The sequence below is a fragment of the Vibrio sp. A37 genome (assembly GCF_059777565.1).
Window position 1 is genome coordinate 403,701 of record NZ_JBLNLI010000001.1, and the last position, 57,671, is coordinate 461,371.

The 57,671-nt window shown below is 40.1% G+C and carries 48 protein-coding genes and 2 pseudogenes (1 of these 50 only partly in view); 31 read left to right on the forward strand and 19 right to left on the reverse strand.

What is annotated here, in order from left to right:
- The 3 genes from ACM2FC_RS01705 to ACM2FC_RS01715 form a co-directional block, all read left to right on the forward strand.
- Window positions 1–200: the 3' portion of a DUF294 nucleotidyltransferase-like domain-containing protein gene (locus tag ACM2FC_RS01705; protein WP_498479095.1), read on the forward strand. It extends 1,654 nt beyond the left edge of the window; 200 of the gene's 1,854 nt are visible here — the last part of the coding sequence; the start codon falls outside the window, past its left edge; it ends in the stop codon at window positions 198–200.
- Between the two features lie 3 nt (window positions 201–203).
- Window positions 204–923 (forward strand): exonuclease domain-containing protein, encoded by a 720-nt coding sequence (locus tag ACM2FC_RS01710; protein ID WP_498479096.1) that lies wholly within the window; start codon window positions 204–206, stop codon window positions 921–923.
- A gap of 205 nt (window positions 924–1,128) precedes the next feature.
- The gene (locus ACM2FC_RS01715) at window positions 1,129–1,671 is read left to right on the forward strand and encodes a dihydrofolate reductase family protein (RefSeq protein WP_498479097.1); all 543 of its coding nucleotides are present in this window, start codon (window positions 1,129–1,131) and stop codon (window positions 1,669–1,671) included.
- A 161-nt stretch (window positions 1,672–1,832) separates the two neighbouring features.
- Here ACM2FC_RS01715 and ACM2FC_RS01720 read toward each other — a convergent pair whose 3' ends face one another.
- The 9 genes and pseudogenes from ACM2FC_RS01720 to ACM2FC_RS01760 form a co-directional block, all read right to left on the reverse strand.
- Window positions 1,833–3,167 carry a Na+/H+ antiporter NhaC family protein gene (locus tag ACM2FC_RS01720; protein WP_498479098.1) on the reverse strand — a complete coding sequence of 445 codons (1,335 nt, stop codon included), beginning with the start codon at window positions 3,165–3,167 and terminating at the stop codon, window positions 1,833–1,835.
- Window positions 3,168–3,400: 233 nt separating this feature from the next.
- Window positions 3,401–4,082, reverse strand: a pseudogene (locus ACM2FC_RS01725) (IS1 family transposase).
- Between the two features lie 173 nt (window positions 4,083–4,255).
- Window positions 4,256–5,134, reverse strand: coding sequence for a [formate-C-acetyltransferase]-activating enzyme (locus ACM2FC_RS01730; protein ID WP_498479099.1), 879 nt, complete (start codon window positions 5,132–5,134; stop codon window positions 4,256–4,258).
- On the reverse strand, window positions 5,100–7,400 hold the full coding sequence (locus ACM2FC_RS01735; RefSeq protein WP_498479100.1) for a formate C-acetyltransferase: 2,301 nt from the start codon (window positions 7,398–7,400) through the stop codon (window positions 5,100–5,102). The genes ACM2FC_RS01730 and ACM2FC_RS01735 overlap by 35 nt, the downstream gene beginning before the upstream one ends.
- 279 nt (window positions 7,401–7,679) lie before the next feature.
- Window positions 7,680–8,597, reverse strand: a complete 918-nt coding sequence (locus ACM2FC_RS01740) for a pseudouridine-5'-phosphate glycosidase (RefSeq protein WP_498479101.1) — start codon at window positions 8,595–8,597, stop codon at window positions 7,680–7,682.
- Window positions 8,591–9,592 carry a PfkB family carbohydrate kinase gene (locus ACM2FC_RS01745; protein ID WP_498479502.1) on the reverse strand — a complete coding sequence of 334 codons (1,002 nt, stop codon included), beginning with the start codon at window positions 9,590–9,592 and terminating at the stop codon, window positions 8,591–8,593. Before ACM2FC_RS01745 ends, ACM2FC_RS01740 begins: the two co-directional genes overlap by 7 nt.
- Window positions 9,593–10,659: 1,067 nt before the next feature.
- A complete protein-coding gene (locus ACM2FC_RS01750) occupies window positions 10,660–10,872 on the reverse strand; it encodes a hypothetical protein (RefSeq protein ID WP_498479102.1) in 213 nt (70 codons plus the stop codon).
- 668 nt (window positions 10,873–11,540) lie between these two features.
- Complete coding sequence (locus ACM2FC_RS01755; protein WP_498479103.1) at window positions 11,541–12,359, reverse strand: type 2 periplasmic-binding domain-containing protein; 819 nt, start codon at window positions 12,357–12,359, stop codon at window positions 11,541–11,543.
- Between the two features lie 650 nt (window positions 12,360–13,009).
- Window positions 13,010–13,576, reverse strand: a complete 567-nt coding sequence (locus ACM2FC_RS01760) for a prepilin-type N-terminal cleavage/methylation domain-containing protein (protein WP_498479104.1) — start codon at window positions 13,574–13,576, stop codon at window positions 13,010–13,012.
- 917 nt (window positions 13,577–14,493) lie between these two features.
- On the opposite strand from ACM2FC_RS01760, the gene ACM2FC_RS01765 reads away from it, so the two are divergent.
- The 6 genes and pseudogenes from ACM2FC_RS01765 (at window position 14,494) to ACM2FC_RS01790 (ending at window position 18,168) form a co-directional block, all read left to right on the forward strand.
- Window positions 14,494–15,114 (forward strand): outer membrane protein, encoded by a 621-nt coding sequence (locus tag ACM2FC_RS01765; protein WP_498479105.1) that lies wholly within the window; start codon window positions 14,494–14,496, stop codon window positions 15,112–15,114.
- A gap of 38 nt (window positions 15,115–15,152) precedes the next feature.
- Complete coding sequence (locus tag ACM2FC_RS01770; protein ID WP_498479106.1) at window positions 15,153–15,479, forward strand: hypothetical protein; 327 nt, start codon at window positions 15,153–15,155, stop codon at window positions 15,477–15,479.
- Between the two features lie 763 nt (window positions 15,480–16,242).
- A pseudogene (locus ACM2FC_RS01775) lies at window positions 16,243–16,466 on the forward strand (IS1-like element transposase); the annotation flags it as partial.
- A gap of 277 nt (window positions 16,467–16,743) precedes the next feature.
- Window positions 16,744–17,538, forward strand: coding sequence for an endonuclease (locus ACM2FC_RS01780; RefSeq protein ID WP_498479107.1), 795 nt, complete (start codon window positions 16,744–16,746; stop codon window positions 17,536–17,538).
- A 76-nt stretch (window positions 17,539–17,614) separates the two neighbouring features.
- Window positions 17,615–17,842 (forward strand): DUF294 nucleotidyltransferase-like domain-containing protein, encoded by a 228-nt coding sequence (locus ACM2FC_RS01785; protein WP_498479108.1) that lies wholly within the window; start codon window positions 17,615–17,617, stop codon window positions 17,840–17,842.
- Between the two features lie 137 nt (window positions 17,843–17,979).
- Window positions 17,980–18,168, forward strand: coding sequence for a hypothetical protein (locus ACM2FC_RS01790; RefSeq protein WP_498479109.1), 189 nt, complete (start codon window positions 17,980–17,982; stop codon window positions 18,166–18,168).
- Window positions 18,169–18,766: 598 nt separating this feature from the next.
- Here ACM2FC_RS01790 and ACM2FC_RS01795 read toward each other — a convergent pair.
- Both ACM2FC_RS01795 and ACM2FC_RS01800 read right to left on the reverse strand, forming a co-directional pair.
- Entirely contained in the window at window positions 18,767–19,735 is a 969-nt protein-coding gene (locus tag ACM2FC_RS01795) for an SDR family NAD(P)-dependent oxidoreductase (protein WP_498479110.1), read from the reverse strand.
- 91 nt (window positions 19,736–19,826) lie between these two features.
- A complete protein-coding gene (locus tag ACM2FC_RS01800; RefSeq protein ID WP_498479111.1) occupies window positions 19,827–20,675 on the reverse strand; it encodes a helix-turn-helix domain-containing protein in 849 nt (282 codons plus the stop codon).
- A 54-nt stretch (window positions 20,676–20,729) separates the two neighbouring features.
- Between ACM2FC_RS01800 and ACM2FC_RS01805 the strand changes: the two genes are divergently transcribed.
- The 3 genes from ACM2FC_RS01805 (at window position 20,730) to ACM2FC_RS01815 (ending at window position 23,558) form a co-directional block, all read left to right on the forward strand.
- Entirely contained in the window at window positions 20,730–20,873 is a 144-nt protein-coding gene (locus ACM2FC_RS01805) for a hypothetical protein (protein ID WP_498479112.1), read from the forward strand.
- Window positions 20,874–21,343: 470 nt separating this feature from the next.
- A complete protein-coding gene (locus ACM2FC_RS01810) occupies window positions 21,344–21,736 on the forward strand; it encodes a hypothetical protein (protein ID WP_498479113.1) in 393 nt (130 codons plus the stop codon).
- A 202-nt stretch (window positions 21,737–21,938) separates the two neighbouring features.
- Window positions 21,939–23,558, forward strand: coding sequence for a phosphoethanolamine transferase (locus ACM2FC_RS01815; RefSeq protein WP_498479114.1), 1,620 nt, complete (start codon window positions 21,939–21,941; stop codon window positions 23,556–23,558).
- A 66-nt stretch (window positions 23,559–23,624) separates the two neighbouring features.
- On the opposite strand, the gene ACM2FC_RS01820 is transcribed toward ACM2FC_RS01815, so the two are convergent.
- Window positions 23,625–24,632: a bile acid:sodium symporter family protein gene (locus ACM2FC_RS01820; RefSeq protein ID WP_498479503.1), complete on the reverse strand. Its 1,008-nt coding sequence runs from the start codon at window positions 24,630–24,632 to the stop codon at window positions 23,625–23,627.
- An 84-nt stretch (window positions 24,633–24,716) separates the two neighbouring features.
- Here ACM2FC_RS01820 and ACM2FC_RS01825 point away from each other — a divergent pair, with 84 nt between their 5' ends.
- From ACM2FC_RS01825 to ACM2FC_RS01870, 10 genes are all read left to right on the forward strand, one after another.
- Window positions 24,717–25,496 carry an AraC family transcriptional regulator gene (locus ACM2FC_RS01825; protein ID WP_498479115.1) on the forward strand — a complete coding sequence of 260 codons (780 nt, stop codon included), beginning with the start codon at window positions 24,717–24,719 and terminating at the stop codon, window positions 25,494–25,496.
- Between the two features lie 429 nt (window positions 25,497–25,925).
- On the forward strand, window positions 25,926–27,071 hold the full coding sequence (locus ACM2FC_RS01830; protein ID WP_498479116.1) for a hypothetical protein: 1,146 nt from the start codon (window positions 25,926–25,928) through the stop codon (window positions 27,069–27,071).
- The gene (locus tag ACM2FC_RS01835) at window positions 27,068–27,835 is read left to right on the forward strand and encodes a YciK family oxidoreductase (protein WP_498479117.1); all 768 of its coding nucleotides are present in this window, start codon (window positions 27,068–27,070) and stop codon (window positions 27,833–27,835) included. The genes ACM2FC_RS01830 and ACM2FC_RS01835 overlap by 4 nt, the downstream gene beginning before the upstream one ends.
- Before the next feature lie 1,325 nt (window positions 27,836–29,160).
- A complete protein-coding gene (locus ACM2FC_RS01840; RefSeq protein ID WP_498479118.1) occupies window positions 29,161–30,060 on the forward strand; it encodes a LysR family transcriptional regulator in 900 nt (299 codons plus the stop codon).
- A 47-nt stretch (window positions 30,061–30,107) separates the two neighbouring features.
- Window positions 30,108–31,001 (forward strand): LysR family transcriptional regulator, encoded by an 894-nt coding sequence (locus tag ACM2FC_RS01845; RefSeq protein ID WP_498479504.1) that lies wholly within the window; start codon window positions 30,108–30,110, stop codon window positions 30,999–31,001.
- Window positions 31,002–31,365: 364 nt separating this feature from the next.
- On the forward strand, window positions 31,366–32,232 hold the full coding sequence (locus ACM2FC_RS01850; RefSeq protein ID WP_498479119.1) for an HpcH/HpaI aldolase/citrate lyase family protein: 867 nt from the start codon (window positions 31,366–31,368) through the stop codon (window positions 32,230–32,232).
- 9 nt (window positions 32,233–32,241) lie between these two features.
- Window positions 32,242–33,603, forward strand: a complete 1,362-nt coding sequence (locus ACM2FC_RS01855; RefSeq protein WP_498479120.1) for an acetyl-CoA hydrolase/transferase family protein — start codon at window positions 32,242–32,244, stop codon at window positions 33,601–33,603.
- Window positions 33,604–33,614: 11 nt separating this feature from the next.
- Window positions 33,615–34,679 carry a hypothetical protein gene (locus ACM2FC_RS01860; RefSeq protein WP_498479121.1) on the forward strand — a complete coding sequence of 355 codons (1,065 nt, stop codon included), beginning with the start codon at window positions 33,615–33,617 and terminating at the stop codon, window positions 34,677–34,679.
- A 68-nt stretch (window positions 34,680–34,747) separates the two neighbouring features.
- Entirely contained in the window at window positions 34,748–36,496 is a 1,749-nt protein-coding gene (locus ACM2FC_RS01865) for an alpha-keto acid decarboxylase family protein (RefSeq protein ID WP_498479122.1), read from the forward strand.
- A 583-nt stretch (window positions 36,497–37,079) separates the two neighbouring features.
- Window positions 37,080–37,931 (forward strand): hypothetical protein, encoded by an 852-nt coding sequence (locus tag ACM2FC_RS01870; RefSeq protein ID WP_498479123.1) that lies wholly within the window; start codon window positions 37,080–37,082, stop codon window positions 37,929–37,931.
- 94 nt (window positions 37,932–38,025) lie between these two features.
- Here ACM2FC_RS01870 and ACM2FC_RS01875 read toward each other — a convergent pair whose 3' ends face one another.
- The gene (locus ACM2FC_RS01875; protein ID WP_498479124.1) at window positions 38,026–38,940 is read right to left on the reverse strand and encodes a LysR family transcriptional regulator; all 915 of its coding nucleotides are present in this window, start codon (window positions 38,938–38,940) and stop codon (window positions 38,026–38,028) included.
- Window positions 38,941–39,416: 476 nt separating this feature from the next.
- Between ACM2FC_RS01875 and ACM2FC_RS01880 the strand changes: the two genes are divergently transcribed.
- The 6 genes from ACM2FC_RS01880 (at window position 39,417) to ACM2FC_RS01905 (ending at window position 45,854) form a co-directional block, all read left to right on the forward strand.
- Window positions 39,417–40,295 (forward strand): HpcH/HpaI aldolase/citrate lyase family protein, encoded by an 879-nt coding sequence (locus ACM2FC_RS01880; RefSeq protein ID WP_498479125.1) that lies wholly within the window; start codon window positions 39,417–39,419, stop codon window positions 40,293–40,295.
- Window positions 40,295–41,656 carry an acetyl-CoA hydrolase/transferase family protein gene (locus ACM2FC_RS01885; protein WP_498479126.1) on the forward strand — a complete coding sequence of 454 codons (1,362 nt, stop codon included), beginning with the start codon at window positions 40,295–40,297 and terminating at the stop codon, window positions 41,654–41,656. The genes ACM2FC_RS01880 and ACM2FC_RS01885 overlap by 1 nt, the downstream gene beginning before the upstream one ends.
- A gap of 9 nt (window positions 41,657–41,665) precedes the next feature.
- Window positions 41,666–42,727, forward strand: coding sequence for a hypothetical protein (locus ACM2FC_RS01890; RefSeq protein ID WP_498479127.1), 1,062 nt, complete (start codon window positions 41,666–41,668; stop codon window positions 42,725–42,727).
- A 115-nt stretch (window positions 42,728–42,842) separates the two neighbouring features.
- Window positions 42,843–44,495 (forward strand): acetolactate synthase AlsS, encoded by a 1,653-nt coding sequence (gene alsS / locus ACM2FC_RS01895; RefSeq protein WP_498479128.1) that lies wholly within the window; start codon window positions 42,843–42,845, stop codon window positions 44,493–44,495.
- Window positions 44,496–44,582: 87 nt separating this feature from the next.
- Complete coding sequence (locus tag ACM2FC_RS01900) at window positions 44,583–45,347, forward strand: hypothetical protein (RefSeq protein ID WP_498479129.1); 765 nt, start codon at window positions 44,583–44,585, stop codon at window positions 45,345–45,347.
- A 57-nt stretch (window positions 45,348–45,404) separates the two neighbouring features.
- Window positions 45,405–45,854: a hypothetical protein gene (locus tag ACM2FC_RS01905; protein ID WP_498479130.1), complete on the forward strand. Its 450-nt coding sequence runs from the start codon at window positions 45,405–45,407 to the stop codon at window positions 45,852–45,854.
- A 34-nt stretch (window positions 45,855–45,888) separates the two neighbouring features.
- Here ACM2FC_RS01905 and ACM2FC_RS01910 read toward each other — a convergent pair whose 3' ends face one another.
- Window positions 45,889–47,304 carry a DASS family sodium-coupled anion symporter gene (locus ACM2FC_RS01910; RefSeq protein ID WP_498479131.1) on the reverse strand — a complete coding sequence of 472 codons (1,416 nt, stop codon included), beginning with the start codon at window positions 47,302–47,304 and terminating at the stop codon, window positions 45,889–45,891.
- Window positions 47,305–47,667: 363 nt separating this feature from the next.
- Here ACM2FC_RS01910 and ACM2FC_RS01915 point away from each other — a divergent pair, with 363 nt between their 5' ends.
- On the forward strand, window positions 47,668–49,068 hold the full coding sequence (locus ACM2FC_RS01915; RefSeq protein WP_498479132.1) for an alpha-amylase family protein: 1,401 nt from the start codon (window positions 47,668–47,670) through the stop codon (window positions 49,066–49,068).
- A 44-nt stretch (window positions 49,069–49,112) separates the two neighbouring features.
- Here ACM2FC_RS01915 and ACM2FC_RS01920 read toward each other — a convergent pair whose 3' ends face one another.
- Together ACM2FC_RS01920 and ACM2FC_RS01925 are read right to left on the reverse strand one after the other, a co-directional pair.
- Window positions 49,113–49,748: a tetratricopeptide repeat protein gene (locus ACM2FC_RS01920; protein WP_498479505.1), complete on the reverse strand. Its 636-nt coding sequence runs from the start codon at window positions 49,746–49,748 to the stop codon at window positions 49,113–49,115.
- A gap of 188 nt (window positions 49,749–49,936) precedes the next feature.
- Complete coding sequence (locus ACM2FC_RS01925) at window positions 49,937–51,154, reverse strand: hypothetical protein (protein ID WP_498479133.1); 1,218 nt, start codon at window positions 51,152–51,154, stop codon at window positions 49,937–49,939.
- An 850-nt stretch (window positions 51,155–52,004) separates the two neighbouring features.
- On the opposite strand from ACM2FC_RS01925, the gene ACM2FC_RS01930 reads away from it, so the two are divergent.
- On the forward strand, window positions 52,005–53,153 hold the full coding sequence (locus ACM2FC_RS01930) for a hypothetical protein (protein WP_498479134.1): 1,149 nt from the start codon (window positions 52,005–52,007) through the stop codon (window positions 53,151–53,153).
- 202 nt (window positions 53,154–53,355) lie between these two features.
- Here the strand turns inward: ACM2FC_RS01930 and ACM2FC_RS01935 are convergent, their stop codons facing one another.
- Together ACM2FC_RS01935 and ACM2FC_RS01940 are read right to left on the reverse strand one after the other, a co-directional pair.
- Window positions 53,356–54,177 (reverse strand): transporter substrate-binding domain-containing protein, encoded by an 822-nt coding sequence (locus ACM2FC_RS01935; protein ID WP_498479135.1) that lies wholly within the window; start codon window positions 54,175–54,177, stop codon window positions 53,356–53,358.
- A 121-nt stretch (window positions 54,178–54,298) separates the two neighbouring features.
- Window positions 54,299–55,504: an MFS transporter gene (locus tag ACM2FC_RS01940; protein WP_498479136.1), complete on the reverse strand. Its 1,206-nt coding sequence runs from the start codon at window positions 55,502–55,504 to the stop codon at window positions 54,299–54,301.
- A 115-nt stretch (window positions 55,505–55,619) separates the two neighbouring features.
- On the opposite strand from ACM2FC_RS01940, the gene soxR reads away from it, so the two are divergent.
- Window positions 55,620–56,054, forward strand: a complete 435-nt coding sequence (soxR, locus tag ACM2FC_RS01945; RefSeq protein WP_498479137.1) for a redox-sensitive transcriptional activator SoxR — start codon at window positions 55,620–55,622, stop codon at window positions 56,052–56,054.
- Window positions 56,055–56,128: 74 nt separating this feature from the next.
- Here soxR and ACM2FC_RS01950 read toward each other — a convergent pair whose 3' ends face one another.
- A complete protein-coding gene (locus ACM2FC_RS01950) occupies window positions 56,129–57,418 on the reverse strand; it encodes a hypothetical protein (protein WP_498479138.1) in 1,290 nt (429 codons plus the stop codon).
- Between the last annotated feature and the right edge of the window lie 253 nt (window positions 57,419–57,671).

Genomic DNA, 57,671 nt, shown 5'->3' on the forward strand with positions numbered 1-57,671 from the left:
ATAAAGATCTGATTGGTACGTACCAATTTGCGAATCAGCTTAGATATGATAGCCAGCTTGAAGAGCTGCGCAAAGGGTTGCCCGTATCAAACTACATATCGCCAAGCCAATTTGGCAGTTTTGGCCGACAACATATAAAAGATGCATTTCGGATTATTTCAACTATCCAAGATGCGTTGAAGCTCAGGTTCGGGTTATAGCTTGTGTTCAAATTACCCTTTAACCCAACAATCACAAAACTCGAAAAAGAGAGAGCCAAATTAGCCAATAAGATGGCCATCTCTGATTTGGCTCCGGTATTGGTAAAGTCTTTTCCTGATAAAAAAAGTGACAGTAAGCAGTTGGATTATTTGGTTCTGGACTTTGAAACTACAGGGGTTGATGCTGAGACAGATCGCGTTCTTAGTATGGGGTGGGTGCATATTGAGAAAGGAGTCATCAAAGCAAACACCGCTAGGCACCTTCTGATTAATCCTCACAGTGAAGTAAACGCTGAATCAGTGAAGATACATCAGTTGATGCCCCAAGATTTAATCGATGAAGGTATCAATGAAGAGGCCGCATTTCGTCAGCTATTTGAGGAGCTAGCGGGCAAGATAATGGTGGTGCATGGTGCAGTCATAGAGCGTGAGTTTATTAATCGATATATTGAACAAAAATATGGCCTAAAAGCGATACCTTTTATCATCCTTGATACACTAAAAATTGAAAAATTTCGCCAGTCACTGGCATATTGCCCTTGCGATTACTGCTTAGCTGAAGTCAGGAAACGCTATAATCTGCCGCCATACCCTGGCCATCATGCTTTGATGGATGCACTTGCCACAGCAGAGCTATTTATTGCCCAGATGTTCAAACTGTTTGGGCAAAAAACAGCTCCTCTCGAACTGCTATATCGTTATTCTCACAAAGTTCATCGTTGATAGGTGGCAAACTCAAATCATATGTTAGCCAACGAACGAATGGGAGAAGCTCTTTGCTTTCGGAAGTTCAATCCCTTGTTCTTTATTTCAAATATCAAAGAAAATGTTGATTTCACGTAAATATAACCTTGTTTGAATCTCTTCTGTACTTTCAGCGCAACTTTATGGTTTAAGGTTCCATCTCAAAATATTTCAGGAGAGTGTAATGCCAAATATCGTTTATATCGCAACCAGTCTTGACGGATATATTGCAGATAGAAATAACCAGATTGACTGGTTACATGATATTCCCAACTCTGAAGGTTCTGACTTTGGATTTAGCGATTTTATGAGTCAAATTGACGCGCTGATAATGGGGAGAAATACGTTAGAGATGGTACTCAGTTTTGATTGTGATTGGCCCTACACTAAACCTGTTTATGTACTGAGTAATACATTAAAAACTATCCCTTCAGGGTATAAAGATAAGATCTTTTTAATAAAGGGAGAGCTGGAAGAGATCATAGCCCAACTACACCGCAAAGGCTTATCTAGGCTTTATATCGATGGGGGCAAGACAGTACAAGGCTTTTTAAGAGAAGACATGATTGATGAGCTCATTATTACAACGATACCCATCGTGTTAGGTGGTGGTATTCCACTGTTTGGAGAATTGTCCGAACCACTAAAGTTTAAGTATGTCAAATCAGAGAGATATTTGGGGTGTTTGGTTAAAAACTACTTTATAAGGCAGCGCATATCTTCATAGCACTGCCTGAAGGCGCCGACTTACCTTGCTCCCGACGCTGAATACTTACTGGAGGTAGGTTTAGGTATCGAGCTCAGTCACTCGAGTCGGAGAATAGAACTAAATAACTGTAAATAAAGAGAAAATTAAAGCTCTAGTTCGAGAGGTCCTCAAGTCGTGTACTAGCATACAGCTCTTGACGATGCGGGCTTCTGCTTACCAAGCATAAATAAAACAGTAACTGCTCCTAACAACCAAGGATATATAGCCATTTCTGAAACCGAAAACGGAGACAGTTTAAACAGAATGCCAATGAGTAGTATCTGACCACCGTAAGGAATGACTCCTTGAACTACACTTGCGAAAATATCTAGAATACTGGCACTGCGTTTTGCACTGATACTGTTGTTTTTAGATATGTTTTTTGCAATCTCTCCAGAGACCAAAATCGCTATTGTATTACTTGCTACACAGATATTGATTAATGAGACCAATAGACCAATACCAATTTGAGCGATGCTACTATTGCTGCCAAATTTTGTAATTACACCACTCACTTTAGTATTCAGGTAAGCAATGCCACCTTGAGCTTTCATCAATTCTGTTAACCCTCCGATCAGCATCGTGAGGATGAAAACATGCTGCATACTCGCAAAACCTTTATCTATATCTTGAGCGAAGCTAAGCCAATGATAACCTGTGAAGAAAACACCATTTAGCCCGGCGAGAAAAATACCAAACGTCAAGACGACAAATACGTTCAACCCGCTTAGTGCCAAAATCAATATAGCTAAATAAGGGATGGCTGATAGATAGTTTATATGTTGAGGGTGTGGTATATGAACGTTATGGCCTGCGAAACAAAATATAACTAAGCTTAAAACAGCTGCAGGCAGTGCGATTTTTAGGTTCTCATAAAACTTGTCTTTCATTGCACAACCCTGAGTCTTAGTCGCTGCGATAGTTGTATCAGAAATTATCGATAAGTTGTCACCAAACATTGCACCACTCAGTACCGCAGCGGCAACCCATAAAGGGGCAAGTCCGCTATGCTCAGCAATCCCCAAGGCGATGGGACCAACAGCAGCGATGGTTCCCATTGATGTTCCCATTGCAGTTGAAATAACGGAAGTGACAAAAAATAAACCCGGCAAAAGAAACCAGCTTGGTAAAAAGCTGATGCCTAGGCTGACCACTGCGTCTACTCCCCCAGTAGAACGAGCAACAGCGGTAAAAGCGCCAGATAATAAATAAATGACACACATCATTACGATGTTGTTATCACCCAAGCCAGTAATTAACTGTGTTATAGAGTTATTCAACTTATCTCGACTAATCAACAAGGCTAAAATAATTGCGATAGTTACTGAGACCACTGGCGGAAGTTGATAAAATGCTCGATGAACGCCGATTGCTTGAAAATAAAGGCCTGAGCCTAGAAAAAGTAATAAGAAAACAGTTTTGGGTAAAAGAGATACTACCCCTAAATCTTTAGAACTAGATGGTTGTCGATCCATAAAAATGAGATTCTATAACAGATGATATCCTTATAAGATATTTAATTTTTTGGAGTCTATCTATATAAAATATTATTTCAATAATCATAACAAACTGATTATACCTAAACAGAAAGGTGTTTATTTCATTTGTTCAATCTAAATTTACCATTATATATGGAAGATGATACCTGTTGCGAGCATAGCAGAGAAGCTGGTCTTGACGTCAACTTGTTGATCCACATATAAAACTCTCATTCAATGAATGTTTCGACTACTTTATCATCCATCGACTCTGATTTTGAAAAGCCTATTATTTTTCGAACCAATTGTTTCAACGAGTCCTTAGCGTTTGGTTTATACGCTCAATTCTTTGAGTGTACCTTTTACCAACGATATACTTTTACGATGGCAAATGGGATGAGTACACCTGAAAGTTATCTGTACAGACAAAATTGATGGGAAAAGGAGAGAGCAAACAGAGCAGACTTTTGAGCGTTTCTGTATTCCGTCTACCAAAAGCATGAGCGACAAGGCGTTTAAACCTTGACTCCCAAGCGTACCAAAGCCAACGTTGATTCTTCTTGTTTCCCATGAATGACCATTGTTCATCGATTTCGCAAATCAGTTCAATATTGGCAGTATCAAACGGGATCGTAGTTACTTGTCTGGGTTGGAGTTTTTTAGAGTGCGCAAAACGGTGTTGTACCCCACTTTCAGTACGAGACCGGTATCACGTAGCCCAGCACTATTCATCGCTATATCAACGATTTTTTCTTTTACTCCAGGTTTCCAAGCTTCATAGGCATAATCGAGTTGAAACGTGCGTTTGCAGTCTAGGCAACGGAAACGTTGGTATCCGGTAGGACCTGTTCCATATTTTCTTACAGGTTTAGTTTGTTCACAAAAACGTCAGGGTACTTCGATGGTGGCCATGGCTACTTCTTACATATTGGGTTGTACCACATATCAACGAGTTGGAGTCATCATCAAGCAGAGGAATAGCACTTACTTTAGGGGAAAGTTTCTATACACCTAGCTATCTATATGTTTTTATGAAGTATTCTTCAGGTTCTCTGCACCAGTAATGAGTATTTTCTTAGTCATGATTATCCTCCAATGATGACGTGGTAGCCTTGTGCCGCAACGTGTTGGCGTATGCTTTCCACCTCTGATTTACTCGGAACCGGAACGTCTTTGAGTAGATATTCCATCCCCAAGGTTTGGTATTTACTTGCGCCATATTGATGAAATGGCAGTAAATGAATCTCGCTGAGATTAAACGGACGCAAGAAGTTGAGCGCCCGATCTGTGTTAATAATATCTAGGGTGTAGCCTGGAATAAGAGGTAGGCGAGGGATGACGGTCACCTCTTGTTCGACCAATTGACGGAAGTTGTCTAAAACTAACCCTAGGTTAATTCCAATAACTGCTTTGGCGCGTCGTGGGTCCATTATTTTAAAGTCAAACAGTACTTCATCGCACAAGTGGCCAATTTTTAGTAGTTGCTGAGTATTACCGTGCCCTGACGTTTCAATCGCTGTTCTGTATCCCATTGCTTTCAATTTGCTGAGTAACGCAATAGCAAACTTAGGCTGAGTTAACACCTCGCCACCCGATAAAGTAATACCACCATTTGAGGTGTTGAAGAAGACATCATCTTTGGTCACTTCCACCAGAACTTCATCCAAGGTCATGTCTGTTCCTACTTGCTCCCATGCGCCGCTTGGACACTCGTCTACGTCCATGGTGCACGTGTCACAGTCAATGCACTTGGATTCTCGCCGCAAGAAAGTCAGGCGATGAGATCGCGATTCAGGGTTAGCACACCAAGGGCAGCTGAGCGGGCAGCCTTTAAAGAACACTACGGTGCGTATCCCAGTGCCATCATGCAGTGAGTAGCGTTGGATATTGAATATCCGGCCGTTGTTCGCTTGGCCTTTTGGCACTGAGTTACAACTCATGTGCTGTTCGGAAAATGATGTCATCTTGAATCTCTTTCGATAATTCAACAAAGAATGCACTGTAGCCTGCAACGCGGACGACCAGTCCTGCGTAGTCTTCAGGTTTTTGCTGCGCTTTCTTCAGCGTTTCCGCATTCAGTACGTTGAACTGAATATGTTGGAGTTTTAGCTTCATAAACGCGCGTAAGAAGTCAGACAGTTTATTGAGCCCTGATTGACCTTCTAGGGTTGCAGGAGTGAACTTAACGTTGAGCAGACTACCGTTCGAGAGTAGATAGTTGTCCAACTTACTCACTGATTTCAGTACTGCAGTAGGCCCAAGTTGATCTTTACCCAGCATTGGTGACAGGCCTCCATCGGCAAGCTGCTCACCTGCCAAACGACCATCCGCAGTAGCACCAACAACAGCACCTAACGGTACGTGTGCTGAAACAGTGTAAGAGCCCGGAGTAAACTGACCACCGCGAGGGTTGTCGTATTTCTCTACTTCTTTACAGAACAAGCGCAGTAGCTCAGAACCTAGGTTGTCGACCTCATCAATGTCGTTGCCGTACTTCTCGTATTTGTTCATTAGGCGAGTACGAATTTTGTCGCCTTCTGGCACGTCGAAGTTGGCATTTAGCACGTCGATAAACTCAGCAAAGCTTAGACGTTTTTCCTCAAAGACAAAGCGTTTTAGTGCTTGTAGCGAGTCAGATAGGTTGGCAATACCAATACCCTGTACGCCGGAGAAGTTATAGCGAGCGCCGCCGTATGTGATGTCTTTGCCGTTCTTGATACAGTCACCGATAAACGATGACAATAGTGGTACTGGAGCCCAGTCACGGTGGCCAACATCACAGATGTTTGAGCCTTCTACCATCAGCTTTACGTAGTGTTTGATATCAGCACGAATTTGCCTAACCAAGTTATCAAAGCTGATACCAGGCGTGTCTTGATTGCGTTGCATGGTCTGCTCCATCACCTTAAGCAGGTTTAACATTGCAATGTCGTGCAGACCGTATGTCTTACCTGGAATAGATAGCTCTACGCAGCCAACTACCGAGTAATCACGCGAATCTTCCAGTGAAACTCCACGGTTTAGGAAGGCAGGAACGACCACCTCATCGTTAAAGATCTGCGGGATACCCGTACCCAAACGAATGGTCTCAGCGGTTTTCATTAGGAAGTCGCGATCAATGAACTCGTTGATGCGTACACCAAGGTTTGGCTGTGGAAGTTGCACGCTCTGATACGCGTCTAAACATAGGCTAGATAGAGTGTTAACGGCGCTTTTACCCATGTCAGTTAATCCGCCAAGTAAGATGGTATAACCGGTAGGAAAACCTGCGAAGAACTTAGCACTGCCAGAGGAGCGCAACAGCACGATATCATTGGTCTTGATCCATAAGCTTTCTAAAAGCTCTTTGAGGAATGCAGGAGATTCACCTGCTTCAATCGATGCTTGATAGAAAGGCATCATGTATTGATCAAAGCGACCCAGAGATAGAGAGCTAGCATTGGATTCATACTGTAGAACAATGTTCATGTACCAAAATAGCTGACACGCGTCGTAGAAACCTTGTGGCTTACTTTTCGCGATTTTTTGCGAAATGTTGGCGATTTTGAGCAGCTCTGCCTTGCGCTCCGCATCAACACATTCTTCTGCCATTTTCTGTGCGAGAGCGGCGTAACGATAGATATGGCGGATTGAGCCTTCTAGCAATAACACGACTGATTGATAGAACTCATTGTTTGGGTTACTTAATGCAAGGCCCTGCATCTCATCCAGTAGCGAACCTAAACCGTGCTCTAGCAAGCGATCAAAGTCGATGATGATATGACCTTGACCTTTATCTGTCTGGTTGACACTAAAGATCTTCTGCGCCACAGCATCTTTTACTTCGGAAGGGATCTGCGCGTTGATAAAGTCCTTCATCGAGCGTTTTGACCAGTAAGTCAGTAACTCATCACGGTAAATAGCTTTGTCTTGTTCTGAAATAAAAAACTTATCCTGAGGACGATTGGCGAAGATATCGAGCTCTTTCTCAATCCAGTATGGGTCCATCTCAGGAGAGGCAATACCCGCACGCGCTTTGACAGTGCGGTTACCTGCGATCAATTCATCTTCTCGAATAGAAATTTCGACATTGTCGAGAACGTGAACGGTGGCTTTTGCACGACGAATAAGCGTGTGTTGACCGTCTGTCGTTTTATGGCTTTCTGTGTAAAGTAATGCGCGTTCAAGTGAAATTTCACGTTGCGATTCAAACAGTGCTGACTTGAGGCGTTCAATTCTTGCGGTGCTCATTTGCTTGGCTCCTTATACGGGGTTGAAGCACAACGAACAGGAAACGTTAAGATGGTTAACTTTCTGTTTTTAAGAAGATAAAAATTTAAGTATAATTGCATGGTGACAGTAGGGTAGACGCATAGCTCGATCCAGTTTAAGTGAAAACGGACTCACTTTAAGTGAAAACGGACTCACTTTAGTCAAGAGGAACATAGCAGCGTAGCTACTATGTTCAAAGAATATCCTGTAAGGGGAAGTCGCTTTATGGCTTTTGCAAGCTAGTAAACCTCAATTTAGTTATAATTTGCAGTATTCTTTAGCAATCTCTGCGCCTAAGCGGGCATTATTGATAACCAGTTGAATATTCGAATCTAAGCTATTGCCACCCGTCAATTCGCATACGCGGGCTAGTAGAAATGGGGTCGACTCTTTACCTTCTATCTCTTTTTCTTTCGCTTCCAATAAAGATTGGTTGATGGCGCTTGCAATGGTTTCAACTGGCATAGCATGCTCGTGAGGGATTGGGTTTGCGACGACGACGCCACCTTTTATTCCCATCTCCCATTTAGCTTTTAGAGCCGTTGCAACTTCGTTGGCAGTATTAAGCTGATAATCAACTTTTTGCTCGCTTTCGCGAGTGTAGAAAGCAGGCAGCGAGTCCGTTTGGAAGCCAACAATGGGTACACCATGAGTCTCGAGATATTCACAAGTTAAACCAAGGTCTAGGATTGATTTAGCTCCAGCGCACACGACTGCCACGTTGGTATTGGCTAATTCTTGAAGATCTGCGGAAATATCAAAGGTTTGTTGAGCTTCACGGTGCACACCTCCAATACCTCCGGTTGCAAACACTTTAATGCCTGCCATAGCCGCTATGATCATGGTTGCGGCTACCGTTGTTGCGCCATTTTGGCGACCTGTAACCATAAAAGGAATATCTCGTCGGCTTACTTTAGTTACATCTGTACCTGTTTTGGCTAGATACTGTATTTCCTCAATAGACAGTCCGACCTTCAAGCGACCTTTGATAATCGCTATGGTGGCAGGAATTGCCCCTTTATCTCGAATCGCTTTTTCTACGAGCAGGGCCGTTTCTGCATTGCGAGGGTATGGCATACCATGTGAGATGATGGTGGATTCCAATGCGACGACCGCTTGATTATTGGCAAGTGCGTTTACTACTTCTGGTTGGATATCGAGATAATTTTTTAACATGATGGGGTTTCCTCTAGCAGAGTAAGAACGGCTTGCTCGGTGATAGCAGTATTAATGGTTTGCGAAACGGTGAGGGCTAGAGATGAAGCACCAACGCCAAAACGTACCGTTTTCTCCCAGCTCCAGCTATTTAAGTAAGAGTGAACCAAACCAGCTATCATCGCATCTCCAGAGCCAGTGACGTTCGTGGTTTCAGTTGTAATAGCTGGAATGGTGAATGGTTGATTATTTCTGCTCGCCAAAACACCTTCGTTTCCCAAGCTAATGACTAGGTGTTCAATCCCTTTTTGATGCAGTTTGTAAGCCAAATGTATGGGGTCAAGCTTTGTGTCGACCGGCATGCCAATAAGTACTTTTGCTTCTTTTTGGTTGGGTTTCAAATAGTTGATTTTGTCGAGGTAAGGAATCAATTTGACTGCTTTTATAGAGGAAACAGGATCGACGAAAATGGTTTTTTCCCCATAATGGCTGAAAAGATACTCAAGCGCCTGTTCACTTAGATTGGAATCAATAACTAATGCTTTGGCGTTTGCGATGACTTTTGCCTGTTTAGCCAAGTGAGCGGAATCGAGTTGTTCTATCAAGGCCATATCATTGAGTGCAACTAACAATTCCCCTTGGCTGTCGAGGATTGACAGATAAGTACTGGAAGTCGAGTTCGGTTGAAATAGCGTATGGTTTGTGCCGACTTTGGCTTTAAGGCAAGAAGCTTTTAGCTCTTGCCCCCAAGAGTCGTCACCGAAGACACCGATGAATTCTACTTGAGACCCCATCCTAGATAGGTTTTCGGCAATATTACGCCCAACACCACCAGGGCTCGAAGTCAATTCTCCGGGGTTTGAATCTTGAAGGAGTACAGCATTATTGGAGCGGCCACACAAATCCATATTAGCGCCACCAATAACGACGGCGTAGTGCTCAGAGTTTATGATGTCTTCTTTGTTCCGGGTCGCACGACTTTTTTTCGCTGTTAGCTGAAAAATATGCTTTGCAATGTCTTCGGGGCGAAGCTCTAGAAGACTTGCGATGTCTCGCAGCTGAGTATCAGGATTATCAAGCAATATTTTTAGAATTTCTTGCTCTCGTCTTAAAGTGTGCTTGCCTCCTGAGTGATAGGTAAATGTTCCTTTCTGATAATTTATTGGCTCAATTTTACTATCGGTAAAGCTTCGCCTAGATAGTGATGTATTCATGACGTTTTTATATTTATCCATTATTCTTTTTTTCTTAGATGTAAAGTATTACCTAGCCAATCGATTGGATAGGATTTATGCCATATGTGTCATATAAATTTATCGCGAATACCCACATTAGAAAAGGGCTCTCAGTCAAGCGTAATTGCTTTATTCTGTGGATACAGAAAAACACGGGATTATCCCGTGGATGAGTGTGTTCGGAGGCGTTACGATGGCTAGATGGAATTATGCGCATCAGCGCATATTGTCTATTACCCCAAATATCTTGTCGTTCACATCTGAATGTGAGCGATGATTGACTCCACTCTAAAGGTGGAGTGCTCAAATGATAGTCATTTTTTCCTTGAGGATGACTACGTACTAGACTCACCTCCTATCAACAACACCAAAACCTCCAACCCATCCAATTCATCACTTTTCTGCCGTCAAAATGATAAGGTGAAGGATGTAATTTTTAATGCAAAATTGCCTCTAAAGAGGTCTGATCTGATTTCATCAAAAAATTTGAGTTAAACGTGGAAAAAGTGTAACTTTTCGATTGTTTCTGATGTATCGGAATAACCCAAATTAATAGCACAATATTTAGCCTTAGCTGTATTTAAGAACCGTGAAAGTTGATAAAGATTTTGAGTATTACTTCTGTTTACGTGACCTAGTCACCTAGTCCTTACGGCATGTCTTAATGGAAGCCTCGATGCTCGCTAATGTGACACATTAACTGCAAATGGACTCACTTTAAGTTTAAGCATAATCGAAGGACTCATTTTATATGATAACGGAATCGCTCTGTCTTGGTTCTTTTAGAGTAATACCTGGAGCCCTCCAACAAAGCATTATCCAGATTGACGATTATGTAGATGAGTCTTTTAGTGTTCACGCTGGAGATAACATATACTTTGATACTCAGACAAGTAGGTCACATTAGACTGACAGTCTGCGTTATTCGACTTTTCCATACTGAGAGTTTCGGCTGTCGAATACATAGACGATGGATGGTCGAGTGTATATAGGTATCCTTCAAATACAATAAACACGAAAAAAACAGCGATGAGCCCGAGTATTATGGTGTCTTTTCTCATGTAGGTTATCCTCATGGTGAAGCCTAAATAGAGTTCACAGTACAGAAAAAAACACTTATTACATTAAGTAATGACTACCTGAAAACTTAAATATTGGCGTAGATAGACATATCAATCGATGATGATTGATTATTGTATCAATATCCCCTGTAGAGAGTTTGTTGGTGGAAACCGTCACAGCTCTTATCAGTCCATGGTTGGAGAAGAAAAATCGATTTCAGAATATTAAAATAAACTTTTTTATAATTGATTAAATATCAATAATTTTGGCTCTAACAACAAACCTAAAGTCAAGAATGTAGTTCGACCATATTTTGATATGGTATACGTTGTTGGAATAAAAAAAGCTTCACCACAGGTTGTGATGAAGCGCTATAGATATACTATAAATCAACGTCAGTTGGCTAGGTGATCCTCGGCTTAATAAGGATCACCTGAATAAAAGCAATCGGTGTGCCAATACAAAAAAATAAAAAAACCTTAGAATACAGAATATTATTTTGACAAAAAAGGCATTATGTCTCTACTTTATATGCAAAATGCAAACATTTGCATTTTAGGAATATCCTCTATGTAGGCTGACTCGCAAGTATCACTCTATTGATGTTATTACCTATTACTGGATTTTCGGTTGAGGTAACTTGACTGTTCTACTCGCACACACCTAATTAGTTATTTAAATTTAACTCTTTTATCATGTAATCTAAATAAAACTCATGCATAGGCTGTCCACCAAAATCTTGGGATATCATTTGTTTTGTAGTTAGATTGTATCGCTCTAAATAGTCATCCGTACATTTACTAAAAGTTTGATAAAGCTTTCTTGGATTTTGAGGAAGATTGATGACTTTAATATTTTCAGTTATTCCCATCTTATGAGCCATAAAAAGAAGAGATTCCCTATTGCTACTTGCGACTGCAGTGAGTCTGTTATGCATAAACATTTTTATATTGGCGGTATAAAAATCAGGTTGAGCTGTAAGAATAAATTTGATTCTTGGATGCTCAGAATATGGCTTTAATACCGACTTTGGAAGCCCATTAGTCCATCCAATTACTTGATCATATAAATCTTCCGGGGCGCTAATTTTATCAATCGGAAATGCTTTGGGTACGAGGAGAGAAGGGACAGCATAATGAAAGGAATGCTCAGGATAATTCATACGCTGTTCACGTTCTTTCGAGTGGCCTTTTAAAATGAACATGTCGATATTGCAATCTTTGAGCTCTAGTTCTGCTCTTTGGTTTGTCATTTTAATCCAAGCGATATTGGCATCCATATTTTTAGCATAAAATTCATTAAAAAAACTAATCAAAGGGCCATGTGGTTTTTTTTCTTCCTCAGAATAAAATATATGCGGAGGATACACAAAGTAACCAATACGCATTTCAACAGATGCATGTGCCGATACACTAGTAAAAAAACATAATAATGCTGCTTTATATTTTAATATTCTTATAGCTTTAAATATTGAATTCTCGAACATACCGGTAGTTTCATATCATTTATCTCTCTTTTATATATAAACTATAGCGGTAAAAATTTTTTATAGTACTTTTGTAAACTGCATTTCTTTCTTGACTTCTAACGACCCTAATTGGACAAGGGTTTACAGCAAAATCGCTAAGTAACTGTTGTGAAAGGCAAACACTAACAAAACTAACAGGGTCGCATTAAGTGGTGCAAGTAACAGGTGTAGTATTATGTCACTTAAGAACTTGAGACAAAAACAGACCGCTTTCGGGGCCTCATTTGAGTGTATGTTGAAAAATATGGGTTAAGCGAAAAACTTACCTAAGTCGCTAATACTTAAGTAACTTGCATTTAGAGTGGTTTGATTTTTGAACAAATCGCTTGTTTTGGGTTGGTTGAGTTTTAACCAGATCTCAAAACAGACCGCTTTGCAGTTTATTCTGGGGTGGTGTTTGGTAATGTGTTGCTGAAGGTATTGGTATCCTTATTAACATTGATTTACTGACAATCGATCACTCCATAGTGTGGAACTGTTTAGGTAGAAATCTTTCTCTTCAAGGGTTTCTACTTTTTTTTATATTGTTGTTCGTGGCCTAGTCTATCTTTTTAAGTTGCCGCCCAAAGACTATCGCAGGTAGGTTACCACATTTGTTGATTTCATAATCAACACCCTGATGTAACGGTCTTTATTACTGGCCTTAAAGATACTTCTAAATAACTGTCATAAGATAAGTAGCATCCAGACGCAATGATTTGTGCGCTTGTAGATCCTTGATCAATCACTTGACGCAGCGTGATGTACAACTCCCTTGTTAGTTCTCCGTCCTCTTCACCCGATATGGTTTCAGAAAAAGACCAATCGTCTATATCGATGTTCATCGCCTCCAGGATTTCTGGGGTACCATCGCCAGAATTAAAACTGCCGAAAGGAACATCAAAATCTAAAGCCACAGGGTAGCCTTGATCAAACAAGATACCATCGTGGATGTAGCCATTAACCAAACCACCCTCGTCTTCATTAATGACTGCAATGGCGTGTTGCAGATCTATGGTACTATTCATCGAGTCAGCCAAGCCTGTGATGACGGTTGCCCGGGTGTCAGATCCCAACGATAAAAACCTAGGCAACGCAACCACTGAAAGCACACCAAGGATCACGATTACGACCACTAACTCAATGAGCGTAAACCCTGTATTAGAGGAATGAGATTTAGAGTTTGATTGGAGCAATACTATCTATCTCCTTTTCATTAAGGCTAATTTCAAAGTTTATATGCAACCTGTTGATAATAATTTAGTTGATAGTTCGCAACTTGCAAGCATGGGTGGATATTAGATGTTTAGCGGTTTCAAAATTTTTCTGACATCATTGTTTTCCTTTTAAATTCAACTTAAGAAGTTTATCAAGTGTGAATATGTTTATCAGGCCCGCGAACTTACCAATCGGGATACGCCTTTCATCAAACTGTATGTATCCGATACTTTGGAAACGCTTGCTTATATGCTTTTTAAAGTTCTCATCTTTCACAACAAAAATTAGTAGCTGGGGAATAGCGCCCATTTAAGGAAAAAGTTGCATAGATTTCGGTATTTATATTTTCTTATGAAGTACTTACCAACGTTTTACGCTTTGATTATGTAAACCATGACATTAGGATAGACCCATAGATCACTAGCAAAACATCCCTAAAAACGTCTAGTGTCATAACTTATATGGCACATATATTTATGTCATAACTTAAATGGCGCCCAAAGTCAGTGCTAGTATATTCTCTATGGAACATTTTGGGTAAATGGGCGCAAAACCCCATATAATTATAACTAACAAAATAACACACACCTGATAATAATAATTATCAGAATTGGTGGTTATTATTTGTGCAAACATACTTTCCAAATAAACCAAACACTCTAAACAAAAAACGTCGTCAACTCCTTTTTTGATAAAAATCAAAAAAATAATCAATCAATTACACAATAATGATTAATTTAAATGTTCATTAATTAAACGCATAAATTCCAAGGTTATGATTTTCAGAGGTAAAGATCGGGTTGTAATTAAAATCACAAAACCGTAAATTCACCGTACCAATAAGGAGGTGGTTATTTCATCAGGAAGGTTAATAAAATATATGCGTGGTTAAAATATGAAAAAGCTAAATTCAGCGAAATTTATCGCTCTCGTTGCAGCACTATCTGTTGCTGGTACTGCAAGTGCATTTGCGGACAACTTTTATGTTTCTGGAGGCGTGGGTGTTGCAGCCCAGACTCTTCCATCTGATGTGGCTGCCGATAATACTGCATCTGAGTTTGCAGGAAGAATTGCCGCTGGCTATACCCATACTTTAAATGACAAGTGGGATTTAGGGACAGAGTTAGGTTACACTGACTTTGGAACAGCAGAATGGGATACGACTGCTCTTGGTGTCACTCAAAGTGAAAAAGTCAGTTCATCTGCCTTCGACTTAGCAGGAGTGGGAACCTATCATATTTCTAATAATTGGTCTGTATTCGGCAAAGCTGGTCTCGCTTATATTTCTAGCAAATTAACTTACTCCAATACAGCTTCCCCGAGCTTAAACGGGTCACAAACCGATCATGCTGTAAAACCATTGGTAGGTTTTGGAGTAGGCTATGCCGTCACTGACGCATTAAGTCTCCAAGCTTCATTTACCCACTACTTTGGCGACACTAGCGCGACTGCGGATAGCTCAAGCTTTGTTCCAGTTATCAACGACTTCCTGGTTGGCGCAAGCTATTCATTTTAATAATTTATGTGTTAATTTTACTAATAGGACGGTCAACTGTGAAATATTTATTCTTAGCCATATTGGCACCTTTAGCTCTTGGAGGTTGCTCGAGTAACACTCAACAAGATAACTATCAAGAGGCTTCATTTGAACTGTGTAACACTAAGGTAGATGTTTATTCAGTGAGCGATGATGGAAGCACAAGAATTATTTGCTCTGATGGTTCAAAGTTTGCACTTAGAAACCAAGATACGTTAGAAGTAATGAAAAACATTAACTCTGAGTATTGTAATGGTGGCGGGTTAGGTCAATTTAATGAAAGTAGCAAGTACTATACTTTTAAATGCAAATCTGGCCAAACACTTAGCTTACCTAAATCTTAAACTTTGACATCAAACTGTAAGTTCGTCACAGAGTTTACCACTATAACAAAGCACTTAAAGAGCCGCCGAGAGCGGCTTCATTTGAGTGTATGTTGAAAATACGGGGTAAACGAAAAACCTACCCAAGTCGCTAATACTTAAGTAACTTGCATTTGGAGTGGTTTGATTTTTATACAGTGCGCTTGTTTTTGTTCGGTTGAGTTTTAACCAGATCTCAAAACAAAACGCTGCGGGGTTTATTATAGGGTGGTATTTGGTAATGTGATCTTGAAGGTTGTCTTAGTATCTTCATTGATTTATTGACAAACGATCACTCCATAGTATCGGAATATTTAAGTAGAAATCTTTCTATTCGGGTTTCTACTTTTTTTTATTTCGATTTTAGGCTCATGAGCTCATCAAGCGTGAATGTGTTTGTCAGGCCCGCGAACTTACCAATCGGAATGCGTCTTTCATCAAACTGTATGTATCCGATACTTTAGAAATGCTTGTTTAATTGCTTTTTAAAGTTCTCATCTTTCACAACAAAAAATACATAGCTCCAGAACCCCTTTTGTTGAGCAATGATATGACTCTTTAAAATGATTCGATTTTAATGTCAGTTCGGTTTCGATAACGCTAATGTCTCCTTTTGGTGAAGTCACAATCGCGTCGGGACGATGGTCAACTGGGTATTTATCTTTAAACACTTGCCTGTCTGTCGTTTGCCGGTCGTGACTCCAACTCGTTGATATATGCACAATCCAATATTTAAGAAATAGTCATGGCTACCATCGAACTACCCTGGCGATTTTGTGAACAAACTAAACCTGTAAGAAAACATGGAACAGATTATACCGGATACCAACGCTTCCGTTGTCTAGATTGAAAACGCACGTTTCAGCTGGATTATGCGTATGAACCATGGAAACCTGGAGTAAAAGAAAAATCGTTGATATGGCGGTGAATAGCGCGGGGTTACGCGATACTGGTTGTGTTCTGAAAGTGGAGTAGATGCTATTGCCTTTTACATGTAAAGTTTTGGGTTGAGGTTAAGAGGTTGTGAAATTTAAGTGACAAAATGACCATATCTTTACTTAAATATGATAGACACAAAATAAATATACTTCCTCAAAAGGTAGAGTACGTTGAGTTCATCAATAGAGCCTCTCAAAAGAGAGTTACCTCTAAAATTCAATATAATCCCACCAATCACACAAACAAAGATACTTGAAATACGTGATAATAATTATAAGCATGCGATTTAAAAATCAATTGGGATACTATGAAGTTAGAAAAAATATGTTTCACCATCATTTTGATCGTTTCAGTACCGGCTTTCGCGAAAAATGATTTTGGGGTTCCCACATTCTTACCGGCGTTAACAGTGAATAATGTCAAAAATGACTCATTGAAAGTAGCAAAACGCATAATGCAACAGGATATTTACACGCAACCTTCGGATATGGTGACCCTGTATTGCGGTGCAAAATTTGACGCTGACAAAAACGTGACTCTACCTGATGGTTTCGATACATCAAAATACAAAAGTAATGAGGTCAAGTGGGAAACTGAACATGTTGTCCCTGATGAGGCTTTTGTTAAAAATTTTGAGGCATGGAGTAAAGGGAATGCGCTTTGCTTGGATAGCGAAGGCAACCCTTACAAAGGTATAAAATGCGTAACCAAAGTCAGCGGAGAGTATCGATTGATGCGAGCCGACCTATATAACCTTTATCCAGTCATTGATTCAGTGCATAAACATAGACGAAATTACAGCTATGCAATGCTGCCAAAGGATAAATCTAGTTTTGGAGCGTGTGGTATGCGGATTAATGGTAAGAAAATTGAACCGCCTATTAGATCTCGCGGTCAAATAGCTCGAACCTATCTTTACTTTGATGCTGTCTACTCCAAGTACTCGATGAACTCAGCTGAAAAGAAACTCATGGAATCATGGAACGATCAGTTCCCTGTATCAAAGGCAGAATGTTTGCGTGCTGCTGCTATCGAAAGCTTTCAGGGAAACATCAACCAGTTTGTAGACCAACAATGTAAAGACCTTGGTTATATTCAATAGTAAATAGGCACTTCTCTGCTTTGTCGAGTCTAAATCACCAGTTGAAGCGTGTGTCCTTTTTATGCTCAAGTAGCAGTTGATTGCATTAGCTGAGAGTGCACTTGGCCCAGCACCATGCAAATATAGCTGGATGGCGGCAGGCTCTCACGCGCGAGGTGATATTCATCTTGGCTCAGACCAAGACAATGCGCTTATCATTGAAGATGGTGCAATGGAAAATCAGCGGACCTATTTTAGCCACTTCGCAATGTATGCTTGCAAAGGCTTGGCTGAATGTGGTTATAGCTTGTGTAACTCTTCATAGCACTGCCCCTATTTGCTTTGGGCTTTTTTATTCTAGCAGGGCAGCCAACTTTAGTCGTAGGGCGACGGGTTAAGCTTGATTGTAGGTGAATTTCTATGTAATGTTTTTGACTGTATCTTCACAACGTCGAGGTGCATATGAAATCCAAACTAGAAAAAAAAGCGAAGGCAGCAACGCATAGTGTTAAAAATACCGATCATGTTGCTGAAGCTATAAAGAAGAAATTACTGGCTATGGGTTGCGGTTTTAAATGCCGCACAATAAAGCGCTCTGGAAATGTCGAATTTGCATTCATACCAAAGCAAAGAACGGTGGTCCATAGATAGAGCGTTCCAGATGTTCACTCCGTGATAGCGAGGGTTGAACATCTGGATAGCACTTCGAGGTTATGATAAATATCTCCTACCGCTCTTAGTTTAATCTTCAAGAATGCTATCTCCTTTGAATTCTTTAGACAGTTCAACCAGTTTTCTTTGGAAAAAATTTTCCCTATGTATGGAGAAAATGAGGAAAACGAATAGTAGGATAGATCAACACTCCTCACAGAGCTCCCACCCTTTGTCCTTTCGAAGCCCATTTCAACCATTCCGACAGTGTCACCGACAAGAATGACTGCTACGCCAGCAGATTCAGCGTTATAACAGTAAGTACTCCGGGCATGCCCGAGGGAATCTATTTTTACTTGGGTCCATTCTTAAAAAGCGTGGAGCTAAATGTGTCGTTCGTAGGTCAAGACCCAAATTACTTCTAACTCATTGCGGGCCAAAATCACGGATGTAATCAGGCTGTGTCGTTTTGTTATTCTAAGCACTTCAATATTAAATCGATTGATCCAACTCGGTATGCCCAATAGATACCGGGTGGCCTAATAATATTAAAAGAGCGAGTGAGTTGTGCCAACAAAACCGCACTACAATGCCAATATCAAGAGCTAACTGGAAAGGGACCAAAGTGCTTTTGTAAGTAATTGAAAAGCTCATTTCTCAGGAGCTGGTTGGTGAAGTCGGGGTTCATCGGCTTTTGATCAACAAGCTTACCTAAGGCTTTCTCTTCAGGCGCTCCAATTAAATCACCAGAACTGCCTATTTCTCCCGTCAAGGCTTGAACACATTTTGCCGCAGCCAGTTCAGGGGGCTGGGCAAGTCCGAAAGCTGTTGCTATAGGAAAGGCGATATGTTTAGCTAAAAACCTACCGAGAAGACCGGGTTTATGGTCGAGTCCTTGAGTTCCGCTAGTGAGACCAGGTGAAAACCAAACATACTCTCTGCAACTATCAATTTCGGCTAGTTTGACAGAAATGAGTGCGCTGACCAGTTTTGAGACGGCAATGGCATTCATGCCGTGATAAGGTTTATTTGCGCCTCTTTCAATGTAGTTTTGTAAATTTTTGATCGAGTGAAAACTAGGCTTTTGCATAATTGGCTTTACTCCACGAGCTCCCTCACCGCCAGCAAAGATAACTCGGGCATTTTCAGCCAATAGGCCATTTTCGATCAAATATTGAATAAGCAGATAACCACCAATAGCGTTTTGGAAAATAGTTTTTTCTATTTGTCCTTCAGGTGTTGCAACAAACTGAAAGTTTTTTTCAAAAAATACGCCTCCAACTTGAACAAAAACAACATCAAAGGGCATATTCGTCGGCAACGCAGAAACAGATTCTCTTAGCCGCTCTGCGTTTGTCATTTCATAGCCTCCGAAGCCAGCTATATCTGTATTTGCGATAGAATATGAATCCAATCGTTTTTTGCAATCTTTGGCTTGTTCATCGTGCCTACAAGTGATAGTCAATCTATTGGGGGCATGAACGAGTATCTGTTTACACGTTTCAAAACCTATCCCGCCATTTGCACCAGTAACTAATATTGATTTACCTGTCAGTGAAGATCTCATGTCTTTTCTCCTTTGCTCTTAGTAAAGACCAGATTAAGCGTGGAGCAGTTTCTTGGCTTGAATTATTAGTTCAAATTTTTGCAGTATTCGCTCAATTTGATTTTCGGATGTACGAAGGTGGATATCGATAGTGTTTCTTGAAGGTTCGGGAGAAGTAGCTCAAATCTTCAAATCCACATTCCAGTGCAATGTAGGTCAAGCTTTCGTTACTATTTGCGATGAGTTTTTGAGCTTTTTCAAGGCGTTTCGATATTATATATTGGTTTGGACTGGTTCCATATATCTGCTTAAATCTGCGATTGAACGTAGATAAACTCATTCCACATAAAAAAGCGAGCTCACTGAGGCTGATGTTGGTAAATAAATGCTTTTTAACCACTTCTTGTAGCTTGTACACTGAGCTAGTAAAGAGTTGACTAAGTAAGTCGGTAATTGATTGATTTTGATCGGCTAGCAGAATAAGTTCAATTAACTCTTTTATTTTCAATGGCACAATTGTGTCGGATAAAAATTCTGGGTTGGCGAAATATCCATTTAAGTTTGCAAAATAGTCTAATAAAACAGCCGAACTAGGGACCTTGATGGCCGAGTGTATAACGGGTTGTAGTTTTCTAGAAAACTGCTTTGGAACATTGTCATTATATATTACAGACAGTATTTCTGTTGATAGCTGAAAACCGATGATTTGGACCTGTTCGTTTTTTTCACTCTTGTGCCAAGTGTTAACGAAATTGTCAGACTTCATTAACACCGTATCGCCTTTTTTTAATTCCAGAGTGTTGTTGGCACATATCAATGTTGAGTGGCCTTCTAGCACGTGGATAATTCTTGCTTCGTTTGTAAGTTCATCTTGATAGCGTAGAGGAGGGACAAATACTCTTTTAGCGAATGCAAAATGCTTCTGTAAATAAAACCCTAAGAGTTGATCATGCTTGGACATGTGGTCTCGGAAAGTTTTTATGATTAGAGATCTATTTAAGCATAGGTACCGCCAGTGAACAAATGCAACAAGTATCTTGAGGTCAACCAGAAGCAGGGTGATAAAGCGGAGCATTCGCAGAATAGTGAAGGAGTGAATGGCAAAGAAGGACATATCTCTGGCTCATCTTATTTTGACAATGGACAGTGTAAGTGTTGAATAATGTTTTTTCTTAGGCTATCAGGTGCTTTGATGTATAAAATTTTAATAAATATTAAAGGCTTTAATGGGTTATACTGGTACGTAGGTCTGTTTTCTGTATATATAATAATTAGTGTATAGCATATATATTTTCTTCATTGGTTAAATCATCTACTTTCTTTGGTTTGGTTAATAGTTCCAGTGTTACTTGTTTATGTGTTGTTTGCTAGGAATTGATCAAATCTTTTGTGATCACCAAGCAATTCTGTCCCACTTCACGACGCTAAAAAAAAGCTCCAACGTAATCCTTAAATAAAGTGGCCCAAGCTTCTCACTCTTCGGCTACTAAATTTAGCCATCGCAGAAAACCTGTACCGTATGTGCACCAGGGTGTCGCATTTACTTGCATTCTAATTGTGTAAATTTCCCGGTAACCTCAAGTGATTGTTAAATATAAGTTTTCATTACTTCAAATCAGAGGGAATAGTATGGTCCGTGTTGCGCAAGTTTTATCAATCATTTTTGTTGCTGTCTTAGGAGGAGCAGGTGTTTTTACTATGTTCAATCCACATGTAATCAGTGAAGCAAGCGGATTCAATGCTATATCTGAATACGGAATTACCAATGTGAGAACATTAGGTGCACCAACGTTAGCAATGGCAATCATTACCGCAATTGGTGCTATCAAGAAGGAGTGGATTCTGATTTTGCCAGCATCGCTTTACTTTTTACTTAACGGGACGTCACGTGTTATCTCTGTGATTGTAGAAGGGTATGAGCCAGTCATGCTAAAAGGTCTGCTGCTCACATTCTCATTGTTTGTACTATCACAGTTAGCATTGCATACCTTCCGTCGTTCTACAGTTTCGAAAAAGGCATAAGCACAAATAAAGGTTGTCTTTCGACAAATTAAACAGCTTGAAAGGCAGTACGGTTTAATTGCACTGCCTATTTTTTATACCCAAAATTGCATTATGTTGCATATTAAAATGATGTGGGTATTTTTAATTATTGGTTTAAGTGAATATTTTTTCTCGGTTGATATAATTATTCTCATATATAGCTGCCATGTAGAGGTTTAGTTTGTCTCCGAGAAAAATTTCTAGTACGTCTTATATTGTTCTTCTCTCTTTGTATTTTGCTGCTTTCCAGAATCTTGCATTATGGGATCATATAGAGAAATTAGTTTCAGTAGAGTCTGTTAAAGCTGGCTTTCTTATCTCGTTACCTATTTTCGTTTTCGCGATCATGTTCGTGCTGTTTACATTCGTTGTTTGGCCGTACATTTATCGCATCTTAGTAGCTGCTCTCGTTTTGCTTTCTACGTTAGTGACATACAGTATGTTCAACTATGGCAACTATTTCAATTACGGAATGATACAGAGCGTATTCGAAACAAACACCGCAGAATCAACCAGCTATTTGTCTTCTTCTTTACTGCTGTGGTTCGTTTTATTAGGCGTGATTCCCACTATCATTTTTTGTTATTTCCTCAAGCCTGTATTTAACCGCTCAATAGTCAAAACGTTATTTATTAAACTGTCGGGTATTTTTACTGCGATAGTTGTATGTGTATTTATCGCCTTTTTCTATTATAAAGACTATGTCTCTTTCATACGTAATCACAGTGAACTAAAGTCACTTTTAAACCCAACTGACTACATTACTTCCACCTATCGTTATGAGCATTATGTCTATGTGGATAGTCAAATTCCTTTTAAGCAGATTGGTCTTGATGCAACCAATACCCACATGGGCAAACAAAAAAATATTTTGGTGTTGGTCGTTGGTGAAGCATCTCGTAGCATGAATTATTCGTTAAATGGCTATCAAAGAATCACTAACCCTGAGCTAGCAAAACGAGATGTCATCAGTTTCCAAGATGTCAGCTCTTGCGGAACTTATACGGCTTTGTCTGTTCCGTGTATGTTCTCGGATATGAATAGATCGAATTACAATGCCACAACCGCTCAACACCAAGATAGCCTAGTGGATATTCTTGCTCATGCTGGATTAGATGTATCTTGGAGGGAGAATGACGGGGGATGTAAAGGGGTGTGTGATCGAATACCACATGTTGAGATGACCGCGAAAATTGATCCTTCATTATGCCATCACGGGACGTGCTACGATGAAATCATGCTAAAAGGTCTGAAAGAAAGGATAGCGAATGCAAAACAAGACACGGTTATTGTCATTCACCTGATTGGTAGCCACGGGCCTACATACCTAGATCGCTATCCGCCACAGTTTGAAAAATTTAAACCAATTTGCAATACAAGTAATATTCAAGACTGCAAGTCCGAGCAAGTTAGAAACACCTACGACAACACGATACTTTATACCGACCATATATTAAGCACTGTTATCGATACTCTTAAAGAGTCAGGCAGCAATGAAAATACCGCCATGTTTTATATTGCTGACCATGGTGAATCGTTAGGGGAGAATGGGATATATCTTCACGGGCTGCCTTATGGGATAGCACCGATAGAACAAAAACGTGTCCCCATGATAGTTTGGCTATCCAAGAACTTTCAATCGGACAATGATCTGAATGTAAGCTGCCTGAAGAAAGAATCTAAGCAAACAGGGACGTATTCTCAGGACAATTTATTTCACTCAATCTTGGGCTTAATGGATGTGAAGACTAACCTGTATAACGCAGATTTAGATGTATTCAGCCAGTGTCGGGCAAAGTAGTTTGAATGAGTGAAACTAAAGATAAAGCGCAAGTTACTTCGGCTTGCGCTTTATCTTTTTTAGCTATTAGCTGGTGGAGTCTAAAGTGTCTTGGTTTGGCATTTTTCTCGCTGCATATTTGTTCGCTAAAACCGCGCAGTAAAATATTTGAATTGGGTGATAGAGCATAATAGGCAATAAAATCATACCCAGCTGAGGGTTGGTGCCAAAAATGACCTTTGCCATTGGTATGCCTGCCGCTAGTGACTTTTTAGTCCCACAGAATAGAGCCGAGATTTCATCTTCGGTATTAAACTTCAGTTTTCTGCATATCCAAGGGATGAGTGTGGCGATACAAAGCAGCACGACGATACATACCACTATCGAGATAGCTAAAGTGACAATAGAGAAATCCGACCAAATGTGTTGCACAACGGAGTTAGCAAAAGCGTTAAAAACGATCAATAAGATCACGACTTTATCCACTTTATTGACAACTGCTTTGTGGCGCTCCATGAACTTGATTAAAAATGGTCTGACTAATTGGCCGACAATCATAGGTAAAAGCAGCATTTTGGCGATAGCGAGAATGGTGCTGGCTACAGGCACATGGCCACTTTCTGCGCCCATAAAAATTTGTACAAAGAAGGGAGTGATGAATACGCCGAGTACGCTCGACAACGAAGCATTAAAAATCGCGCCCGGAATATTGCCTTTTGCGACACTGGTCATCGCTACAGAAGAGGAAATGGTACTTGGCAACGCAAATAGATAACTAAAGCCGAACGCCAAAGCTGCTGGGAAGATGGCGAGTAAGCCGTGACCAAATATGAGCCATAAGATAGGATAGGCCACAAAGGTCATGCACTGAACCAAGATATGCAATCGCCAATTCTTTACCCCTTTCTTGATGGCTGAAGGCGACAGCCCAATTCCGTGCAGGAAGAAAATGAGTGCAATACCAAATTCAGTCACAATGTCTAAGTGGAGTACACCGTGGCTTTTACCCACATTTGGAAATAATGCGGCAAGGATAATTGCTAGCACCATTCCTACTAGAAACCACTCTTTTTTAATCGTTTTTAACACGTTTATTCACTCTTTCTTGATCAGTTTGGCAAATATTGATGTATAGATTAATATTCCTACAATTTCTCACAACCGATAATAAGACAAACTATGTCGAGTAAAAGACAAAAACGGCCTATTCCAAACTTAGATCAGCTTCCCAGAGCAATCTATGCGAGACCGGAAAGTTGGGGGCCAGAAGGACGGTTGACTGATTGGCATAGCCATAAATGGGGACAGTTTAGCTATGCAGTTTTAGGCGTGTTAACGGTTTCAACGGAGCAGGCTAGTTATGTTTCTCCGCCACAGTACGGAATTTGGATCCCAGAGAATACGATTCATAAAGTAGAATCTAATGTGGCCGCAGAAATGCGCAGCTTATACATCAATATGGATGCCTTGGAAGGTGATAGGTGGTTGCGGCCGTTTACTTGCGAAGTATCAACCTTGTGCCGTGAATTGATTGTGCGTTTTTGCCAGAATCCAGCTGAGTATGAAAAAAATTCAAAGGAAGAACGCTTAGCACAAGTGATGATCGACGAGTTATACCAGCAGCCAGAAGTCGCGACCGATCTTCCTATGCCCTCGGATCATCGTCTCGTCTTGATCAGTGAGTTGTTTATCGCCGACCCAAGTTGCTCAAAGGACATAGCCCAGTTAGGAAATAAAGTTGGCTTGTCCGGCCGAAGTGTGAGCCGTTTATTTAAACAGGAAACAGGATTAACGTTTCAACAATGGCGACAAAGGCTTAGGCTGTCTGCGGCGCTCACTTGGTTAGAAGGCGGAATGAGTGTTACTGAAGTTGCAATTAATTGTGGTTATGACTCTCTTTCAGCTTTTGTCGTCGCATTTAAATCTCAATTTGGTCAAACCCCCGGGCAAATGTTTTAAGCAAATCATATTGCAATGAAACAGCATCAACCTGAAATAACTTAAACCAGCCTCGTTACTCTGTCAAAATATTGCTATTTCTGTGGTTTAGAAGATAAACGCTATAAGAACGATTAAAGAAATACTTATTAACCTTAATTATAATTTTATTAGATTTGTAAATACTTTCCAAGAAAAAACATTATATTAATTTATTATTCCATTATTTTTTGTAATAAAAAATTCATCTTATGCTTGTTTAAAAGTTTGATGATAATTTAAATTTGTATGAAATTAGAAAATATTGATTCATAAATTACTATGAGATCGTTCAAATATATTCTAATACAAAACTCATAATAGCTTTTTGATGGTGGTATCAGAATAATTAATGACTTACGTTGGAGTCTCACTTGCTCGTGGTTTTTATTGGATGAAAGGAGAATTTGCATGCCATCATGGAATAACAAATGGAGAAATTTCGATGAAAGATTAGAAAAAACGATTAATTTTATTCGAGATTCCAATCCGAACGTAGCATTAAAAATTTATCAATGGGGTGAATGTTGCTCCGAGTTTGAAATAATTAAGGTAGCTGAAGCAATACATATACCTTTCAAAGCTGGCACTAAAGACCAAAGACTTTATCGCAGAGCCATCATTTTGTTGAGGACTGCTTTATTGCGCCACGATGTATCTAAAGTGTCTAATGAAGTTAAGGCTATGAATAGCAATAAGCTCAAGGAAACATTTCATACCTACTTAGTCCAATCCGCTCAACATAACTTTCAGTTACCGTCGGCACTAAAATACTACAAGCTAACGACCGAGAAATATAAGACCAATTTTTTGGATAAACAGATAAACCTAAAACATAGGGAGATTAGCGCTTTAAGGGAAAACTTAGCGACAGAAATATATCTGCCAGTGGATGATAAGGACGATGGAGACATGTGGGCCACCACAGATTTTATCCGAAAGAATTTGGCAATGGATAATTACAAGGAAACAACGACCAAAGGAGGGGACTTATCCAGTTTAAATTCCGGTGGCGAGCTTTTTATTATAGGACATGGCAATCTTGGTACTGGCGTTGGCACCCATAAAGAGAATTATGGCTCGACAGCACTGGTTAATCTGTTGATCAAAGACCACCTGAAGAAGACTCCTTCCCACCGTTTAACTATTTATTTATTCACATGTTGGGGGGCAACTCATACCCGTCGTGCCTATGGTGGGTTAGGTAAGAGAGAGCCTTATGCTCGTAGGTTTGCCCGAGCGCTTGCTCAGCAAGGTTTTAACAACGTTACTGTTGTCGCATTTGCAGGAGGAGTCTCGAAAGGAAACGTAGCTCAAAATGTGGCCTACAAACCAGACGTTGAACCAGAGTTTGCAATCAATATCTATGACGAGCATTTTTTTAGCGTTTATGAAGTAGATAACAGAGATTACAACCGTGTACACGGTTTTGACTGGACAACGAAAGCTAAGCCGAACAAAAGCAGTGTTAAATTTTGGAAAGGCTGGTGCAACTTAACTGTGCAACCTAGAGGTGGACAATATAACAAAGAGCTAGAAACGGAGGACAATAAATGAAGCGCACAACGAACTATTCTATTTCGGAGTCATCTCTTACTGGAAAAACGATTTTAATCACAGGGGCTGGTGATGGTATTGGTAGGCAAGCTGCTTTGAGTTATGCAGAATATGGTGCAACGGTGATTCTACTAGGAAGAACGAAAAATAAGCTGGAAGAGGTTCACAATACAATTAAAGGTGCTGGGTTTCCTGAAGCACATATTATCACCCTAGATTTTAGCTGTGCGAATAAGTTTGACTACATGAACTTGGCTAGCACTATAGAGAACAAATTTGGTAAGTTAGACGGTGTATTACACAATGCAAGCATATTAGGAGAGCTGACGTCATTTGAGCTGATATCAGAGTCAGAGTTCGACGATATTATGCAAGTCAATGTCAAAGCCCAGTTTCTCTTGACTCAAGTGCTAATCCCTATTCTTAAGCGTTCAAAAGATGCGCGATTATTATTTACCACGTCGACAGTCGGACACATTGGCCGCCCTTTATGGGGTACCTATTCCATTTCCAAGTTTGCAACAGAAGGGACAATGCTGCTGCTTGCTGAAGAGCTATCAGAAACGTCTATTCGTGTAAATGCTATTAATCCAGGAGGAACGCGTACCAACATGCGGGCTCAGGCTTTTCCTACCGAAGACCCAAACTTACTAAAATCACCCAAAGATATTATGCCATTATATCTGTACTTGATGGCACCAGAAGGTATTGATGTCCATGGTCAGTGTATTGATGCACAACCAGAAAGAAGTAAGAAAAAATAGTCGTACCAAACAAATTTTTCTATATTCCTCCAAATGAAACCACTTTTTATGAAGGTGGTTTCTTGCCATTAATACCTGAGATTTATTACTTGGATAGATGAAGGCGTTGGCAACCATTAAAGCATTATCGATTACCTGTTATCAATAACACTTTAATGGTTGCTAGGATTATATTAAATAAAATTATGAATTAAATGTGTAACTCAATTTTTTATTGTCCTTCATATGGTTAAGTTAAGGTAGGTATATTAATTTATGCGAAGTATCGCTATTTTTTGTTTTCTGATAGAACTATTATTCTTTCGTTTTTTTCTGCTTGGATTAAATAAATTTATTTCATTATTGGTTCAGTTTTCATTAACTAAGTTATATTTTTATTTGTTATATTTTGGGAATAATTCCAATAGATTTAATTTATCATTGAATTTTGTAGAATATATAAATATTGTATGGGGTGTAAGAATGGAAAAAGAAAACCGTAACAAATTTATTATGCTTAGAAATATTGTTGTTGAGTGAAATGGACCCTGCCACCGCTGAAGAGCAATTAGCGTATGTTTCGGTCGGGTTTTTTACCACTTGGCTTTTTGATGTCATAACCAAAGCAGTTAGGGCGGCAGAAAGTTAATAGTTTACATTGAAACCATACTCGCCCAGAGAGTGCTGAACTCTCTGGGCGATCTGACTTACTTAACCTCAACTTCGGATAAGCTAAGCCACTCAGCACGGCTCTTTAAGCGCCTAACAGCTATAAAATCAACGCAATAGACTCGCTATTGTCTTATGATTTTGCCTTGTAATCCATCTTAAATAGCCGCACAGAGTTATTAAACTTTATATCTAATTGAAAGATTGGGTGTTGTTGACTTTCTTATCCAAACCTGAGGTTACTTAGATTGCGGTTGAGAAAACTCGATTGAAAAGTAGTTATTAACGTTATTTTGCTAATGAAATCGCCTTATAGGTCGATAAATCTAATAAAGCAGTAAAGGAAATAAGCACTTATGGACAAGGAAATATATTCATTAAAGCACTTATCGCAGCATCAGCTAAATCAATATACTGACTATTTGACGGATTTAATTTTATCTCAACAACTTCGATGTTCTGCTTGCAAAAGTCTAAGACAAATAAGTAATCAAGCTCATGTTCGGTTAAAAAATCGTCAACTAAATTAGGTTAAATTGCGTCGACCCTTGGGTATGTGATTCGTGTACAGCAATTTTAACGATCCTGTTACCTTATTCTTGAATCGATAGTTTTGTTAGTTATCTTTTTTGGCAGTATATTTAGTCATTAGCTTTTGAATGGGTGGTTCTTATCCAATGATGCACATACCTTATTTTCTGGCCGTTGTTGAGTGTGGAGGTTTCAGCTTAGCGGCGGAAAAGTTAGATTGCGCAACGTCCACAGTGACACGATACATTGACAGTTTTGAAGAGGAGCTGTCAACGAAGCTGTTTGTTCGAAGCACCCGAAAAGTCGTTTTAACCAGTGAAGGGAGTATCGTTTACGAGCGTGTTAAAGGTTTGTACGCAGATTATGAGCAAGTTAAATCAGATATCTCACGATACAATCACGATATGGTTGGCCATGTGGAGATTAATGCCACCCCATGGATTAGCGAATATCTTCTATCACCTGTTATATCGGAAATTATGAGAAAATGGCCGAGGTTAACATTTAGTATCATAAATAATTTAGAAGCGCCAGCCCCGTCTATTTCTGAGAGCGATATCTACGTGCACGTCTTTAAGGAGGTGGATTCATCACTAATTATGAAGCCTGTCTCTAGCCCAAAATATATTTTGTGTTCAAGCTATAAATACCTAGAAAATTCACCAGAGATCATAACGCCAAATGATCTAGACAGTCACAATAGGTTGGTATTTTCTAGAAATAATCGGCCAAGTAATTGGTCTTTCGAACACCTTACCACTGGTCGTCACACCGAGATACAAAACTCTAAGCCAAAACTTAGATGCCAAGACTACCGCGCGATATATCAGGCTTGCGTCAATCATGCAGGAGTGGCCCTGTTGCCCAGTAATTTAGCTGAAGTTGGTTTTAAAGAGAAAAAACTAGTTCAAGTGCTCAGTGCTTATCAAAGTACCGGAATTTATGGTGGTCAAGGCATCTATATTGCTTATACAAAAGAAAGTATCCGTATACCAAGAAATAAGTTTGTGATTGATTATTTTATTAATAACATGCCGGAAATTTAATATGCTACTTAATGAAATAAACTAACCAAGAGGAATGATTTTCGATGATGCATATACCTTATTTCTTGGCTGTTGTAGAGAGTGGTGGTTTTAGCTCTGCTGCGGAAAGGCTAAATTGTGCTACATCAACGGTGACTCGCTACATCGATAACTTCGAAAACGAATTGTCTACAAAACTGTTTGTTCGGAGTACACGAAAAGTCATGTTAACCAGTGAAGGACAAGTTATTTACGAAAAAGTAAAAGATATATATGTTAATTACGAAAAGCTTAAGTCTGATATTTCACAATATAATAAAAATATAGCAGGTCATGTTGAGGTCAATGCATCGCCATGGATAGCGGAAAATTTAATCGCCCCTTTGTTGGCGGAAATAATAACACAATGGCCTGGCCTAACTTTTAATCTAACTACTAATTTAGAAGCACCAGATCCTTACATATCAGAAAGTGATATATATATCTATGTATTTAAGCAGAAGGACTCATCTTTGATCATGAGGCCAATGCCGGGCCCAGAATTTCTTTTGTGTGCTAGCCCTGAATATATCGAAAACTCTGCATCGTTACACACTCCTTTCGATTTAGATAGACATGATAAGTTGGTGATAGCTAGAAATAGAACAATTAGCGAGTGGACGTTTAAGCATCTTATTACTGGCCAGTGTACCGTTTTGAACAATCGCAACTCAAAGCTTTGTTGTCAAAATTATCATGTTGCTTATCAAGCTTGTACAAATCATGCTGGAGTTACCTTGTTGCCAAGGAATTTAGCCGAAGTAGGTTTTAAGCAAAATAAACTTGTTCATTTATTGCCAGCCTATAGTGTTAGTACAATTTCAGGAGATCAAAATATTTATATTGCTTATACCAAAGACAGCAGCCGGGTGCCGAGAAATAAGTTGGTCATTGAGTACCTGGTTAACAATATAGCTATATGATTATTGTTTTGATGAAAGGCTTTTCATTAAATGGTACCTAAGTTTCCAAAATCGAAATGTTAACAACTTTTCTTCTGATTTTCTGATTACTCCTAACTAACCGTAGAAAAAGTCATTTGCCTTCCTCTTGTGTTCATTGAGTTATATCTTTATTTATCATTATTTTAGTATCAGATGAAGTGATACTTACGTTCAAACTATTATCTGAAATGATAGAGTTTTGATTACTCCTTTATTTCGAAAACTGTTTCTAATCCATGCTGTTTTTGTGTCTAAAAGGTTGAGATATGGTTGTTATTAATTCATCGGATGAATAATAACGACAGGGACAAAAATCTAATCTTACAAAACCAGGGGTTATGTTATGAGTGTATTAATGTTAGAGCATTGCAGTTCTGCTCTGTTTACGCCAGCAAACAAAATTGACCGGTACGAAAAGTCTTCCAACAATCCAAATGCGCAAGTGGTGGTGCTCGATCTAGAAGATGCGGTTGCATTGCCCTATAAGGATGAAGCCAGAGAAATCTTGATTGGGTACTTAAAAACCAAAAAAGTTATTCCGGCTGATCATCCCATGATCACTGTCGTTCGAATTAATGCGATCAGTACTCATGCGGGATTGAAGGACATAGTTAGCCTTGTAAGGGAAAACGTAGTGCCAGACGTGGTGTTCTTGCCTAAAGTTCAAAACGTTCAAGAGATAGAACTATATTCTGAGCTACTTAATCAAGGTAGAGACAAAAACGTACAGTTTCTCGCCGCCATAGAAACGGCCGTTGGACTTGAAAATGCGCACCAAATTGCGGCTCACCCTGATGTAGTTGCGATTGGGTTTGGTGGTGCTGATTTGGCCGCTGACTTAGGTGTTGAGCTTGATTTTAGTAATACCTCAGTCTATCGAGCTAGGGTTGTTCAAGCGGCGAAATTCGCTGGAAAAGGCGCGTGGGATGTACCTTATTTAGACTTTCGTGATGAGGTAGGTTTACGTAAGGAAACGCAACAGATTAAAGCCATGGGCTTTAATGCCAAAATCGCAATTCACCCTGCTCAATTAGCGCCAATTAATGACGTCTTTTATCCAACTGTAGATGAAATTAATGAAGCGAAAGAAATTCTTATCACATTTAAACAAGCGAATGGTTCCGCATGCCAATACAACGGCAAGATGCTTGATATACCTGTGGTGAAAAAAAGCCAAGCCGTATTAGAAAAAGCCGGTTGTGAGTACTAGGAGATTGAGATGAGTCATTTTAATACCGAGCAAAATAGTGCTCAACAGCTATACGAAGAAAAACTAACCTCTGCTGAACAAGCAATTGAAAAATATCTACCTAGTGCCAAGTTTGTTACTTTTGGGTGCTATGCTAGTACGCCTGTCGCAATCAGTAAAGCCTATGCAAATGCAGCAAAAAATGGCTTATTTGATCACGCTATAGATACATATCTCTTCCGCAGTTCAGCCGAAGTTGTTAGCTACTTTAATGATCCCGAAGTGTTGAAAACCATCAAGCTTCAATTGCCTTTTATCGGTGGTGAAATCGGTACTTTGCTTAAAACTGCGAAAGATAACTTACAAAAAGTCCAATATCCTGAATTTATTCCGGGGCATTTTAGTCATATGGAATCAGGATTTTTGACTCAACAAGGCGATCCTGACGTGCACATGTTCCAAGTATCGCCAATGGATCAGCACGGCTATTTTAGCTTTGGGCTAGATGGCAGTTGGTCTATACCTACGGCTCGACGTGCCAAGCGCATCATCATTGAAGTGAACGAAAATATGCCACGTACCTTTGGTGATGGAATTTTACATGTTAGCGAAGTTGATGCCATCGTCGAGCACACCAGTGATTTGCTCGTATTAAAAAACAAGCCTGCAAAAGAAACTGATCATGCCATCGCTGAACATATTATTAATCACATACCAGATGGAGCATGCATTCAACTTGGTATCGGTGGTGTGCCCGATGCGGTTGGTAAATTTCTTTTAGATAAGAATGATCTAGGTATTCACACTGAGTTACTTTGCAGCTCTCAAATTGATTTGATACGTAATGGCAATGTGACGAACAAACTCAAGAAACTTCATCGTCATCACACAGTATTTAATGTGGCGATGTTGCCAAATCAAGAGTACTACGATGTGTTAGACAACAACCCTTCGATGCTTTGTTATCCAGCATCTTATGTTAACGATTCCAGTGTAATTGAAAAAATTGACAACATGATTTCTATCAACTCATTTGTTGAGATTGACTTGTTTGGTCAAGTGGCATCGGAATCTGTTGCATGGAAGCAAATGACCGGAACTGGCGGGCAGGTGGACTTTGTTCGTGGTGCCAGTAATTCACGAGGTGGTAAGAGCTTCTTGGCTGCACCATCGACCACTAAAAACGGTCAACTATCCAAAATTGTTCCACGTCTGAACAACATAGTGACGACGGCAAGAACTGACGTCCAACATGTCGTTACTGAGTATGGTTGCGCGAATTTAGCTGGGATGTCCAACACACAACGTGCCAAAACCTTGATTAGCCTTGCTCATCCAAGCTTTAGAGAAGAATTGACCGAACAAGCCAAAGTCATGGGTCTTATTAAATAAGGGGAAAAATTATGTTTAGTGCATACGCAAAAATTAATGAAAATACATATCGTGAAATCTTTGGCTTGGACTTCGAGCAGTTCGAGCAAGGGCAAATATTTCGTCATCGTCCTGGCATCACTATCAGCCAGCAAGACAACGTGGATGAAGCGACAGATACGATGAATTCTGCGCAGCTCCATTACGATGGTCACTATGCTTCACAAACTGAGTGGGTGAACTGCTTAGGCGTTAGTACGATGACTCTACAAAAAGTGATAGGGAGCAGCTGGAAGACCTTTGCACGGAAAGACCGAATTGTGGAATTCACTGATATCACAATGACCCACCCGGTATTTGGCGGCGACACACTCTATTCAGAAAGTGAAATTTTGTCCGTGGAAGATATTGATGATTCTGAATGTGGGCTATTAACAGTCCAGACTCGAGGGATAAATCAAAAGGGACAAACTGTCACTAAAGTGAATTATCAAATCCGCATCTATAAGCAAGGACAACATCCTTACTTTGGGCAATCTAGCTTTGATAGTGATCTCGCAGATGAAAAGTTTTCGGCATACAAGCTAGAAGAAGATGGTGCATTCAAGGAAACGGTTGGTATTTATTTTGAAGATCTAATACCAGGTGAAGTCTATCAGCACGCAGCGTACAAAATCATTCGTGAAGAAGAAGCAGTGGAGCATGCACAGCGCTCTATGGAGTGGAACCCGAAATACGTTGATCCAACTTATTACAACCAATTTTTCCCTGAAAAAAGCAAGGATGGCAATTGCCCTGTTGCAGAAGCATATTGGATGGGCGCAATGACAGCTTGCACGACGCGAACATTGGGCCGTGTTGTAGCGAATCTAGCATGGAAAAATATGAAACTTAATAGAGAGCTGTTTCCAGGAGAAAAACTGACTGTTACTTCTGAAATTATTGATAAACGTGAATCAAATTCTCGACCAGATCAAGGCATTGTCACGGTGGTAACGCGGGCTTTCGATAAAGAAGAAAGCGAAGTGATGTCATTTACTCGTACGTTACTTGTTTATCGCAAAGGCAAAGGCCCTTATGAGAACGCTGGTTATTAAAATAAGGCTTTCGTGGTGAATCAATCAAAATAAGCAAGTGCCTTTGGCACTTGCAAAAGGTGGCAATGATGAATAAAGAAATAACAGTAATTGAGTATGTACTCGGCCAGATTAAAGAATTAGGTGTGACGGACGCGTTTGGTGTACCTGGAGATTTTGTTTATCCGGTATGCGATGCCATCATGGACGACAAACAGTTGCGCTGGGTTGGATGTTCTAACGAGTTAAATGCCAGTTATGCGGCTGATGGTTACGCGCGCACAAAAGGGGTGAGTTTACTTGTTACCACCTATGGCGCAGGGGAGTTATGTACATTTGGTGGTTTAGCTGGGGCACATGCAGAAAACTCTAAAGTGATTGCTCTAGCGGGCATGCCTGGTTTACAAGAGCAGGATGGGAAAAGTCGTTACCATCATATGGTTGGCGATCCTGTGCCACGCTATGATGTGTTTGTCGATATGATACGTCCACTCACGGCGGGTGAAAATAGCGCGGTTGTGATTACACCAGAAAATTGTGTGTACGAGACCCAGAGAGTTCTCGCAGCGATGAAATATTATTCGAAACCGATCTATTTAGCGTTTCCTCGTGACGTGCCGAATTCTCCTGTCATATTTCCGAAGACAGAAGTCAGTATTCCTCTTGCAAATACAAAAAGTGATCAAGACACTTTACAAAAAGCAGTAAAAGCCATTGTGGAGCGATTCATGATGGCTAAGCAGAGCTGTGTGTTGCCGGGCTACACCCTTCGTCGTTATGGTTTGGTTGAACCTACTCAAGCCTTAATTGAGAAGTCAGGTCTACCATTTGCAATGTTAAACCAAGATCGTGGTGTGCTGTCTATGCAGCATGCAAATTATATTGGAAGCTACAACGGCCATTGGACGGGATTGGCAGACTCAGAGGTCACTGATTGGGTTGAAAAGTGTGACTGTATTCTGGCGTTAGCAACGGAAAATCACGACTTCAATAATGGCTTCCACACCTTACGTTTTGATAGAAGTGGTTTGGTGAAGGTTACTCCTCATGAGACGATCATTGGTGAGCAGGTGTATGAAAATGTAGAAATGGCTGATGTTATTTCTCTACTTACCGAAGAGTTGAGTGATCAGTTTGTAGGAAGTTTCCCTCAAATAGAATCTGGAGAGGTCTCAATTGGCTTACCAACTGGACAGTCGGAAGATTTAATTGATTACGAGCCACTGTATCAAAGGTTACAAAAGTTCATTCGAGAGGGTGACATTATTGTGTCCGATACTGCGGTAGCCTCCACCTGCTTCTCTGCTAGGGCAGATTTACCAAAAGGTGTTGAGTTGGAGTCTCAAACGTCTTGGGGCGCGATCGGCTGGGGAACTGCTGCTCTACTGGGGAACTGTATCGCTGCTCCAGAACGCCGTTGCATTATTGTGTGTGGTGAAGGCGGGCATCAGATGACTGCGACGGAGATGGGAACATTTGACAGATATGGTGCAAAACCTATCTATATAGTGGTTAACAACGGAGGTTACTTTTTTGAGAGAATAACCAATCGTTATCCGGATGAAGACTATAACGATCTCGCTGATTGGAAATATTCTGAACTGCCAAAAAGTCTCGGATGTAACTGGTTAACTTGCCGCGCGACTAATTTAGGGGAGTTAGACAAAGCTCTAGAAAAAGCAGCTGATAGTGATACTGGAGTTTATATTGAAGTGGTCGTTCCTGCAGATAAGTTAGCTCAAGGAGCCGATTTTGTTTTTAGGGCTACGGGCCAACTATTCAATCAAGATGGCAGAACTTGGGAAACAAGAAAAAGCTCAAAGTCTACTAATAGGTAAATATTCAATACCAAGCGTTACCCTTTAAGGTAACGCTTCTATTCTGTAATCAGTAATAGAGTAAATCATGTAACCCATAAGTAATAAAAAAGGTAGAAATTACAAATTGAGGCGGTAACTTCTACCAAGTAGTATTAGATATAAATAATAGGCTTTAAATTACGAAGCCAATTTACATATGGGACAATATGTTACAAGGCTTACGATATCAAACTATAACCGGCATGTAGTGATTTATTTTATTTTAATGTGACTGCAATAACCAATTTCTCTACGCCCTATTTTCATTTCCTATAATCTTTGTATCTAGAACAAAAAGTTTCAGTTTATAGATTTAATGAATTATTTTCTTTAGTATCGATAATACTATTCTATTTGTAACTATAAGTGATTGGGTTTGTTTTTTATTATATTTTTCTTGGTTTTAGTGCAAGTCATTTTCTACAAGCCTTTGTGCTCAAGATAAAAGACTAACTAGCTCTACTTGAAACTTTTCTCTCTAGACATAAACTGTTTTTATTTGATTAATTAATATGATTTTTGATAGTTTAGGTGGAATTATTTTTTAATAGGAGAAGTTTATATGCAAAAAATAGCTATTCCCCTTGTATTAACAACGTTGCTTTCTGGCTGTGCTTCATACCAAATGCCAATATCGAAAGATGTAGCTCAACAACCTAAACTAGAAGTTGATATGCCGACGTTTACTTTATCAACTAGGCCAAAAATAGCTATTGGAGATAGGTATACTGGATCATTTGTTAGGCAAGTAAGCTATGCTCAGAAAAAAGTGAAGTATGACGGACCTTACCCTTTTGATTTTATATTTGATCTTCCTGAAAACGTTCAGCGTAAAGAAGAAAACTATCAATATGAGTTATATGAAAATAACATGGATAGACTTTACTTCTACCATAGTTCATTAAAACTGTCTCTATTTGATAAAAAGCAGAGTGTCAATTGGCAAGTGAATTGTGACTATAATGCCCATGTTGTGCAAAGAAAATTCACTTCTGATCCTGACAGTATTGGTACCGTTTATTTGCCTAAAAAGCCGATTAAGTGTGACATATTACAAGATGGAAAAAATGCTGGGAGCATAGTTCTTAAGCACAAAGCAAGCAAAGGTGATGTTGTATTAGATAACAATAAGTTGGAGTTTAAAGATATATCTCGACAAAAATTGCCTGTGGGAATCAGTTTCGCAGATAAAGGTAACGAAGTGGCGGCTTTCCAATTTCCTCAAGGAGTGTTTACCGATCAAAGCTCACCTGTGCTACAAAGTGTACCGAGTTTATCGTACCAGCAGAATGAGGCTTTTGTGCTTGCAAGCTTAACTCGTTATATCATTTATGCTTACAAGCTATATCCTTCCGCTTTACAGGTAGCAGATTTGCCTGAAGGCCATGACCAAAGACATGAACTGTTGAATTAGCAACTTCAGAGTTTCAAATATAAAAGGTTGGGTAACCTATTGAGTTGATAGGTTACCCAACCTTATTTATTTGGCACTTGTGACATGTTCCAGTTTAAGCAAAATTCGACTCTACATATTTCATTATGTCATTAACAATTGCATGAACCTTGGGGAGTTGTGAGTTTTCCTTGGTATAAACCATATGGATACCATGCTGTGGTTTAAATGTGCTGCAGTTGTAGTTCACCAAGACTCTTCTCAAATTACCCGCTAACACTTCTTTTTCTAACATTTGCTTAGGGGCCATAAAGATTCCACCGTGACTTAAACAGGCAGCTAAGCCGATGCTATAGATCGTAAATGACATCCATGCATCTGAAGTATCGACTTCGGTAAATTTATTGGAAGGTATATTTGTAAAATTCCAAGGCGCTGTTTTTGAGAACCTTGAAACACACAACAGACGATGTTGTTTTAAGTCTTCTAGCGTTTCAATTTTTGAATGTTGTGATAGATACTCGGGAGTAGCGCACGCCCACATCTCAGGGATACTGATTTCTCTCATGATGAGAGAGGAGTCTTCTGGTTTAGTAACAAAAAAATAAATATCAAAATCACTTAGATGGGGATCGATATACCCCGACTGATAGGTTAAGGAAAATTTTAGCTTTGGCCACTTTTCGGATATTTGTGGAAGTACAGGCGCAACGAAGTTCTCTAAGGTCCAATTGGGACCGTTAATCTTAATTTCTCCACCAATATTGTGATAACTCTGAGATACATCACTTTTTAATGTGTTGAATTGGTTAAAAATTTGTACAGCATGCTGATACGTTATCATGCCTTCCTCAGTCAAAGTAAAGCTTTTTGAATTGCGAATGAACAGGGGGGATGACAGTTCTTTTTCTAAGGCTTGGACATGTCTAGATACAGTGGAAATCGCACAATCGAGTTGCTCCGCTGCTGCGGAATAGTTACCGCACTCAACCAACTTTATAAAGTATGGAATACTGTCCATTGTAAACATTATTAAGCCACTCCAATCTGTTCGACCGTTTCACTATTTTATATCGAGATATCTTATTAGAACAACAACCAGGTTCGTTTGTGTCTTTGACTCTTTGTTCGAGATTGTAAAAGAGGTTTGAGCACTCTTGCCATATAATTCATATGCTAGGCTTATCTATCCCATGTCTAAACCTTTTTATATCTGCTTTATTTATTGTTTTCCCCCATACTCACTCCATTTAAGAATGTGAAAGACCACAGCAATTAACAAGTATAACATCAAAAAAACAACTTTATTGATATTTATATATTTGAAAATAAATGAAAAAAAAATGATTTTTCAATTTTCAAAAGTGGTTTTTTAAATGTCGGATTGTAAATCATTAGCTCCAGTTATAGATTTTCACTACCACTTAGGTATTAACTTTTCGATAGTGGCAATGCTCAGGTATTACGGCCTGCGGCGATGATAAATTCCTTTATTAAGGGGTCCAGATGAATACACGACAATCTCGACAATGCAGCTCAATGCTATTTACTCCAGCTAATCGTACGGAACGATTTGGCAAATCCGGTTCCAATGAAGAAGCCCAAATGGTTATTCTTGATCTAGAAGATGCAGTGGCGCTGGAATTTAAAGATGAAGCGCGGAACGTATTAATTGAATACTTGAAAGAGTTTCGAGAAATTCCGGCAAACCACCCAATGATTACCGCTGTGCGAGTTAACTCGATCAGTACTTTATCTGGACTCAATGACATCGCTCAATTGGCCAAAGCGCAAGTCGTACCCGACGTTGTTTGGTTGCCCAAAGTGCAAAATGTGCAGGAAATAGAACTGTATTCAGAGTTGCTAAGCCAAGGAAGAACAACAAGTGTTCAGCTAGTTGCCATTATTGAAACCGCTGTTGGCCTAGAAAATGCCGCAAGTATCGCATCGCACCCTGACGTTATAGCGCTTGGGTTTGGTGGCGCAGATTTAGCTGCAGACTTAGGTGTTGAATTGAGTTTCGAAAATACAGAAATCTATCGTTCTAGAGTTGTGCAGGCTGCTAAGTATGCAGGAAAAGTCGCATGGGATGTTCCGTATTTAGATTTTAAAGATGAAGCTGGCTTACGTGATGAAACTCGCAAGATTAAGGCTATGGGCTTCAACGGAAAAATAGCAATTCACCCAGCCCAATTAGGTCCAATTAACCAAGAATTTTACCCTTCCAAAGCTGAGATAGATGAAGCTAAGGAAATTGTCATTACATTTAGAAATGCCAATGGTTCAGCGTGCCAGTACAAAGGAAAAATGCTGGATATTCCCGTTGTAAAACATAGCCAAGATATTTTAGAAAAAGCCGGAATTAACTATGAGGAGGCGAGATAATGCAAGATTTAAACAATTCAAAAGAGAGTGTTTATAGCGCATATCAAGCGAAACTGATGAGCTCACAAAAAGCCATCGAGACATTCATTCCATCCGCTAACTTCGTGACTTTCGGTTGCTATGCGGGGACACCAGTTGCGTTAACAAAAGCCTATGCTGATGCTGCTCGCGAAGGCGTTTTTGACCACATCATTGATACCTATTTGTTTCGCTGCTCTGCACAGATAGTCGAGTTTTTTAACGACCCTGAAGTGATGAAAACGGTGAAATTGCGTCTTCCTTTCATGGGCGGTGAAATTGGTACGCTAATCAAAACAGCGACGGGATATGAAGGAAAGATTCAGTACCCAGACTATGTTCCAGGCCATTTTAGTCATATGGAATCAGGCTTTTTAAATCAGCAAGGAGAGCCAGATGTTCACCTATTGCAAGTATCACCAATGGATGAACATGGTTATTTCAGTTTCGGTTTGGATGGAAGCTTTTCGATTCCTGCCGCAAGAGTTGCGAAAAAGATCGTTTTAGAAGTGAATGAAAATATGCCAAGAACATTTGGCGATGGGATCATTCACGTAAGTGCCGTTGATGCGATTGTTGAACACAATAGCGATATTCTGGTATTGCCAAATAAACCTCCGAGAGAAGCTGATCATGCGATTGCTGAACATATCATTGACTATATTCCGGATGGAGCGTGTATCCAACTAGGTATTGGTGGTGTGCCTGACGCTGTTGGTAAATGTCTAATGGACAAAAATGACTTGGGTATTCACACCGAGTTATTGTGCAGCTCTCAAATCGACCTAATAAACAACGGTAATGTGAGCAACAAATATAAAAATATCAATAAATATCACACCGTATTTAACGTTGCGATGCTTCCAAGCAAAAGCTATTACGATGTGATGGACAATAACCCATCTATTTTATGCTACCCAGCGTCTTACGTTAATGACGCAAGCGTCATACAAAAAATAGACAACATGATTTCCATTAACTCGTTTGTAGAAATTGATTTGTTTGGTCAAGTGGCTTCTGAAGCTGTCAACTGGAAGCAAATTACGGGCACTGGCGGTCAAGTTGACTTTGTCCGTGGAGCAAGTTCTTCAAAAGGTGGGAAAAGCTTCTTGGCGGCTGCTTCTACGGCAAAAGGTGGTACGATTTCGAAGATTGTTCCTCGATTAAATAACCTAGTGACTACTGCTCGTACCGATGTCCAACACGTTGTGACTGAATATGGCTGTGCCAATCTAGCAGGTATGTCAAACGGGCAAAGAGCGAGAACCTTGATCAGCTTAGCTCACCCTAACTTTAGAGATGAGCTTACTGCCCAAGCCCAAGCAATCGGTTTAATTAAATAGGAGATGGTTATGTTTAGTGCTTATGCAAAAGTAGGACAAAACGCCTACCGCGAAATCTTTGGTTTAGACTTTGAACAGTTTGAGAAAGGGCAGATATTTAGGCATCGTCCCGGTATCACGGTTAGTCAACAAGACAATGTTGATGAGTCGACAGACACGATGAACTCTGCGCAGCTTCATTATGATTATAATTACGCATCGAAAACCGAATGGAAGCACTGTTTAGGTGTCAGTACAATGACACTGCAAAAAGTTCTGGGAAGTAGCTGGAAAACATTTGCTCGCAAAGATCGTATTGTTGAATTCACTGACATTGCAATGATTCGCCCTGTATTTGGAGGAGACACCTTATACAGTGAAAGTGAAATTCTGAAAGTGGAAGATATCGCGGATTCAAATTGTGGATTGCTTACTGTTCAAACTCGCGGAGTTAACCAGCTTGGCACTGTGGTTACCAAAGTAAACTATAAAATTCGTATATATAAGCAAGGCCAGCACCCATATTATGGTCAATTCGCGGGCGACACAGACCTAGGAGATGAAAAGTTTACCGCATATAAAATCCAAGAAGATGGTGCTTTTAAAGAGGTTGTCGGTATCTATTTTGAGGATCTGATCCCGGGTGAAGTCTACGTTCATGCGGCGCATAAAATTATCCGCCCTGAAGAAGCGATCGAGCATGCCCAACGTTCACTTGAATGGAACCCTAAATACGTTGATCAAGATTATGTCCGCGAGTTCTTCCCTGAATTTGATCAGGCTAATTGTCCTGTGTCCGAAGCTTATTTAGCTGGTGTGATGACAGCCGCAACTACTCGTTCTTTGGGGCGTGTTGTCGCGAATTTAGCTTGGAAAGACATGACGTTGAATCGCGAGATATTTCCCGGAGAGAAGCTCGCTGTTACGACTGAGATAATCAATAAACGAGAGTCAAGTTCGCGGCCGGATCAAGGCATTGTCACAGTCATCACTCGTGCTTATGACAAATCTGAAAGAGAAGTCCTGTCATTTACTCGCACCTTGTTAGTGTACAAAAAAGGTCAAGGACCTTACGACGCAGCTGGATATTAATTCAGTCTAAACCGGGGCTTATCAAAGCATACTTTTACGTAGTTAAGGCATTGTATAGAAGCGAATTAATTTTCTGCTGACGTAGAATGCCTGTTGAAAAATTCAGGAACATATTATGAACGAGAGCGCTTCAAAACTAATAGTACAATGCCTTGAACACGAAGGTGTGGAATATGTATTTGGTATCCCCGGAGCAAAGGTCGACTCAATTTTTGATGCTTTGTTAGATTCAGATAAAATCCGCGTTATTCTCTGCAGGCATGAGCAAAATGCCGCATTTATGGCTTCAGCATATGGTCGGTTAACTGGAAAGCCAGGTGTCGTTCTGGTTACCTCAGGGCCGGGCGTTGCGAACTTATGTACGGGCCTACTTACCGCAACAACGGAAGGTGACCCCGTTGTTGCCATTGGTGGCAACGTTTCATTGGATATGAAGCTAAAAGAGTCGCATCAAAACACTGACAATGTGAACCTTATGGCACCAGTCAGTAAATATTCAACCGAAATCGCTTCAGTATCCAATATTCCAGAGGTGATCTCTAACGCATTTCGTATAGCGGAAGCGCCATATTCAGGTGCGTCGTTTATTAGTGTCCCACAAAACATTTCTACGGCAATACTGGATAAACAATATTCCTGCTTAAATAGAGCTCAACCTTCACATAATCACGCAAGTGGGTCAGAAATCAATCGTGTTGCGAAGGTTTTAGAAAAAGCGGAAAAGTTAGTTTTATTGCTTGGTCAAGAAGCGTCTCGAACTTGTAACGCGGACGAAATCGTAAATTTTGTCCAACGATTTGAAATTCCCGTTGTCTCTACATTCCAAGCTGCCGGTGTCATACCTGCAAACCTCATAGATTGTTTCTATGGCCGAGTAGGTTTGTTTAAAAACCAACCAGGAGATAAGGTGCTTAGTGACGCGGATGTCGTTGTAACAATAGGATTTAACCCAGCGGAGTATGATCCAGAGATATGGAATCACTCAACAAATAATGTTTTGGTGCACTTAGACTATAGGTCTGCAAACCTTAGAGCTGACTATCAACCTGACTATGAGCTATTGGGTGACATTGCTCTGAACCTAGCCTTATTAGGTTCAACTTGCCAAGACATTACGACACATAGTTATCCGGTATTACGACAAGAATTGCATGCCTCAATTTCTTCTGGGAAAGAAAAACAAGGCAAGCATGGCACCATTCACCCATTGCGCTTTTGCTACGAGTTATCACAGATAATTGATGAAGACACCATAGTTTGCTGTGATGTAGGAACAGTGTATATGTGGTTGGCACGATATGTATTTACTCACAATCCTCACCAGTTGTTATTTAGTAATGGACAGCAGACTCTTGGTGTTGGCATGCCTTGGGCAATGGCAGCGAAGCTTGCACTTCCGTACAAAAAAGTGATTTCTATATCCGGTGATGGCGGTTTTCTTTTTTCTGCTATGGAGTTTGAAACCGCTGTACGAGAAGGAATTGAGTTCAAACATTTTGTATGGACTGATGGTACGTACAACATGGTTAAAGAGCAGCAGTTCCTCAAGTATGGACGTGAAGCCGCAGTTGAGCTGGGTCATATAGATATGGTTGCATTTGCTACGAGTTTTGGGGCCGAAGGCTACAGTATCTCTGAGCCTAAAGAACTGCAAAACCTATTGTCGTCAGGCAGCCAAGGCAAGCCGATGATTGTCGATGTAAACATAGATTATAGTGACAACGCTGACCTTTTCCTTACTGCGGTTGATCCAGAGTTTATTAAATAAAGTGCTTGTCTAAATCCCGTAAGGATAACTATTTCACGATTGAATTATGAGGTTGCTATGAGTTTACATTTCTTAAATGAGTCTAATGTGAAAAGCGTACTCCAAGTGATTGGTAGCGTAGACAATGTCATTGAAGGTTTCGTTCCTCAAAACCTAAAGCACGTAAAATTTGACGCTAAGAATTATTCATATGGATTTGAAGTTGCTGCGTTAAATGGACTAGATGAACTGGGCGAGGCAATAGTAGTGAACGATCACTGCTATATTGCCCCAACGAGCAGACAGCACCCGGAAGTGCTGTCTGGAGAAGAATTTATTTCAACAGGTTTATTGTTAATCCCGAAAACAGAACAGCCTTGCAATACAGTTGTTGGAAACAATCTAAATCTATCATTAGGCGATTACATCGAGACGATTTACAACAAATACCAAAGGCCTTTGGCTTATGTAGGAGTGGTTCAGTTTAGTCGTCTTTCGTCAACACACATGACTAAACCGCCTATTTTCAATGAGAATATTTTTGAAAATAAGCAGGAGTATTACTCCGAGCCGAGCCATAAATCTGAAAATGTATCGGCATTTATAATGGGTGTTGTAGCCGATTACAGTGATCTCAGAAATCAGAAGGTGAACGAGCAATTGAAGGTGGCACTTTATCACAACCCTTTTGATAGTGAAGGTCAGTTAACCAGTCATACCCACGGGGCGATATTGAACGAATCGACATTATCTTTAAAGAGTGTCACGCCAGAGCATGTAGAACAGTCCGTTCATGTATTTAATGAAGGTTCTATTATTTCGTCGATAAATAGCGATGTTTATTTAATAGACTCTATAGATAGTATTGCATAACAATTTGAATTTATTCCATATATCCAGAATATATCGAGGTATAATCGAGAAACACCTATGAAAAGTTTATTAGTATTTTTAGTCTTTGTCTCAGCCACTTTATTGTCAGGTTGCAGCACTTTTTTAAATAGTGGTGAGCAACAAGCACATATTACTTCAACCACTCCGGATAAGGTGTCTAAAGCCCGAGTTTATATTTCTACACCTGATAAATCGTATCATACAACTTTGCCTGCAGACGTCTCTTTTGAGCCCTCATCATTCAAAGACTTGACGATTACCGTTGATGATCAATGCTACCGACGTATTACGATAAAAGATCATAAAAGTATATACGAAGCCTATATCTACAACCTCTTCTTTCCACCTGGATTTATTATTGATTACCTAACAGGTGATATGTGGCGCTACGATGATTTAATAAAAGTGCCATTAGAAAAACTGCCAGACTGCAAAGACTCACAAAACTCGGGGCAAGTAGATTACAACATTGTTAGCGACAGGTAGCTTGAATTGAGGACTAGAGTACTAATGGTGTTAACTACCACAGGTCAATAAGCTTCCACCAAGCTAAGCCTAGTGTTGACCAGATGGTTAAATTAAGCACCGCTATTACGAAGCCAGTTTTCCACCAAGTTGTTATCGGAACAAATCTTGAACCAAATAAAATCGGCGCGGGCCCTGACGCATAATGCGTGATCCCTCCCATTAGGCTGCTAACGATGCCCAGAGAAAACGCAGCTAACAATGGGGGGGCTCCTACATGCAGAGCGATAGTCAAAAATGGTAGGTATAAGGCTGTGATGTGTGCAGTAATACTGGCGAAAAAATAATGCGCCACAAAATAAATGAGGACCAAAGAGGAAAAAGCCTTATACCAACTAATATGGTGAAATGCATATCCTTCCAATACGTTAGAAAACCAAGTAAACAGCCCTTGACTATATAGAGAGCTAGTTATCATCAACAACGTAGATAACCAGATAATTGTTTCCCAAGCTGATTTTTCTTTAACGATATCATCCCAATCTAAAACACCGGTAAGCAGCAATACTGATAAGCCAATAAAGCCTGCAGTCGTCACGTGAATACCCCAAAAGCTATGCCCTATAGTCCAAGCTAATATGAGCATTGTAAATGTAGCGATCATGATCCATTCATTTCTCGACAACCGGCCATTTTCCGCGAGTTTTCTTTTGGCAAATTCTTTCGCTTCTTTTGTCGCTTTTAGTTCAGGCGGAACTAACTTAATAATGGCCAACGGAATAACAACTAAAGATAGAACCCCTGGCACACTCGCCGCTATTGCCCAAGTTGTCCAGCTTATTTGTACTTGATTGTCTGAAGCGAGCTTAATAATTAATGGGTTTGCGGCCATAGCGGTCATAAACATCGCACTGGTGACATTGGTAATTTGAAAGGCACAACTAATAAGGAACGTTCCTAACCGTTTTTCGGTTTTATCGTCAGGAGAGCTTCCATATATTTTTGATACAGATAGGAGTAGTGGAAAAATAATACCACCACAACGTACGGTGCTAGACGGAATGACAGGGGATAAAATTAAGTCTGAAATCGCGAAACTATACCCTAAGCCTAAAGGCCGATCGCCAAACTTAGACATAAAATAGAAGCCAATTCGCACTCCAAGCCCGGTTTTTAGTACGCCTCGGGAAATAAAAAAAGCCGTTGCTACCAACCATACGAGAGGGTGGGATAAACCACTCAGCGTTTCTTTGACGCTAAGGGTATTGGTGATAAGAATCGCGGTCAACGCAAAAATAGAGATGACGCCCATTGGAAAAGGCTGGCAGATGAAAGCAATTATAGTCACTAAAAAAATAAGCAGTAGATGCCAAGTATGTTCTTGAACAAGCTCTGGGGCTGGTATTTGCCAAAGCAATAACGACGCTATTACGACCAATGAAAAAGATTTGTAGTTCAAACTATTTGGCATGAGAGTTTCTATTTTTACAAAGCGTTAGTTATTTGAATAGCATACAGGCAAATATTTTTATAACTATTGGCTTTAGTTATAACTTAGTGCTTGCGCTAAAATATTCGTAACGCTAGCTACTTAAATAAGTCAGTATTACAAATGTGACCGGGCCACTATATTGTAGTCTACATTCTTTTCTTTTTTTTATAAAAATATTTAAAAAATAGTCACTTAATACAGTACTAAATGTGGTTTAAGTTTTAATTCTATTCAAAAAACCTCTACCTTTAGTGATGAAAGTTTCAAGGCTTTTATAATGTGGTTTGTATCTCTTGTTAGTTAAATATCATGTCTGTGAATTTTTAACAGGAGGTTTACCCTATGAAAAGGTTGAAATTGTTGGTCATCATTTTGTTTGTATGTGGAGGCGTTGCAAAATTAGCGAATGCAGACACTATTTTGCATGCATTCAATTGGAAGTATTCCGTTGTTGCCGATAGAGCGAACGATATTGCTCAAATGGGTTACAAAAAAGTGCTCGTTGCTCCAGCCATGAAATCAAGTGGTAGTCAGTGGTGGGCAAGATATCAGCCACAAGACTTTCGCATCCTAGACTCACCTCTTGGCAATAAGCAAGACTTTGTAAACATGATCAATGCATTGAGTAGTGCGGGGGTTGAAGTATATGCGGATGTTGTGCTCAATCACATGGCCAATGAAAGTTGGAAAAGAGACGATCTCAATTACCCTGGTTCAGACGTTTTATCTGAGTACAGCAATAATAGTGGGTATTATTCCAATCAAACATTATTTGGAAATTTGAGTGAAGGGCTATTTTCTGAAAATGACTTTCATCCAGCGGGATGTATTACCGACTGGAACGATCCTGCGGATGTGCAATATTGGCGTCTATGCGGTGGCGATGGAGATACAGGATTGCCAGATTTAGACCCGAACTCCTGGGTTGTATCGCAGCAACGCTTGTATCTAAAAGCTCTTAAAGATTTGGGTGTTAAAGGGTTTCGTATCGATGCTGTTAAACATATGAGCCAGTATCAAATTGATCAAATATTTACGCCAGAAATTATCTCAGGCGTGAAGGTATTTGGAGAGGTGATTACTAGCGGCGGTGTAGGTGATACGAGCTACGATGTATTTTTGGCACCATATTTGAACAACACAACTCATTCGGCGTATGACTTTCCACTATTTGCTTCTATTCGTTCTGCGTTCTCTATGAGTGGCGGGTTAAATCAGCTTCACGATCCGCAGGCATATGGACAAGCTTTGCAAGGCGATAGAGCCATTACCTTCACGATTACCCATGACATCCCAAACAATGACGGTTTTCGGTATCAGATCATGGACGAGAAAGATGAAGAGCTAGCCTATGCATACGTCATTGGTCGAGACGGTGGCATGCCGTTAATTTATAGTGATGAGTTGCCAGACTCCGAGGACAAAGATAATGGTCGCTGGGCAAATGTGTGGAATGATTCACTGATGAAAAAAATGATTACCTTCCATAACGCAATGCAAGGTAAATCAATGACGGTAGTGTACAGTGATCAATGCTCAATACTGTTTAAGAGGGAAAAGTCTGGCATAGTTGCGATTAATAAATGTGGAGACACACACAATGTGACGGTTGATACCTATCAATATGAATTCAATTGGTATGTAAATTACACGGACGTACTTTCTGGCTCTACCGAGAAAATCGACTCCCAATACCATACATTCTCTATACCTGCGCGTAGTGCGAGAATGTACATGCTTTAGGTCATTTTTAGGGCCGGCCGAAATGTGTGCTGGCCCTAGTTAGATTATAAATTTTTAGCCAGTTTTTTTACTCTCGCTAAGTTAGAAGGAGAAAGGCTTTTCTTTGTTGTGTTAAACAAGGTTTGCGCCTGTTTATGGCCATCATTGGCTGCAGATAAAATCCATACATTACCTGAGATTATATCTTTTTTACCACCTCGTCCGGTCATCAAAAAAACCCCAAGTGCATATTTAGATTCTAGATGACCTTTTTGCGCTGCCATTCTGTAGTATTTCCGGCTTGCCGCCAAATCTTTACTAATACCACGTCCGTTGGCTAAGGCTTCTGCTTTTTGATATAAGGCCGCGCTATGGCCTTGACTTGCTGCCTTATCAAACCACTCATAGGCTAATTCTTCGTCACGTTTAACACCCCGACCAGAGGCATAGGCAACAGCCACCATGAATTGAGCATCGATTTGATCTTGTTGTGCTGCCTTTAAAAACCAGTCAGTTGCTGTTGCATAATTTTGTGTCACGCCAAAACCGTTAGTGTAGTCCAAGCCTAATTTATATTGCGCCTGTGCATCACCTTGCTTCGCCATTTCTATATTGTGTGAAACACTTTTGGGTAAGGTAGTGCATCCACTTAGCATTAATAAGATGATGATTAAAATCTGAGGGATCCCCACGAATTTCATCAAAGCTCCTCATAACGAATGGTCAGTGCCGAAAGTAGGTAAAGTGCATAAATAATCAGGGGCTCATCAGGGTTAAAATGCTTATAGGATTTCGATACAGAGAAATCATGGTAATGTGCCCTAGACTTAAACTAACCGTACACAGCAGTTAATAAATAGACTGTGTACGGTTTGGTTAGTGAAGGTCACTATTCGATACCTAATAGTTCTTGAGTCGCGGCGATCACTTCATCGGTGATTTCCTTATTAGCAGCTGAAGCTAAAGTATCGGCTTCTACCTGAGCTGAATTATCAAGTGCTTCTTGTGTAGTAGCCTGTTCTTCCACGGCAGCTGTCAGATCAGTTTCTAAAGCAGCAACTTCAGACTCAGCCTGTGCCAGTTCTTGAGCAGCAGCGTCAGCTTCTGCTTGTGCGGTATCTGCTGCAACCTGAGCGACATCTAATTCATTAGTCGCAGTGTTGGCTGCTGTGGCTGCTGCGTCTGCATCAGCTTGAGCAGTGTCGGCGGCAGCCTGTGCAGTATCTGCATCAGCTTGAGCCGTGTCAGCACTGGCTTGTGCAGCGTCTGCGTCAGCTTGAGCAGCATCGGCATCGGCTTGAGCTTGAGCGGCTGCATCAGCGAGATCTGTATTTGTTGGGTCAGCGTCAGCAGCAGCTTGTGCAGCATCTGCATCAGCTTGAGCAGTGTCGGCGGCAGCCTGTGCAGTATCTGCATCAGCTTGAGCTGTGTCTGCAGTAGCCTGTGCAGTATTTGCATCAGTTTGAGCGGTGTCTGCAGTAGCCTGTGTTGTATCTGCCGTTGCTTGTGCAGCATTTGCTGCTTCTTGCGCCTCGTCTAGGGCTTCTGAAGCTGCGACACTATCTGCATTCAACTGCTCGCTAATTGCTGTTAATGTTGGAATATCATAACTGGCAATCTGATCCTCTAACCCTTGAATGGTATCGGAAATTTCATTTAGTATTTCAGTTAATTCGCTTGTTGCCTGAACTGCGTCTCGGTATAGCGCTAGAGTGCCGACAACAGATTTAGCAGAAGCATTAGCTAGTCCGTTTTCTGATGCGTGTGCTGCATTCAAACGCCCTAAAGCACTTGCTAAAGAACCTCTATTGTTACCTAATCCATTGCCATTGCCATTGCCATTGCCATTGCCATTGCCATTGCCATTGCCATTGCCATTGCCATTGTTGGCGCTAGAGCTAGAACCGGCGTTTTGGCCACTATTCCCTTTATTCTTTTCACTGCTATTTCCGCGGCCCTTGCCATTGTTACTGTTATCATTCTTTGCAATTACAGTGTTGTATTTGAATGTACCGTCATCAAAATCAAACGTAACTGGGGCTAATACCAGCAGACCAGAGCAGACACATCCATATAAAGTCTTTTTAGTTAACAGTGAAAGTTTCATTACATATCCCCCAAAACATCGCACAGTTTTATCCATAAAACTGTTATTGAGTATCCTATCAATTATAGTTTAAAAGTTAACCAGACACGGCGTTTGCAAAAGAATTGACAGGCTGTGCCAGAAATGAGAATTCTGATGGAGAAAAACGCCGAAACCAGAAAAATGTACTGTTTGTCAAATTTATGGTTCATGCTAAGAAACACGAAGTAGGTGGTTGTTTTCAGTGAAAATAGTTATCCGTAATCTTCTAAATTAATCAGAAACTCTAATTTGGTTTTATATAAAAGTGGATTAACAGGTTTATCGTCATGATTGTGATCACCAAACGATTCTGTCATACCTTAATTTCCAAGAAAGTTGGTCATTAAATTTCCCCGTTTAAACCTTCCGTACAACGAGCAAAAAGCATGAAAAATATTTTTTCTGAAAATGAATAATAAATCATATGCCATACACCATGTTAGCCATCACATTTTTCTCTAACTTCAACCGGCGTACGGGGTGTCTCAAAAGTGAGATTGATAGTGTGTCGTTGTCTGCTAACTTAAAATGGATTCACAGAAATAAAAACGAAAAAATAAACTTCCGTCTACTTTCTCGCAATATTTCTGAACGGTTTAAATATTTAATTTTTCATTATATTTCAATGATGAAAAATATATCTAAATAGATTGTAGGAGCCAAATAGGTTCCTAGGAAAGGTATTGCTTAAATTTGGGCTGGAGTTAGTTGCTTCGCTGTGAAGGAATATAAACAAATTCTACTCATTAGGATTTTAACACTTATACCCAATCAGTCTCTTATTATTTTGAGATTTTTGGGGCAATAGGGATATAAATATAGGTGACATATGAACAAGTTCACACCTGTGGCTGGTTTCATTGGAAGTATGTTTCTGTCTGGCTCATTAATGGCAAATGAATTGCAATCTGCGACAGAAGGAGCTCCTGAGCTAGCGCCAGTTTACTCTGAGGATATCACAACTAGTCAAATTTCATTGGGCAAGAAAGCCTTGATTCTGCACTCTGATTCGTCCGGTAACGCAACAAGTTTGAAGAACGCGTTAGTTGCAACTGGGCAATTTGGAGGGGCAGACATCGATGTATTAAGAATGACGGGGATAGTACCAGAGCTTGCTTCCTTGCAAGCCTATGATTGTGTATACAATTATACTAACTTTACACCACCATCGGCGGTAGCTCATGGTAACCGACTGAAAGAATACGTTGATGCCGGAGGTGGGGTAATACTATTAACCTACGCTTACTCCAACACAGTTAACATTTGGGAAATGCAAGGCGGAATTATGTCCTCTGGCTACAGCCCATTTGTCAATCCCGCTAACGATCGTTTGTTCAGTTTTCCACGTAGTTTGGATTTTACAACCGCTGATACCTCGCACCCTATGTTAGATAGTGTCACGGACTTCACCTACGGCGGAAATTTTAACTACGCTTCGGTATCTCTTGATGCGGCGGCTACACTGGTCGCAAGTGATACTGAAGGTGTCCCATTGCTAGGGATCAACGCTGCGGGAAATGTTGCAAGTATTAACGTGTTCCCAAGCCCTAACGTGTTCGCTAAAACAGACGGTGTCTATACCACTATTGCGAATAGTTGTGCAGCAGTTGGAAGCCTTGTTGTCGATATCGATATTAAACCAGGCAGCGATCCGAACAGCATTAATTTATGCTCAAATGGCTCAGTACCAGTAGCGATACTCGGCTCAGATTCATTTGATGTTTATGACGTAGACACGAATACGTTATCTTTGGCGGATGCTGGTGTAAAAATGGTTGGTAAAAAAGACAAGCAGCTTTGCAGCGTAGAAGATGTCAATGGAGATGGTTACAATGATCTAGTTTGTCACTATGTCACGATTGACTTGTCCAGTTTAGATGGCACTTCGACTTCTGCTGAAGTAACTGGTCAATTACTCAATGCGAATCCGTTCTCGGGAACTGACACCGTAAATATCGTTAAACATGAATGCCAATAGTTAGATTATTACTGGAGCGCTAAATAGTAGTAGCGCTCCATATTCTATTTATCATATAGATACCCTTTAATCTCATAAAACATCAGCTGTGAACTTATACACCTTAGAAACCCAAAGATCACTTTGGTGAATAGCAATTTCAATCGTTTGAGTGGGTAAGTAGGTCAATGAAGCACTCTTTTGCCTAGGTAGTTCATAACATTTACTTACGCTCTTCAAACTCAAGTATCTTTTGCTGCATATATTGCAAATAAAAATCAGCGATAGGCTGGCCATTGAATTGGTTTTCAATCAGTACATTTGAGACTTTGTTGTAGTTCTCTAAATGCTGTAGCGAGCATTTGCTAAACGCGTTGTAGATTTGCCTCGGTTCTTGGGGAAGTGGGATAATTTTTATCGAATCAAGCAAGCCCATTTTTTGGGCCATATAAAACAGTGACTCTCTGTTGCTGCTGGCTACGCCTGTTAGCCGTCCTCGGTTAAACATCTTCATATTGGCGGAATAAAAATCGGCTTGAGGTGTCAGGATGAGCCTTATTCTCGGGTGATTCCAAAAAGGTTTAATGGCGGAAGGAGGCAGGCCGGCTGTCCATCCAACGACTTGATCGTATAAATCTTCTGAGCCACGAATCTCATCGACCGGAAATTCTTTCTTGACGAGTAGCGAAGGAACAACATGGTGGAATGGGTGTTCCGGATAAACCATTCTTTTCATTCTATCTTTAGACCAACCTTTTAAAATGAACATATCAATTTTGCAGTCTTTCAAATGGAATTCAGCTCGCTTGTTAGTCATTTTTTGCCAAGTCACATTTACGCCCATATTTTTGGCGAAGTAATCGGTAAAGAAAGTAATAAGAGGGCCATAAGGCTCATCCTGAGCTTCTGAATAAAAGACGTGTGGAGGATAGACAAAATATCCCACTTTCAATTCTTGAGGCTCTTGTGCGTAAGCAGTTGCACTCAACACAAATAATGAAAAAATTAATGTTATCTTTTTTATTTTCAACTTGTGTCCAAACATCGCCTATCGCTTTCCTTAGAGTAAAAAACCTACGAATTACTGATACTTACTTCTAAGCATAGAATATTTTACCGAAAAGTATTCGGAATATAGTTGATAATTGAAACCAAGCAGAAAATAGCTAAGTGTTCAGCGCTTGCCATTGAGAGTCTAAGTTGAGTTTTCTAGCAATAACCATCATTGATAACGCGGCGAAGATTAAAACTCCGCTGACAATATAGAATCCAAGTTGAACTTGCTCCCAGTGTGCCAACATAGCAATAAGCACGTAGCTCAAGCTCTGCATCATAGTAGAGAACATCGATATTACTCCATCAGCCCTTCCACGATGTTCCAGTGGCACAATATGATGCATCCAATTTGTGCGTGCGATTCTATTGAGCGCATTAAATATTCCGTAAATAAAAATGAGACTGACGATTACGATAGGGGTGGGGAAAATACCAATAACCAGTAGCAAAGTCGCCAAGATACCAGTCGAATACTGCATAAGGTTAATGTGAGAGAAAGTATTGAGTAGCTTCACAACAATGATACCAGTCAGTAGTGAGCCAAAGCCAAAAGCGATGTTGTAGCCAGCAAACCAGCTTCCTGAAATTGATAGCTCAGAAAACCAAATAGGGACCAGTTTACTTAGGTAAGTGAGCACAGGATAAGCTAAACAAGAGAGTAGGATTATTTGATAAGCAGAAGGGTTCGCTTGGATGATTTTTCTACTTTCTCTGAGCTGATTGGCTAATGAGGTCTTTACTGAAATTGTCGAAACTTTGCGGGTATATGGCGTCAATGAGTAGCTGATAGCGCCTAAAATACCACAAACAAAGGCTAGAACAGAGAACTGAACTACACCCCAAGCCTCTAATAGAACCACACCCAATGCCCCTGAACCTAAAGTGGTAACCTGAAGCACGATTTCCTGATAACTAGAGATTTTAGCGTATTCGGATTGTTGATAGTTTTCCTGAGTAAAAGCATTGTTTGTACTCCAAGCCATATTACTGGATACCCAGTAAACCAATAGCGTGACCGCGAGAATAAGGTTTGACGTTATACCTAAAAAATATACGAGAGCGAGGCAACCTGCAGCGAAAGCCTGCAAGATTTGTATATTCACCAAAATCGTTTTTCGAGAATGTTTGTCGATAAAAGCTGAATACCAAGGAGTAAGCAAAAAAGAAGCGAGAGTACAAGCCAACGATAGTATTGCGACAAACGTGCCCATCCCTCCCTGCGCAAGGAGCAACCAAGGTAGTGCCATCATAAAAAGCCCAGAACTTATTCCATCAAAGAAGCGGCCTGATATATAGGGGATGGACTTATCGATCATTGAACTGTACCGGAACATAGACTATTTCGCTTTGTTATTGAAGTAATGATAGTCAAGACTAATTCCTCATGTTAACTTGAGGTCAAGGCTATTTGCGTAAAGTGGGAGAAAAGTAATGGACTTGAGTGTAGGTCAAGTTGCCAAAAGGGCGGGCATTACGGTGGCGACACTGCATTTTTACGAGGAAAAAGGGCTGATATATAGCACAAGAAATTCTGGTAATCAGCGCCGATATCAAAAGCAGGTATTACGTCGTATTGCGGTTATTAAAGCTGCGCAAAATGTAGGGATGACGCTAAAAGAGATTGCCGGGGCACTCAAGCATTTACCTAAAAACCAAGCTCCAAAAAGGCGGGAATGGGAAATCATGGCCGAAAGCTGGAATCAGAAAATTGAAGATAAAATAGAAACGCTAAAAGCACTTCAAACTCAATTAGGTAGTTGCATAAATTGCGGATGCTTGTCATTAGATACGTGTAAGCTATACAACCCAGACGACGTGAAAGGGTTAATGAATGCTGGTGCTCGTTTGACTCACCACGAAGGCTAATCCTGAGATTTTGATTAATCGTTTGGATGGTAACCATCTTCACATCGAGATCCCTCTCGATAGTGATAATTTCATTAACTCAAATAGTTTTCTAGTGGAGCGAAGCAAATTGGTTGCAGTAAAGAGTAGGCGAATTCGGCCCCAACTTGTATTTTAGATAAAGTAGATTGGTCTTTGGAGTTGGAGCGTGTCGCCTTTTCTTCTGCCAAAATAGCATCCTTAAAGCCTAATTTTTCTCGTGCGTTTTTAAATTCGGTCATGTATTTTCCTTTACTGCTAGGAGTTCCAAAATCGTCCCCAATTCCAGCGACCTCCACGAGTATTTCATATCGCTCCGAAGCTTTTTCCGTAGTTTTAAACTTTTGAAATTGTTTTTTGATATTTTTCCCAGAATAGATTTTGGAAGCAAAGAGTATTTTTACTAGTTCTGCCGCTTCACGTCCATGAGTCGTATTACAACCGTGTAAATTATTTACAAGTACATATATGGCGATTTTCCCACTCATAGAGGTTAATACTTCCTGTGCTTTTAAGGCTGTATTTCTTAAGGTGGCTTGATCGCGTGAGTTACCGACATGTAATTTTAGGGTCTTATAGTGATTCAATTTGTCATTATAATATTTATAGTAGGGGTTATTTTGGAGTGTCCGCTGATCCAACTGCTTCAACTTTTGACTATATTCGTTTATTTTTTTTTGGATCGCTTTGCGATTTTCCATTATCGATCTTTCTGGATTAGACATGATATTGAGGTATTTTTGCTTGGTTGAGTTGTGTGCTCTACTTTTATAAATTCTTCGAATTAGGAAGATGCTCGTAAACACGGCTAAACCAGAAAAAATTGCCCAACCAATGGGTGTGGCAATGGCTACTCCAGCTAGCGCGACACCTGTTGTAATAGCGGTTACTGCGGTACCAGTGAGACCCACGTCTATATCAGTCAAGAGATTTTGTCGGTTAGTATCCAAACCAGTCAAGATTCCTTTTGATAGTGAGCCAAGATTTATGGTTTTCACCCCCTTCATGAGTTTATTGTTTTCTCGATATTTTAAAATACTGACCCCAGTTCCAACGGTACCAGTTACGATACCTAGGGGACCAACGCAAGTGGTTAATGTATTTACAATTTGTTGCCCCACTGGAAGTGCAGGACAGCGAGAATTTATCATTGCACCTATAGTACCAACCTCGTAAATATAGTTAGTTCGAGTGTTATATTTGTCGACAGTCTGGTAGCTATAATGATCTTCCACTTCCTCCCAGTTAACCGACATAAACTCTATTTCATTGGTAACTGTGGTGTAGCGTTGCCTATTTGATTGCCTATTTGTCGCTAATAATCCGTAATTCATTGAATCACTCATAGTCTTTTTTTCCTTAAATTTAAATAAGTTAGTAGGTTAGTTCTCTAACCTACTGTCAGACTACGCTGTAGATGGAATTGTTATCAAATCATATGAATATGCCAGAAAGGAAATGGACAGGACGCCATAAGAATACTCTAGAGGAAAAGGGCAGTAGTATGTATTATTGCCATTGTGATCGTTGCATTGAACTTAATATCAACGTTTGCTGAATGTGGACCTTATCAATGTGTAGATAACCCAGTACATTATT

Excerpts from the sequence above, each read along its gene's own strand:
- ACM2FC_RS01715 (WP_498479097.1), top strand. The coding sequence starts at position 1,129 with ATGCCAAATATCGTTTATATCGCAACCAGTCTTGACGGATATATTGCA.
- ACM2FC_RS01720 (WP_498479098.1), bottom strand. The coding sequence starts at position 3,167 with ATGGATCGACAACCATCTAGTTCTAAAGATTTAGGGGTAGTATCTCTT.
- ACM2FC_RS01730 (WP_498479099.1), bottom strand. The coding sequence starts at position 5,134 with ATGACATCATTTTCCGAACAGCACATGAGTTGTAACTCAGTGCCAAAA.
- ACM2FC_RS01735 (WP_498479100.1), bottom strand. The coding sequence starts at position 7,400 with ATGAGCACCGCAAGAATTGAACGCCTCAAGTCAGCACTGTTTGAATCG.
- ACM2FC_RS01740 (WP_498479101.1), bottom strand. The coding sequence starts at position 8,597 with ATGTTAAAAAATTATCTCGATATCCAACCAGAAGTAGTAAACGCACTT.
- ACM2FC_RS01750 (WP_498479102.1), bottom strand. The coding sequence starts at position 10,872 with ATGAGAAAAGACACCATAATACTCGGGCTCATCGCTGTTTTTTTCGTG.
- ACM2FC_RS01755 (WP_498479103.1), bottom strand. The coding sequence starts at position 12,359 with ATGTTCGAGAATTCAATATTTAAAGCTATAAGAATATTAAAATATAAA.
- ACM2FC_RS01765 (WP_498479105.1), top strand. The coding sequence starts at position 14,494 with ATGAAAAAGCTAAATTCAGCGAAATTTATCGCTCTCGTTGCAGCACTA.
- ACM2FC_RS01780 (WP_498479107.1), top strand. The coding sequence starts at position 16,744 with ATGAAGTTAGAAAAAATATGTTTCACCATCATTTTGATCGTTTCAGTA.
- ACM2FC_RS01790 (WP_498479109.1), top strand. The coding sequence starts at position 17,980 with ATGAAATCCAAACTAGAAAAAAAAGCGAAGGCAGCAACGCATAGTGTT.
- ACM2FC_RS01795 (WP_498479110.1), bottom strand. The coding sequence starts at position 19,735 with ATGAGATCTTCACTGACAGGTAAATCAATATTAGTTACTGGTGCAAAT.
- ACM2FC_RS01800 (WP_498479111.1), bottom strand. The coding sequence starts at position 20,675 with ATGTCCAAGCATGATCAACTCTTAGGGTTTTATTTACAGAAGCATTTT.
- ACM2FC_RS01810 (WP_498479113.1), top strand. The coding sequence starts at position 21,344 with ATGGTCCGTGTTGCGCAAGTTTTATCAATCATTTTTGTTGCTGTCTTA.
- ACM2FC_RS01825 (WP_498479115.1), top strand. The coding sequence starts at position 24,717 with ATGTCGAGTAAAAGACAAAAACGGCCTATTCCAAACTTAGATCAGCTT.
- ACM2FC_RS01830 (WP_498479116.1), top strand. The coding sequence starts at position 25,926 with ATGCCATCATGGAATAACAAATGGAGAAATTTCGATGAAAGATTAGAA.
- ACM2FC_RS01835 (WP_498479117.1), top strand. The coding sequence starts at position 27,068 with ATGAAGCGCACAACGAACTATTCTATTTCGGAGTCATCTCTTACTGGA.
- ACM2FC_RS01840 (WP_498479118.1), top strand. The coding sequence starts at position 29,161 with ATGATGCACATACCTTATTTTCTGGCCGTTGTTGAGTGTGGAGGTTTC.
- ACM2FC_RS01845 (WP_498479504.1), top strand. The coding sequence starts at position 30,108 with ATGCATATACCTTATTTCTTGGCTGTTGTAGAGAGTGGTGGTTTTAGC.
- ACM2FC_RS01850 (WP_498479119.1), top strand. The coding sequence starts at position 31,366 with ATGAGTGTATTAATGTTAGAGCATTGCAGTTCTGCTCTGTTTACGCCA.
- ACM2FC_RS01855 (WP_498479120.1), top strand. The coding sequence starts at position 32,242 with ATGAGTCATTTTAATACCGAGCAAAATAGTGCTCAACAGCTATACGAA.
- ACM2FC_RS01860 (WP_498479121.1), top strand. The coding sequence starts at position 33,615 with ATGTTTAGTGCATACGCAAAAATTAATGAAAATACATATCGTGAAATC.
- ACM2FC_RS01865 (WP_498479122.1), top strand. The coding sequence starts at position 34,748 with ATGAATAAAGAAATAACAGTAATTGAGTATGTACTCGGCCAGATTAAA.
- ACM2FC_RS01870 (WP_498479123.1), top strand. The coding sequence starts at position 37,080 with ATGCAAAAAATAGCTATTCCCCTTGTATTAACAACGTTGCTTTCTGGC.
- ACM2FC_RS01875 (WP_498479124.1), bottom strand. The coding sequence starts at position 38,940 with ATGTTTACAATGGACAGTATTCCATACTTTATAAAGTTGGTTGAGTGC.
- ACM2FC_RS01880 (WP_498479125.1), top strand. The coding sequence starts at position 39,417 with ATGAATACACGACAATCTCGACAATGCAGCTCAATGCTATTTACTCCA.
- ACM2FC_RS01885 (WP_498479126.1), top strand. The coding sequence starts at position 40,295 with ATGCAAGATTTAAACAATTCAAAAGAGAGTGTTTATAGCGCATATCAA.
- ACM2FC_RS01890 (WP_498479127.1), top strand. The coding sequence starts at position 41,666 with ATGTTTAGTGCTTATGCAAAAGTAGGACAAAACGCCTACCGCGAAATC.
- alsS (WP_498479128.1), top strand. The coding sequence starts at position 42,843 with ATGAACGAGAGCGCTTCAAAACTAATAGTACAATGCCTTGAACACGAA.
- ACM2FC_RS01905 (WP_498479130.1), top strand. The coding sequence starts at position 45,405 with ATGAAAAGTTTATTAGTATTTTTAGTCTTTGTCTCAGCCACTTTATTG.
- ACM2FC_RS01910 (WP_498479131.1), bottom strand. The coding sequence starts at position 47,304 with ATGCCAAATAGTTTGAACTACAAATCTTTTTCATTGGTCGTAATAGCG.
- ACM2FC_RS01915 (WP_498479132.1), top strand. The coding sequence starts at position 47,668 with ATGAAAAGGTTGAAATTGTTGGTCATCATTTTGTTTGTATGTGGAGGC.
- ACM2FC_RS01920 (WP_498479505.1), bottom strand. The coding sequence starts at position 49,748 with ATGAAATTCGTGGGGATCCCTCAGATTTTAATCATCATCTTATTAATG.
- ACM2FC_RS01925 (WP_498479133.1), bottom strand. The coding sequence starts at position 51,154 with ATGAAACTTTCACTGTTAACTAAAAAGACTTTATATGGATGTGTCTGC.
- ACM2FC_RS01930 (WP_498479134.1), top strand. The coding sequence starts at position 52,005 with ATGAACAAGTTCACACCTGTGGCTGGTTTCATTGGAAGTATGTTTCTG.
- ACM2FC_RS01935 (WP_498479135.1), bottom strand. The coding sequence starts at position 54,177 with ATGTTTGGACACAAGTTGAAAATAAAAAAGATAACATTAATTTTTTCA.
- ACM2FC_RS01940 (WP_498479136.1), bottom strand. The coding sequence starts at position 55,504 with ATGATCGATAAGTCCATCCCCTATATATCAGGCCGCTTCTTTGATGGA.
- soxR (WP_498479137.1), top strand. The coding sequence starts at position 55,620 with ATGGACTTGAGTGTAGGTCAAGTTGCCAAAAGGGCGGGCATTACGGTG.
- ACM2FC_RS01950 (WP_498479138.1), bottom strand. The coding sequence starts at position 57,418 with ATGAGTGATTCAATGAATTACGGATTATTAGCGACAAATAGGCAATCA.